General features: G+C 39.1%; 46 protein-coding genes (2 of these 46 running past the window's edge). 25 read left to right on the top strand and 21 right to left on the bottom strand.

All coding sequences use genetic code 11. From position 1 onward, the window contains the following. Together ABVM49_RS05165 and ABVM49_RS05160 are read right to left on the bottom strand one after the other, a co-directional pair. Positions 1-2343 carry the 5' portion of a carboxypeptidase-like regulatory domain-containing protein gene (locus tag ABVM49_RS05165; protein WP_405203319.1) on the bottom strand. Its footprint begins 711 nt before the window's first position, so 2343 of the gene's 3054 nt are visible here — the first part of the coding sequence; the start codon lies at positions 2341-2343; its stop codon lies beyond the left edge, outside the window. 141 nt (positions 2344-2484) lie between these two features. After that, positions 2485-4938 carry a TonB-dependent receptor plug domain-containing protein gene (locus tag ABVM49_RS05160; protein ID WP_405203318.1) on the bottom strand — a complete coding sequence of 818 codons (2454 nt, stop codon included), beginning with the start codon at positions 4936-4938 and terminating at the stop codon, positions 2485-2487. Positions 4939-5148: 210 nt separating this feature from the next. Here ABVM49_RS05160 and ABVM49_RS05155 point away from each other — a divergent pair, with 210 nt between their 5' ends. Continuing rightward, positions 5149-6564 carry a Gfo/Idh/MocA family protein gene (locus ABVM49_RS05155; protein ID WP_405203317.1) on the top strand — a complete coding sequence of 472 codons (1416 nt, stop codon included), beginning with the start codon at positions 5149-5151 and terminating at the stop codon, positions 6562-6564. A gap of 63 nt (positions 6565-6627) precedes the next feature. Here ABVM49_RS05155 and ABVM49_RS05150 read toward each other — a convergent pair whose 3' ends face one another. The 6 genes from ABVM49_RS05150 to ABVM49_RS05125 form a co-directional block, all read right to left on the bottom strand. Then, positions 6628-7398, bottom strand: a complete 771-nt coding sequence (locus ABVM49_RS05150) for an enoyl-CoA hydratase/isomerase family protein (RefSeq protein ID WP_405203316.1) — start codon at positions 7396-7398, stop codon at positions 6628-6630. Between the two features lie 61 nt (positions 7399-7459). Next, entirely contained in the window at positions 7460-8860 is a 1401-nt protein-coding gene (locus ABVM49_RS05145; protein ID WP_405203314.1) for a sensor histidine kinase, read from the bottom strand. 47 nt (positions 8861-8907) lie between these two features. Continuing rightward, positions 8908-9459 (bottom strand): CopD family protein, encoded by a 552-nt coding sequence (locus ABVM49_RS05140; RefSeq protein WP_405203313.1) that lies wholly within the window; start codon positions 9457-9459, stop codon positions 8908-8910. Positions 9460-9540: 81 nt separating this feature from the next. Then, complete coding sequence (locus ABVM49_RS05135; protein WP_405203311.1) at positions 9541-10209, bottom strand: outer membrane beta-barrel protein; 669 nt, start codon at positions 10207-10209, stop codon at positions 9541-9543. A 126-nt stretch (positions 10210-10335) separates the two neighbouring features. Then, on the bottom strand, positions 10336-13437 hold the full coding sequence (locus tag ABVM49_RS05130; protein ID WP_405203310.1) for a WD40/YVTN/BNR-like repeat-containing protein: 3102 nt from the start codon (positions 13435-13437) through the stop codon (positions 10336-10338). Positions 13438-13749: 312 nt separating this feature from the next. Next, positions 13750-15132 (bottom strand): MATE family efflux transporter, encoded by a 1383-nt coding sequence (locus ABVM49_RS05125; protein ID WP_405203308.1) that lies wholly within the window; start codon positions 15130-15132, stop codon positions 13750-13752. 145 nt (positions 15133-15277) lie between these two features. Between ABVM49_RS05125 and ABVM49_RS05120 the strand changes: the two genes are divergently transcribed. Beyond that, on the top strand, positions 15278-15706 hold the full coding sequence (locus ABVM49_RS05120; RefSeq protein WP_405203307.1) for a hypothetical protein: 429 nt from the start codon (positions 15278-15280) through the stop codon (positions 15704-15706). 26 nt (positions 15707-15732) lie between these two features. Here ABVM49_RS05120 and hemH read toward each other — a convergent pair whose 3' ends face one another. After that, on the bottom strand, positions 15733-16773 hold the full coding sequence (gene hemH, locus ABVM49_RS05115; RefSeq protein ID WP_405203306.1) for a ferrochelatase: 1041 nt from the start codon (positions 16771-16773) through the stop codon (positions 15733-15735). A 113-nt stretch (positions 16774-16886) separates the two neighbouring features. Further along, on the bottom strand, positions 16887-17777 hold the full coding sequence (locus tag ABVM49_RS05110; RefSeq protein ID WP_038597990.1) for an AraC family transcriptional regulator: 891 nt from the start codon (positions 17775-17777) through the stop codon (positions 16887-16889). A 217-nt stretch (positions 17778-17994) separates the two neighbouring features. Between ABVM49_RS05110 and hemA the strand changes: the two genes are divergently transcribed. The 7 genes from hemA to hemF all read left to right on the top strand — a co-directional run bounded on the left by hemA (position 17995) and on the right by hemF (position 24198). Continuing rightward, positions 17995-19236: a glutamyl-tRNA reductase gene (gene hemA, locus ABVM49_RS05105; protein WP_405203305.1), complete on the top strand. Its 1242-nt coding sequence runs from the start codon at positions 17995-17997 to the stop codon at positions 19234-19236. Next, positions 19229-20143 carry a hydroxymethylbilane synthase gene (gene hemC, locus ABVM49_RS05100; protein WP_405203303.1) on the top strand — a complete coding sequence of 305 codons (915 nt, stop codon included), beginning with the start codon at positions 19229-19231 and terminating at the stop codon, positions 20141-20143. The genes hemA and hemC overlap by 8 nt, the downstream gene beginning before the upstream one ends. After that, positions 20140-20820, top strand: a complete 681-nt coding sequence (locus tag ABVM49_RS05095) for a uroporphyrinogen-III synthase (RefSeq protein ID WP_405203302.1) — start codon at positions 20140-20142, stop codon at positions 20818-20820. Before hemC ends, ABVM49_RS05095 begins: the two co-directional genes overlap by 4 nt. A 100-nt stretch (positions 20821-20920) precedes the next feature. Next, positions 20921-21949, top strand: a complete 1029-nt coding sequence (gene hemE / locus ABVM49_RS05090) for a uroporphyrinogen decarboxylase (RefSeq protein WP_035334967.1) — start codon at positions 20921-20923, stop codon at positions 21947-21949. Positions 21950-21975: 26 nt separating this feature from the next. Further along, positions 21976-22443, top strand: coding sequence for a DUF6973 domain-containing protein (locus tag ABVM49_RS05085; RefSeq protein ID WP_405203301.1), 468 nt, complete (start codon positions 21976-21978; stop codon positions 22441-22443). Positions 22444-22511: 68 nt separating this feature from the next. Then, on the top strand, positions 22512-23270 hold the full coding sequence (locus tag ABVM49_RS05080) for an EI24 domain-containing protein (protein ID WP_405203300.1): 759 nt from the start codon (positions 22512-22514) through the stop codon (positions 23268-23270). Between the two features lie 22 nt (positions 23271-23292). Beyond that, positions 23293-24198, top strand: a complete 906-nt coding sequence (gene hemF, locus ABVM49_RS05075) for an oxygen-dependent coproporphyrinogen oxidase (RefSeq protein ID WP_405203299.1) — start codon at positions 23293-23295, stop codon at positions 24196-24198. A 4-nt stretch (positions 24199-24202) separates the two neighbouring features. Here hemF and ABVM49_RS05070 read toward each other — a convergent pair whose 3' ends face one another. After that, on the bottom strand, positions 24203-26863 hold the full coding sequence (locus ABVM49_RS05070) for a DEAD/DEAH box helicase family protein (protein ID WP_405203298.1): 2661 nt from the start codon (positions 26861-26863) through the stop codon (positions 24203-24205). A 120-nt stretch (positions 26864-26983) separates the two neighbouring features. Between ABVM49_RS05070 and hemB the strand changes: the two genes are divergently transcribed. From hemB to ABVM49_RS05050, 4 genes are all read left to right on the top strand, one after another. Further along, the gene (hemB, locus tag ABVM49_RS05065) at positions 26984-27967 is read left to right on the top strand and encodes a porphobilinogen synthase (RefSeq protein WP_405203297.1); all 984 of its coding nucleotides are present in this window, start codon (positions 26984-26986) and stop codon (positions 27965-27967) included. After that, positions 27967-28416 carry a DUF3291 domain-containing protein gene (locus ABVM49_RS05060; RefSeq protein ID WP_405203296.1) on the top strand — a complete coding sequence of 150 codons (450 nt, stop codon included), beginning with the start codon at positions 27967-27969 and terminating at the stop codon, positions 28414-28416. The genes hemB and ABVM49_RS05060 overlap by 1 nt, the downstream gene beginning before the upstream one ends. 3 nt (positions 28417-28419) lie before the next feature. Then, complete coding sequence (locus ABVM49_RS05055; protein ID WP_405203294.1) at positions 28420-28845, top strand: c-type cytochrome; 426 nt, start codon at positions 28420-28422, stop codon at positions 28843-28845. 83 nt (positions 28846-28928) lie between these two features. After that, positions 28929-30032, top strand: a complete 1104-nt coding sequence (locus tag ABVM49_RS05050; protein WP_038598006.1) for a CNNM domain-containing protein — start codon at positions 28929-28931, stop codon at positions 30030-30032. Positions 30033-30042: 10 nt separating this feature from the next. Here the strand turns inward: ABVM49_RS05050 and ABVM49_RS05045 are convergent, their stop codons facing one another. Beyond that, positions 30043-32274 carry a response regulator gene (locus ABVM49_RS05045; RefSeq protein WP_405203293.1) on the bottom strand — a complete coding sequence of 744 codons (2232 nt, stop codon included), beginning with the start codon at positions 32272-32274 and terminating at the stop codon, positions 30043-30045. A gap of 76 nt (positions 32275-32350) precedes the next feature. Between ABVM49_RS05045 and ABVM49_RS05040 the strand changes: the two genes are divergently transcribed. From ABVM49_RS05040 to ABVM49_RS05020, 5 genes are all read left to right on the top strand, one after another. Continuing rightward, positions 32351-32824 carry a methylated-DNA--[protein]-cysteine S-methyltransferase gene (locus ABVM49_RS05040; RefSeq protein WP_405203292.1) on the top strand — a complete coding sequence of 158 codons (474 nt, stop codon included), beginning with the start codon at positions 32351-32353 and terminating at the stop codon, positions 32822-32824. Positions 32825-32903: 79 nt separating this feature from the next. After that, positions 32904-34052, top strand: a complete 1149-nt coding sequence (locus ABVM49_RS05035) for a serine hydrolase domain-containing protein (protein ID WP_405203291.1) — start codon at positions 32904-32906, stop codon at positions 34050-34052. Positions 34053-34104: 52 nt separating this feature from the next. Continuing rightward, positions 34105-35859 (top strand): DUF4153 domain-containing protein, encoded by a 1755-nt coding sequence (locus tag ABVM49_RS05030; protein WP_405203290.1) that lies wholly within the window; start codon positions 34105-34107, stop codon positions 35857-35859. After that, positions 35856-36572 (top strand): 3'-5' exonuclease, encoded by a 717-nt coding sequence (locus tag ABVM49_RS05025; RefSeq protein WP_298349549.1) that lies wholly within the window; start codon positions 35856-35858, stop codon positions 36570-36572. The genes ABVM49_RS05030 and ABVM49_RS05025 overlap by 4 nt, the downstream gene beginning before the upstream one ends. 13 nt (positions 36573-36585) lie before the next feature. Continuing rightward, the gene (locus ABVM49_RS05020) at positions 36586-36783 is read left to right on the top strand and encodes a GldL-related protein (protein ID WP_405203289.1); all 198 of its coding nucleotides are present in this window, start codon (positions 36586-36588) and stop codon (positions 36781-36783) included. A 99-nt stretch (positions 36784-36882) separates the two neighbouring features. Here the strand turns inward: ABVM49_RS05020 and ABVM49_RS05015 are convergent, their stop codons facing one another. Continuing rightward, a complete protein-coding gene (locus ABVM49_RS05015; protein WP_405203287.1) occupies positions 36883-40833 on the bottom strand; it encodes a M36 family metallopeptidase in 3951 nt (1316 codons plus the stop codon). A gap of 296 nt (positions 40834-41129) precedes the next feature. Between ABVM49_RS05015 and ABVM49_RS05010 the strand changes: the two genes are divergently transcribed. Further along, the gene (locus ABVM49_RS05010) at positions 41130-42818 is read left to right on the top strand and encodes an ABC transporter ATP-binding protein (protein ID WP_405203286.1); all 1689 of its coding nucleotides are present in this window, start codon (positions 41130-41132) and stop codon (positions 42816-42818) included. Between the two features lie 451 nt (positions 42819-43269). Here ABVM49_RS05010 and ABVM49_RS05005 read toward each other — a convergent pair whose 3' ends face one another. The 7 genes from ABVM49_RS05005 to ABVM49_RS04975 all read right to left on the bottom strand — a co-directional run bounded on the left by ABVM49_RS05005 (position 43270) and on the right by ABVM49_RS04975 (position 50753). Next, positions 43270-43932, bottom strand: coding sequence for a hypothetical protein (locus ABVM49_RS05005; protein WP_405203285.1), 663 nt, complete (start codon positions 43930-43932; stop codon positions 43270-43272). Continuing rightward, positions 43932-44591, bottom strand: a complete 660-nt coding sequence (locus ABVM49_RS05000; protein WP_405203284.1) for a CoA transferase subunit B — start codon at positions 44589-44591, stop codon at positions 43932-43934. Before ABVM49_RS05000 ends, ABVM49_RS05005 begins: the two co-directional genes overlap by 1 nt. Positions 44592-44593: 2 nt before the next feature. Beyond that, positions 44594-45295, bottom strand: a complete 702-nt coding sequence (locus tag ABVM49_RS04995) for a CoA transferase subunit A (protein ID WP_405203283.1) — start codon at positions 45293-45295, stop codon at positions 44594-44596. A 141-nt stretch (positions 45296-45436) separates the two neighbouring features. After that, positions 45437-47767, bottom strand: a complete 2331-nt coding sequence (locus ABVM49_RS04990; protein WP_405203281.1) for a penicillin-binding protein 1A — start codon at positions 47765-47767, stop codon at positions 45437-45439. Positions 47768-47773: 6 nt separating this feature from the next. After that, a complete protein-coding gene (locus ABVM49_RS04985; RefSeq protein ID WP_405203280.1) occupies positions 47774-48250 on the bottom strand; it encodes a gliding motility lipoprotein GldH in 477 nt (158 codons plus the stop codon). Then, positions 48243-49559: a stage 0 sporulation family protein gene (locus tag ABVM49_RS04980; RefSeq protein ID WP_405203279.1), complete on the bottom strand. Its 1317-nt coding sequence runs from the start codon at positions 49557-49559 to the stop codon at positions 48243-48245. The genes ABVM49_RS04985 and ABVM49_RS04980 overlap by 8 nt, the downstream gene beginning before the upstream one ends. Positions 49560-49721: 162 nt before the next feature. Next, the gene (locus tag ABVM49_RS04975) at positions 49722-50753 is read right to left on the bottom strand and encodes a rhodanese-related sulfurtransferase (protein ID WP_038598034.1); all 1032 of its coding nucleotides are present in this window, start codon (positions 50751-50753) and stop codon (positions 49722-49724) included. A gap of 589 nt (positions 50754-51342) precedes the next feature. Here ABVM49_RS04975 and recA point away from each other — a divergent pair. The 3 genes from recA (at position 51343) to ABVM49_RS04960 (ending at position 54566) form a co-directional block, all read left to right on the top strand. Then, positions 51343-52350, top strand: coding sequence for a recombinase RecA (gene recA, locus ABVM49_RS04970; protein ID WP_035326099.1), 1008 nt, complete (start codon positions 51343-51345; stop codon positions 52348-52350). Between the two features lie 222 nt (positions 52351-52572). After that, the gene (locus ABVM49_RS04965) at positions 52573-53118 is read left to right on the top strand and encodes an RNA polymerase sigma factor (RefSeq protein ID WP_375252220.1); all 546 of its coding nucleotides are present in this window, start codon (positions 52573-52575) and stop codon (positions 53116-53118) included. 2 nt (positions 53119-53120) lie between these two features. Then, positions 53121-54566 (top strand): hypothetical protein, encoded by a 1446-nt coding sequence (locus tag ABVM49_RS04960; protein ID WP_405203278.1) that lies wholly within the window; start codon positions 53121-53123, stop codon positions 54564-54566. A gap of 154 nt (positions 54567-54720) precedes the next feature. Here ABVM49_RS04960 and ABVM49_RS04955 read toward each other — a convergent pair whose 3' ends face one another. Next, positions 54721-55455, bottom strand: a complete 735-nt coding sequence (locus tag ABVM49_RS04955) for a 1-acyl-sn-glycerol-3-phosphate acyltransferase (protein ID WP_035326102.1) — start codon at positions 55453-55455, stop codon at positions 54721-54723. Positions 55456-55526: 71 nt separating this feature from the next. On the opposite strand from ABVM49_RS04955, the gene trpS reads away from it, so the two are divergent. The 3 genes from trpS to ABVM49_RS04940 all read left to right on the top strand — a co-directional run. Further along, the gene (gene trpS / locus ABVM49_RS04950) at positions 55527-56498 is read left to right on the top strand and encodes a tryptophan--tRNA ligase (protein ID WP_298349587.1); all 972 of its coding nucleotides are present in this window, start codon (positions 55527-55529) and stop codon (positions 56496-56498) included. Between the two features lie 169 nt (positions 56499-56667). Further along, positions 56668-57120 carry a 6-carboxytetrahydropterin synthase gene (locus ABVM49_RS04945; protein WP_035326104.1) on the top strand — a complete coding sequence of 151 codons (453 nt, stop codon included), beginning with the start codon at positions 56668-56670 and terminating at the stop codon, positions 57118-57120. A 6-nt stretch (positions 57121-57126) separates the two neighbouring features. Next, positions 57127-57671: the 5' portion of a UDP-2,3-diacylglucosamine diphosphatase gene (locus ABVM49_RS04940; RefSeq protein ID WP_405203656.1), read on the top strand. It continues 217 nt past the right edge of the window; only the first 545 of its 762 coding nucleotides appear in the window; its start codon is at positions 57127-57129; its stop codon lies beyond the right edge, outside the window.

Raw genomic sequence — 57671 nt, 5'->3', positions numbered from 1 at the left:
TGGTGCAACAGCGATAATACTGGTAACAATACGCTCTGCAAACTGTGCGTCTTGATCTTTAAAGTAATTATAAGCATCCATATAAAATGAGATGCCAGGGTTAGTACGTCTTTTAAGGAGATTAAAATATACTTCTTTACTACCCTCTAGACTTGACCCTTGCTGTAATGCTTTATAGGTATTAGAAACTGCACGAGCGTTTTCAAAAACTGGTACCTGCTCTGTATAGGTATTACCCGTTGCTAGTGCAGATGCCTTTTTCTTTGCAGCCTTTGTGGTTGTGTTACCTGTTTTTGTCTTAATCTCTATAACACCTCCAGCAGCGATACTACCATAAAGTGTTGTTGCAATAAGAGATGAATTTGTATTTATAGATTTTACATTTTGCATATCTAATTGTGGGAGCTCTGTAGCATCTGTTTGATTATAGATAACGCCATCTATAACTATAATAGGTGGTTGTGGTGTTTCAATGGAGTTATAAAATGTTCTCGGAAAGATGTAGACTTCCTTGCGGGTAAAAACATCTAGTCTTACCTCTACACCTGCCTCTCTTCGTAATACTTGTCCCAGTGTTGTATATTTTGCTGTGATTTCTTTCTCATCTATGAGGTTGTTTTTGTAGCCTACGGCATCTTCATTGCGTAAACCTTGCGTAGTTTGCACTAGCACCTCTTCTTGTTTCTTTGAAGTCAGAATCACCTCATCTAGCACATCATAGATGGCTGTCATTTTTACATTATTCCTGCCTCTTTCTCCTACTTTTATGGCCTGGTTTTCCATACCAGGGAATGAAATTTCTAATATATCTCCAGGATTTGCAGCTATGCGGTATGACCCATTTACGTCTGTCTCTGCGGTTCTAAAAGAGTTTTGCAATGTCACTTTTGCGCCTTGTAGTTTTATTTCTCCTTGTTTGCCTTGATAACTTACCCCACCCGAAGCAAAAGAAGTGGCTAACTCCTGAACAGGTCTGTCTTCTATAAAGTGCGTATACCTTTTTATTAGATCTTTCTTATCCTCTAGTGAGGCATCAAGAAAATCGCCATCTGTAAATAATGCAAGATCCTCAAGACTCTTTTTATTTGCATCATAGTTACTAGAAACAACAAATACAGGACAGGGAAAGCTAGGTGTTATTTTAGAAATAACTGTTTGCCCTTGAGTAACTAGAATGACAGCGGCATTTTCTTTTAACTCTGGCCTAGTGAGGTTTTCAAAGTTTGCAGATCCCACGTAGGTCGTGTTTTTAAGATATGATATTATAGGTGCAGCCTTCCCTTTATGCATATAAAAGGTTTTTGTCTCTTCATAACCTTGAGCAAATTTTACCACATCTACCTGAGCTTCTTTTGTCTTTTTAAGGAGATCACTCACTAATGCTATCTCACTTTCAAGGTTTCTATTTTTATGCACTGTAGATGCGTCCCAGTAGAGTGTAATCATACTTGGAATATCCCTTTTTTCTGGACCACTCCCTTTACGTGCTGGGTTTGAAACGTCAAGTCTAAACGCCATTGAGGTATTCTCTACCGGCTTAAAGTGATCTTGGCTTTTATAACGTATAAAAGAAGTACCCTTACTCATACTACCCGCTAGTGAGAAGCCTATCTGTCTTCCATATACCTTTAAGAGTTCTATACCCACAATGATATTACTGTGCACATAGATTCCATAATCTTCAAGAGGTATAGAGACTAGTCCTTGTTTTGTAGATATGGTATGTTTTATACTTTGCGATAAGAGATTTTGTCCCACAAGCCCGTAGTGATTTACGTCGTACACATTTACGCGCACAAGTAGACTATCTGCCCCATTTTCTAAAACCTTAAACTGGAGGTTGTGAAGTTTTGTGTTTTTACGGCGTATTTTAATTTTAGTAGTAATCTCTCCTCCTAGACCTTCTATATCTTTCCAGTAACCTATAATTCGGTCGTCATAATCTAGATCACCTACGGTACTTTTAGTTCGTTTTGTTTCTCCTACTATGACCTCATCTAGGCTATATGATTTCGCTTTAAGCGAAATAAAAAAATCTTTTCCTACCTGCTTAAGCACATCATTTTTTGAAAATATTTGTGGCTCATAACCTATTACAGACACCTGAAATTTATCTGTAGCCAAAAGTAAACCTGGAGCAAAGCTGAGGCTAAAATTACCATCAACATCAGATACAGTTCCTATAGCTGCACCCACAAAGCCTATGTTTGCAAACTCTACTGCTTTTTTGGTTTTATTATCTACAATTTTTCCCTTTACGGTAACGTGAGATCCATATTGCGCATAAGAAGTGCTTAAAAATGTAAGAACTAAGAAAATAAAGCAAATGTACTTTTTAATCATCTGTTTGGTTTTTAGATAATTAAAGATACTTAAATGTCGGCGTTATAGGGTATAACCGATAAAGGCTTACTTTTTTTAAAGCAAGCCTTTTTTGAAAGATATATCTTACAATTTTAAGATATCGGTATATGTGATATAACCTTATAAGTTTATTCTACCCAGAGACACCTTGTCTTTTTGCTCAAATAGCTTTACAACCTTTACTTCTTTAGTCTCTTTTGAAGTTCCGTAGTTTCTAAACACGGTGTACTTTAAGTAAGGAGGTATGGCAAAGGTTGCCTCTTCTCCTAGATACTGTACGTTTACAATCCACTCACCAGCTTTTGCGTCATCTATAACAAACTCCTCAAACTGGAATCCCATTTTACGCTCCTTAAGTAATCGCTCTTTATTATCAAATAAGGTGTGATCCCACGTGTAAAATTTCTTCTTTGGGTTTACAAACTGAAAAATAAATGGAGCATCTTGCTCAGACCAGTTTATGACTAACCTGATGTCCATTTCAAGATCATTAGTGAGCCACTCGTTAGGTAGCCTGTTAAATTCAATTTTATCTTTATGTAGTGCGACAAGGTGTCTCAACTCATTACCTAGAGGTCCTTCTATTTCAGAAAAATCTACCCCTAGTATGCGCTCTCCTAGCATATTAATATATAGCTCTAGCGCTTTATTATAATCACCGCTTAGGGTGTATGCTAGTGCCAGATCACGATATGATTGTGCCTCTCTAGGTGCTAGTGCTACGATGCGCTCACTTACTTGTGCATTACGTTTATAAGAGCCAGCGGCTTCATATAAGTAACTAAGTATGCGCAGTGCCTTTACGTTTTCTCCAGCCACCTCAGCAAGTTGTAGGCGTATAAGCTCTGCCTTTGCAGGTGCTATTTTTTGAAAATACTCTGCATTATCTGCATAAAAGGAAACCGAATTCTTAAAGTTTTTTGAAAGCGCTTGATACTTTTTATACTTTGCAGCTACAGTAGATTCTTTATCAAGTGCTGTAATATAAGGTGAAGTTTCTACCACCATATCTGCTAGTGTCTCACTGTAATCATTCCCTTTTATAAGAGCTTGATCTACATTACCCTTACCTTTTACTGCATCAGGATTTGCAGCTTTTGTTTTTACTAAAAAAGCACCTCCACTAGCAATTGTACCGTATCGTACTGTTGCAATTGCAGATTTTAAAATAGTAATACTTTTAATATTTTGAGGGTCGAGATAATACGGTACGCCAGAAAATGGTGCTCCGTCTATTACCCATAGAGGAGGTAGTTCATTATTAATAGACATATTACCACCACGTATTAAAAACTTCTCGCTTCCTGGAGGTCCAAGTACCTGTACCCCTGCAAAATTACCACGTATTGCATCACCCAGAAATGTTGCACTAGGTCTTATATTTTCTGCCGTAATTGTATTTACTGCATAACCTACAGATTCTTTTGTTTTTGCAACACCGTTTCCTGCATCTACTTTCTTTTCTTTAGACTTAGCATTACCAGTAAGTAACACCTCATCAAGCATATCTGCTTGTGGTATCATTTCTACCTGTATGACTGGATCTTTTGTGACCAAGACATCTTTAGGATACATTCCTAAATATCTTATTTGAAGTACATCACCCTCTACAGCAGGTATATTAAAAGTTCCATCTGCTTTAGTAAGATACTCGTTAAGCGTACCTCTTAAAGAAACTGCTGCGCCTTGTATAGGTCCATTTGTACTAGACACAATTCCTTTAACTGTTGCTTGTGCTTTACTAAAATCTGCCTTCTTAAAAACACCACCTGCATTTATACGTGCTATAGCCTTATCTGGATTTGTAGAAAAAAGAGGAATGTAAGACCCATTATAAAATGAGGCATCTGCCATCATATTCTCGTGATTTGCAGTGGCAACCGTATTTACGGTATATAAACGAGTAGTGCGCGGTAACTCAATGTTCCCAAAACTTTGCTCCCCATCAGACACTACAATAGCAACATCAGTATTACTTCCATCTATAAGCGAGTAATCTGTCGCTCCAGTGTAATTAGTACTTTTTATTATTTCGCTTAAAGCGAAAGTACCATCTGCCGCGGCTGTGATTTTTTTATCTAAAACAACCTTATCATTAAAAGCTACAAAACGAACCGCTGGCGACGAAAGTGTTGCTAGGTAAGAATTAACAAAATCTATAGCCTTATTACTATTTTGGCTCTTTGCCGAAGCAGAAATGTCCCAAAAAACGACTACATCCTTTGCTTCGTTAAGCGGTTTTACATCTTTAGAGACACCAGGCTTTAAATAAATGGTACTTGTGATATTATATAAATTACGAAGATCATCACCAGAAATACTTACGGACTCATACCCTTTTGCAGAGATAACAAGTTCACTTTCTGGAGAAACGACTTGGTCATATTTTCTGTATAGAAATCTACCATTTGTACCTGAGGTGACACCAGCACCTTGACCAGATACACCCACCTTTGCCACAATAGGTTTTTTTGATCCTTCTTCAAGAACCACCCCTCTAAAAACTGTTTGAGAATAAGAATAAAAACTTAGTAGTGATACTAAAAGCGTAAAAATTAAGCGAAAATGATTCATTTTATTGATTAATTGATGAAGTGCAAATATGACTGTTAATAGTCTTTTATGTAACAATCACGTGCGTTAAAAAATAGTTAACAATTAATTCAAAAACACTATTAATCAATGTCATATGCTAATACATCATTTATAAATGAATCAATCAAGTGATTTTCACCTATTAAAATGATTTTAATATCTTTAGTGAGCTTATAAAACATAAACCCTATGAAACGTCGTTCTTTTCTTCAAAAATCTGCTGCAGCAAGTGCGGCTTTTACAATTGTCCCGAGCTTTGTCTTGGGTGGTAATAATCACGTTGCTCCATCAGACACGTTATACATAGGCGCCATAGGTGTAGGCGGTCGTGGTGGCGGTGTTGTAAACGAGCTTACCCAGTATGGTAAGGTAAAATTTGTTGCCCTATGTGATGTAGATGATAATCGCGGTGCAGCAAGCTTTAAGATGCACCCTAAAGCAAAGACGTATAGAGATTTTAGAAAACTCTATGATAACCATATTAACGATATAGATGCTATAATGGTAGGTACTCCAGATCATACCCACGCCACCATATCCATACCCTTTATGCGTGAAAATAAACACGCCTATGTAGAAAAGCCTCTTACGCATAATATTTATGAAGCTAGGCTTATGGCGCAAGTGGCAAAAGAGCAAGGTATTGTGACTCAAATGGGTAATCAAGGCGCCTCAAGTGATGGTATAAGAACCACACAAGAGTGGATAAATGCAGGGGTTATAGGCACCGTCTCTCGTGTAGATTGCTGGACAAACAGACCCGTGTGGCCACAAGGGTTTAAGCATATTACAGAAGGGCAACCTATCCCAAAAAATCTAGATTGGGACTTATGGCTAGGCCCAGCTAGTTACAGACCTTATAATGAAAACTACCTGCCTTTTAAGTGGCGTGGCTTTTGGGATTTTGGTACAGGAGCAATGGGTGATATGGGTTGCCATATTATGGAAACTCCATTTAAAGCCCTAGAACTTGGTTTTCCTTATGAAGCAGAGGCTAGTTGTACCACCATTTGGTCTGGAGATTTTGTAGAGGCAGATTATCCAGAAGCCTGCCCTCCTAGTTCTATTGTAAGACTTAAATTTAAGTCACCTACGCAAGGTGATGTGGGTCTTAACTGGTACGATGGTGGTATTATGCCTGACCTACCAAGCGAACTAGGCGAAGGTGAAACACCAGGTAAAGACGGCGGCGGAAGCATCTTTTATGGTAGTGATGGTATTATGATAACAGACACCTATAGCGGCAACCCTCGCTTATTACCTAGCGAGCGTATGAAAGATATGGCGGCAGTGCCGCAAACTATAAAAAGAGTGACCACCGGTCACGCAGGTGAGTGGGTAGAAGCTTGTATAAATGGAGGCAGCACCTCATCACCATTTTCTTATGGCGGGCCACTTACCGAGGCTGTTTTAATGGGGAATCTTGCTATAAAAGCATACCAAAAGAAAGAATTTAAACCTGGCAAAAAGTCTGGCGATTGGGACCCTTATAACTACCCCGGGCGTCGCACCATTAAGTGGGATGGAGATAATATGCGCGTGACTAACTATGAAGAGGCAAATGCCTGGGTAAAACGTGAGTATAGAAAGGGATGGGAGATCTAAAAAATAAAAAAGGCTGTAACCATTAGGTTACAGCCTTTTTTAAATCATATAGTTTTACCTGACTTAAAACTCAGCCTTTCTTTTTTCTAGAAATGCCGTGGTTCCTTCGGTGAAGTCTTCTGTACCAAAACACCCGCCAAATTCTTCTATCTCTGTATCAAATCCATCTACACCATTTTCATAACCTGCATTTACAGCATTAATCGCTGCGGCAATTGCCATAGGTGAGTTACGCATAATCTTTGCTCCTAGTTTATTTGCTAGAGGCACTAATTCTTCTTGTGCTGTGATGTGATTTATAAGTCCGTACTCAAGTGCCGTATTTGCATCTATCATTCCGGCGGTCATTATCATCTCCATCGCACGCCCTTTACCTACTAGTTGTGGTAAGCGTTGTGTACCTCCATAACCTGGTATCACACCTAGGCTTACCTCTGGAAGCCCCATACGAGCATTATCACTAGCGATTCTAAAATGTGCTGCCATTGCCAGCTCTAGACCGCCTCCCAGTGCAAAACCGTTTACGGCTGCTATGACTGGGGTACCCATTTCGGCAACGTAGTCAAAGAGTAATTCTTGTCCCTTTCTTGCAAGCTCTGCACCTTGCTCTTCAGAGAAGTTTGCAAATTCAGAAATGTCTGCTCCTGCTACAAATGCCTTCTCTCCAGATCCGGTAATGATTACAACGCGTACGCCTGTATCTTCTTCCGCTTTCGCGAAAGCGGTATGAAGCTCCTCTATAGTCTCTTTGTTAAGAGCGTTAAGTTTTGAAGGTCTGTTTATCGTGATAGTCGTGATGCTATCTGAAGTTTCTGAAAGTATGTTATTGTACATAGCTATATGTTAGTTTATAAAAGTCTTTTTTATACGCCAAAAATGTGACGCTTATACTTATTTATTTTGGGAAGATGACTCTAAAAACTGTGCCTTCTCCCTCTTGTGTTGTAAAGGTAATTGTTCCTTTATAGGTCTCCACAATATTTTTTACCATTGCGAGGCCCAGTCCCATACCACTGGTTTTGGTTGTAAATTTTGGCTCAAAGATCATAGGTAAATTATCTTCAGAAATACCCGTCCCATTATCTGTCACAGTTATTTCTACTTGTGTATCTAGGTCGTTTACCTCCACTAAGATTTTTGGGTCTTCTGTAGTTTTTGTGGCTTGCACCGCATTTTTTACCAAGTTTGTTACTACTCTAATAAGTTGTGTGCGGTCAAAGTTTGCAAAAATCTCCTCTTTCGCAGAAGCGAAATCTATATAGCGCTCATTAAATATATCTACAGAGAGCTTTACGATATTAGGCACATTAAGAATCTCGCTTTGCTGTGCTGGCATATCTGCAAAGTTTGAGAAGGCACTGGCTATGCTGCTCATAGTATCTATTTGCTGTATGAGGGTACTGCTATATTCCTTTATCTTCTGGTTAACTTCGGGGTCTTCTGGGTCAAACCTACGCTCAAAGCTCTGTACCGTGAGTCGCATAGGCGTGAGTGGATTTTTGATCTCGTGAGCTACTTGCTTTGCCATCTCTCTCCAGGCGGCCTCACGCTCGTTTTGCGCGAGTTTTGCAGCACTTCCCTCTAGCTGGTCTATCATCCCGTTATAAGCGTTTACAAGGGTTGTGAGCTCAGAGGGAAGCTCTGTAGTATCAATTTTCTCGTTGCGCTTATCTAGTTGGGTTTCTTTTATATTATCCTCTACCGTTTTGAGCGTTTTTGTAATATATCTCGCCAGAAAATAAGCGAGTAAAATTGCCGTTAATACCATAAGGATATTTACCACCACCAGACGCCACAATATCTCTCTGAGTTCCTTATTAATAAAAGCCTCACTATCCTCATACTGTATCTCAAGTATGGCGAGTGGTCTATATTTAGGGTCATTTATATAGCTGTAAGAGAGTTGTTGAGACACCTCACCATCCAGCTGATTCACATATCGCTTTTCTTCAGATTTTTCTAAGTTTTCTAAAGTCTCTAGACATAATTTCTTTTGCGCGGGACTATCAAATAATTGATCTGTAGACGAGATAAGAGGCTCCCCATCTAGATCATACATTGTGAGATTCTCACCCTGTATACTTGCAATCTCATATATCTTTTCTTTAAAGATATATGGGATTTTTTCGGTCTTAAGTTCATAGCTTGTATTATCTAATACAAAGTCTATGGTTTTCTTTATAGAAGACTCTTTACGTTCTAATCGTTCCTCATTATAGTCTCTTATTTGCTCTTTGTATTGAAAGTAGGTAACAGCAGCAATCATCAAGAAGGCAATCAATACCAATGCAAGCATTGAGGTAAAGATTTTTGTGCCGAGGGATGTACGATTAAAAGTGAGCATTAGGCATCTGGATTTTTATCTTGTATTTTCTTATACAGTTTTATGCCTAGCATCAATAATACTGCCAGACCTACAAGACCTAACATTCCAAAAATCCAATTGGTTGTGCTTTTTGTGACCGCTAGAAAAACAACCGCAAAAAGTATAAGCGTTGCACCTTCATTCCAAAGGCGCATTTGTCTAGAAGTGTATTTAAAAGTACCTGCTTGAAACGCCTTGTGTATACGCCAGGTTTTCCAATGATATAAAAACAACAACACAATAAAAGCAAGTTTAATATGCATCCACGGGGCACTAAAAAGCCCTGGATTTATATAAAACATCAAACTCCCAAAAATCACCGTGAGCACCATAGAAGGGCCTGTAATAATCTTCCATAGGCGGTGTGCCATTAACCCCAATTGCTTACCAAGTATCTCTTTATCTGGTGATGGTTTTTCACTAGCTTCTACTTGATATACAAAAAAACGTGGCATATAAAATAAGCCAGCAAACCAAGTGACCACAAAAATGATATGTAGGGATTTGAAATAAAGGTAGTATTCTGCCATAATGGTAAAGATACGAAGCAAGACAAAACAATAAAGGCGCAGAATTTCTTCTGCGCCTTTTAAAAAATTTACTTCTCTATATTAAAAAAAGATACTTAGTCCTCCAGTTATACCCAAATTAGATGTGGTAAACTTAGCGTCAAAGTCATCATCTGGATCTTTATTTGTTCTATTAGTATAAGCCGTTTCTACGTTAATAGCGATTGTTTTATTTAAGAAAAACGCCACTCCAGCACCCGCAGACCACATAAAGGTTCGATCTTTCTGTTCAAAACTCTGAAATACAATATCTGAACCACCATTACTAATAACTGCACTTGTGCCTTCCAATTTTGAATATCCAAAACCGGTACTTGCAGACACATAAGGTCTTATTTTTGAGTTACCCACGTCAAAGTAATAACTTGCAAAAGGCCCTGCATTAAAACTTGATGATGTGTTTTCATTATTACCATCCTCATCTTCATTTTTAAATCTCGATATACCTGTTTGCACACCAAGCGCTAAGTTGTCAATTATGAAATAACCTACTTTCCCCTCCAGCACAAATGTATTAGTCTTGTCTTCACTTACAGTATCCCCATCAAACTCATAAGAAGTTTTTGAGAAATTAAGTCCTCCGTTTGTAGATCCACCTAATAATAGTCTGCCCTTTCTTGTAAAATTTTCTCCACTATCAGTCTCTTGAGCAGTAAGGCTCATTGCAAAAAGGAATAAACAGAGTCCCGTAATTGTTTTAAGTTTTGTCATTTTTTGATTTATTAATGAATGAATATTTTGATATAGATGACAATTTACAGAATAGGTTGGTTAAGAAAATCATAAAAAAAAGGCGCAGAATTTCTTCTGCGCCTTTCCAATAAAATATTACTTTATTTACTCCTTTACATCTTCTACAAAAAGGTAATCTAACTTCAAGCTATTAAACTCTTCATTAAATTTTGACACCTCTGCATCTAGCATTGTATCAAAGGCATTGAGTTGTGTATTGATTGCTGCCGTAAGTTCATTTTTTACAGCTACGTCTTGGTCTGTAGGTCCAAAATCTCCCATACCTACAAGACTATTTAAATGCCCTAATTTATTAGTTAACTTAATCGGGAAGTTAAGCGGATCTTGACCAGAACGGTTCTTAGTCTGATAGAGTTCTTTCTCAATCTTACCAAACTCTTCCTGCATTGTTTTTGCCTTCTCACGCAGTGCTTCTGTGCGTGGGTCGTCTTTATATTGCGCAGTAAATGACTTGAGTTGCTTATTGATTTTTCTAATCTTTTTGATACTCTGGTGCGCTCTGTCTACAGATTTATTTACATCAGAAATAAAGTCGTGTTGCTTCTGCATATCTGCCACTGTAGCCTCTGCATTAGGATTTGCAACAATCTCAAAGGTCTCTGTTTGCACATCACCATTTACATTAAGTGACACTTTGTAATTACCAGGTACGGCTTGTGGCCCGTCAAGACTTGCCCACCATAATATCATACCATCTAGACGCTCTGCGCCATCTATTCTAGTATTCCAAGCAAACATATTTCCGCCTTTTTTGACTTTTAGCTTTTTCTTGTTACTACCTGTACTATATGATTGTAAGGTATCACCCGCCATACTCATATAAGTAAGGGTAACGGTATCCTTTTTCTTATCAAAATCCTTCAGGTTAAAATAAGTCATCACACCACTAGGATGATTAGTTCCAGCTGTAAGGCTCGATCTACCACCACGGCCGCCCATTCGGTACGTTTTCTTGGGTTTAAACAATTTATTTGTTCCCGCTTTCGCGAAAGCGGACTGATGCAACATTCCCAGATCATCTATAATCCAAAGGCTACGTCCCTGTGTTGCTACAATAAGGTTATCATCCTTAATCGTAAGGTCTGTAATAGGAACGATAGGCAAGTTGAGTTGGAATGATTTCCAGTTTTTACCATCGTCAAAACTGATGTACATACCCGTTTCTGTACCGGCGTATAACAAACCTTTTTGTTTTGGATCCTCACGTACTACGCGTGTAAAATGCTCTGCAGGTATACCACTTGTAATCTTTTTCCACGACTTACCGTAGTCTGTAGTTTTGTACAAATAAGGAGCAAAATCACCTAATTTATAACGTGTACCAGCCACGTAGGCCGTCCCTTCTTCAAAGGCAGATGGCTCCACACTATTAATCATCATATTTTCTGGCATTCCTTTAGGGGTTACGTTTTCCCAAGATTGCCCTCCATTACGAGTAACGTGTATAAGGCCATCATCGCTACCTACCCAGAGAAGTCCTTCCTTAAGAGGAGACTCTGCCGCTGCAAAAATGGTACAGTAGTACTCTACAGAGGTATTATCTTGTGTAATAGGTCCTCCAGAAGACTTCATTTTTTCTGGATCGTTAGTCGTAAGATCACCACTTATAACTTCCCAACTTTGACCTTCATTTTCACTCACGTGCACGCTTTGTGAGAATGTGTACAACCTGTTAGGGTTATGCTTTGAAAAGATGATGGGGAAATTCCACTGGAAGCGGTATTTCATATCCTCCACACCGTGACCCATTGGGTTATCTGGCCATACAGATACGCTACGTACCGTATTTTTCTCGTGGTTTACACGTGTGAGGAATCCGTCGTAACTTCCTCCGTACACAATCTCATTATTTTCTGGATCTACAGCAATGTGCGCAGACTCACCACCGGCGGTACTCTCCCAGTCATTTTCTGTAATGCTACCACCTTCTGTGCGGTGCGGAATGCGTATTGTGCTGTTATCTTGCTGTGCTACATAAATTCTGTATGGAAACGCATTATCTGTAGTCACACGATAAAACTGAGCCGTAGGCTGGTTCATATACGTACTCCAAGAGCGACCACCATCATAAGAAACTTGCGCGCCACCATCATCACCTATAATCATACGGTTAGGGTCTTCTGGAGCTATCCATAAGTCGTGGTGATCTCCGTGCGGTGCGTTATGTGTACTGAAGGTTTTACCTCCATCTGTAGATTTGTGGTAACGCACGTTCAATACATATACCGTATTTTCATCCTTAGTATCTGCATATAGACGTGTGTAATACCAAGCACGCTGACGTAATTTACGCTCACTGTTTATTTTTTTCCAAGTAGTACCTGCATCTGTAGAGGTGTATAAACCTCCTTGCTCTTGGTTTTCTACCATTGCATACAGACGGTTACTGTTTGCTGGAGAAACAGTGATTCCCATAATCCCTAGTATACCTTCGGCAAAACCATCGTTTGTAGAAATCTCCTTCCACGTCTCACCGCTGTCTGTACTTTTCCACACGGCCGATCCTTCTCCCCCAGAACTTAAACTGTAAGGTGTCCTACGAGCATTCCACGTAGTAGCGTACAGTACTCGTGGGTTGTTTGGATCTATAATTAAATCTACAACACCACTATCTGCATTTGAGAAAAGTGTTTTTCTCCACGTCTTACCACCATCTGTACTTTTATAAACACCACGCTCTTGTGTAGGTTTGTAAATGTTACCTAAAACTCCTGCATATACAATATCAGAATTAGTAGGATGTACACGTATTCTAGGTACGTGACGGCTATTTTTAAGACCCGACTGTATCCAGGTTTTCCCTGCATCTTCAGACTTCCAAATACCATACCCAGAAGATACGTTACCTCTTAATGTTTTCTCACCACCACCTACGTAAATCACATTTGGGTCGCTTTTTGAAACCTCAACGGCTCCTATACTTCCTCCAAAATAGCCATCTGAGATATTTTCCCATTCTTTACCACCATCTGTAGTGCGCCACACGCCACCACCAGTACTTCCCATATAAAATAGGTCTGGCTGTCCCGGCACTCCAGTGACGGCAGCACTTCGACCACCTCGGAAAGGGCCAATGAGTCTATATTCTAAAGCTTCGTAAGTAGAGGGGTCTGGTGTTTGTGCAAACGTATCAAAAGATAATACTGAGCACATCGCCAGTAATAGGTAGCATAATTTTGTCTTCATTTGGATTGTGTTTGTTATAGCTAAGAAAATTACACAATTCTCTATGAAGTAAGAAGCAAGGATGAATTTTTAACGCTTTCGCGAAAGCGTATACCTTATAATCTCTATAAAATTAACGTCATTATTATCATCTCAACAACGAAGAAAAAAGAAAAGCAATCGTCATCTCGACAAAGGAGAGATCACACATCAAGCTCAAGGAAACTATCAATACTCAAAACAACGGTTCACAATTATGAGATTTCTCAGCAAGCTTGAAATGACAGAGATACGTTTTGGAGTGCTTCACTTTTTCGCGAAAGCGCAGAAATACTACTCCTCTATTACTACAAGATTATTTTTTACATCACGCCTTAAAAAATAGCCTGTTACTACGGTAGACAATACATCTGCAATAGGAAATGCAATCCACACTCCCCAAACACCAAAAAAGCTAGGTAATATGAGTATAAGAGGGATTAAGAAGAAGCCTTGCTTAGTAAGGCTGAGCAGTAAAGCTGGTATCGCTTTACCTATGGCTTGAAAATACACAGCTCCTATTAACTGTATTACGATCACTGGTGTCGCAGCGAAGACAGTGCGTAGTGCATTAGGGGTGCGTTCCATCAATACTTTATTATCTGCTACCGCCTGGGCTTGTGCATTACTATCGCTTATAAACCAAGACACAAAAAAATCTGGTACAATCATTATGATTATAAAAATAGCTAGTGCAAGACCGCCTGCATAAAGAATGGAAGTCTTGATGGTTTCTCGCACGCGCGCATATTGGTTTGCTCCATAATTATAACTAGCGATAGGCATAAATCCTTGTGTGACCCCTATCACGGGAAACAGTGCAAACATTAACATCCTGCTTATAATCCCATAACTAGCAACGTCTAGAGCGTCGCCATAATTGATAAGTACATTGTTAAGTAATATAGTAAGCACAGAAATTACTCCTTGTCGCGCAAGTGTCACAGAACTCAAACCAGAAATTTCTGAGACGATTTTTCTTGTAAGCACAAGGCATTTAGGTACAATTCTAAGTTCGCTCTTGAAAATGAAAAACCATACGATAAAAGCAAAACACACCGCATAACTCGCAAACGTTGCCCAGGCAGCACCTTCCATCCCATAGCCTAGTACATTAATAAGAAGGTAATCCATCCCTATATTACCTATAGCCGGGAGAATCATCGCATACATCGCAAATTTAGGTTTACCCTCTGCTCGAATCACGTTGTTACCCATCATACACATTGCGAGCATTACAATACCGTAAAGTACAATGCGGTAATAGGTGAGCGCCATATCTTTAAAAGAGTCATCTGCGCCAAAAAACTCTATGAGCGTATTTTGAAAAACGAGTCCTAGAATTGCTAGTAATCCAGATACTAGAAATGTGAGTGTTATTTGATTACCGAAAACCCGCAGGGCTTTATCGTCATCACCAGAACCTAAGGCTCTAGACAGTACAGAACTGCCACCTATACCTACGGCAAGGCCTATAGCTGCTATAAAAAAGGTGACTGGTATAACTACTGTAATGGCACTAATAGCAAGAGGACCTATCCATCTTCCTACAAAGATGGTGTCTACAATCATATTAAGTGACATCACAAGTATCCCTATAGACGCAGGTACTGCTTGCTGCACAAGCAATTTTGATATGGGTTGTGTGCCTAAGGCTGTAGATTTTTTAGTACTCAATTTTTAGTTATTACTCTTAGTATGCCTAATTGAAAAATCTTATAATAATATTAACTTACTTTAAAGAAGACATTTTTTACATTTAAGTATTATCAATTTAAAACACTGAATTATAATATATTAACGTTCCCCAAACTTTCAACATATGAATAATCTAATTCAAGTTAAAGACCTTTGTTTTGCATCGATTGAGTTTTATAAAACCTTTATAGTATGTAAAATCAAGGAAGGAATTGTTTTGGATCTTCCTAAAACAATTTCCCTTCACGAAGAATCACGATCTTTTTACAACGGACTAAAATATGGGTTCATATTTGACCGAACCATCGATTTTACTATTGATCCACTTGTATACTTACAGTGTCCTTATTATCCGGACATAAACGCTCTTTTTGTTGTCGCCAATACATTTCAAACACGTGAAATTGTGCGATTTGAACAGAAATTCTCAGATTACAAAATCAAAACATTTTTCTGTCTAGATAGTGCAATGAAAGCTATGAAGACTATCCAATTTGGAGATAAATCATCATTCTCATATTGCACCTCTCAAGTCAGGTTAAAAGTTGGATAGCTGTATATAATTTCGTACTTGTAAGGTTAAGCAATAGCCTTACCAGTCTCTACAAGCGCCCATTCATTTATCCACCCTGCAACTACACCTGCCCAGTCATCACGATCATTGATGCAAGGAATGGTATGGAAGTCCTTTCCTCCAGCCTCGTGAAAGATTTCTTCACCCTCCATCGCAATTTCTTCTAGCGTCTCAAGACAGTCTGATACAAACGCTGGTGTTGCAATTGCCATTTTCTTAAATCCTTCTTTACCCATACGTTCTATTGTACGGTCTGTATACGGCTGTAACCACGGGTCAAAACCTAAACGTGATTGAAAGGAGGTAGAGTATGTAAGTGGCTCCATCCCTAAATATTCGCCTACTAGCCTGGTAGTCTCATAACACTGGTGACGATAGCAAAACTCGTGTGCCTTAGATTGTGACATACAGCAAGAACCATCTATTTTACAGTGCATACTCGTCACATCACTCTTACGTATGTGCCTTTCTGGTACACCGTGATAAGAAAATAACAGATGCTCATAATCCACACCTTTAAGGCTATCTGCAATAGAGTCTCCTAGCACCTTGATATACTCTGGCTTGTTGTAAAATGGTTTTACATCTGTAATCTTCATCTTAGGAAAAAACTCAGCACGTATCTCTTCGGCTAGTACTAAGATGGTTTCTGTAGTTGCCATTGCATACTGAGGATATAATGGTAATAGCATTACCTCATCAATCCCTTGATCGTGTAATTTTTGAAGTCCTTCTTTTATAGAAGGTGTACCATATCGCATTGCGATTTCTACAGGGAGTTTTGTGTGGCTTTGCACTTTTTTCTGCAAGCGTTCTGTAAGAACAATTAATGGTGATCCTTCATCCCACCATATCTTACTATAGGCCTCTGCACTCTTTTTAGGGCGTGTGTTTAAAATGATACCTTTTACTAGCAATGCTCTTGCAGCATAAGGAACATCTATTACGCGCTCGTCCATTAAGAACTCGCCTAGGTATTTTTTTACGTCTTTTGGATCTGTACTATCTGGTGACCCCAGATTGACCATTAAAACTCCTTTGTTCATTTGTTGGCAATTTTTCTTTAACAAAAATAAGGCTTAACCTTCTTTTAAATGTTATGATTGTTATAAGACTTTGTGATAATGGTATTAGTTTTTACGCTTTCGCGAAAGCGTACCTACCCCAAGCTCATTAAATACTTTTTTGGGGTGGTACCAAATTTCTTTTTAAAAGCAGCTATAAAGTGACTCGCCGTGCTATAACCTACTTTAAGACCTACCTCATTTACATTATGGGATCCCGTCTCTAGCAACTGGCGTGCGACTTCCATTTTATAGTCAAATAAGAAACTAAATACAGAGTCACCATAAATCTGTTTAAAGCCTTCTTTTAATTTACTGAGTGAGAGACCTATCTCATCTGACAATTCGCTTAGTGTTGGTGGTGCATCCATTCTTGCAATGATTATTTGCTTAGCACGCTTTATTTTTTGCACATTATCCTCATCTACTAGAAAAGGGCATTGTTCTATATCTACATCTGCAGGTCTATTAAAGTAGAGGCTCAATAGCTCATAACTTTTTCCTTTAAAATACAATTGCATTATAGAAGGGTGCAAGCTGTAATTCATTAACTGGTTAAGTACAATCGCCATACTAGGTGAGATGCTGCCGTCCTTGTAGTACTTTCTATCTTTATTTTCATCACTTAAAAAGTGCATAAAATTTGCCTCGCTAGAAAATAGGCTATGAAATTTCTTGATAGAGATAATGACACTCACTAGCCAGGTCTCTGGCGCGAGTTCCAAATTCATAGGTAAATCACGCTGCGGATTATATAGCAACAGCGAATTCTCATCTGTAATAGAAAGTTGATAGGCTCCATTATTAAAATTAAACACCGCAGAGCCCTTGATACAAAAATGAAACTGTATAAAGCTACTATCTACCTCTCGCTCCACTTGGCTCACATTAGAATCATTGTTATCAAAACGTAAGACATAAAAACCGTCTTCTATTTTAATCTCTTGAAGCAAACCTTGAGCGTTACTTTTTTTATTTAATTCCATTTTATTGATCTCTTTTTTATTTAGAATCACTCTAAATTAAGATAGACACATTCCTTTGTCACTAGCAGTCATAACGATAGCTTACACAAATTTACGGTTTATTACAGACGTGATAAACCGCTCTCGACACAAATGATTCTTCTAGCGTTATTTTTTAAGGAGAGTGACCTTTATTTTTGCACTCCCTCATATTTGGGATACAAATAGAATTATACTTTTGAATAGAGAGCAACAGTTTTATGCCATAGGTCTGAGTTACAAAAAAGCAGACGCGACCACGCGTGGGCATTTTGCAATATCAGAAACAGCACAAGCCGCCATACTTAATGGCGCTCGCGATGAAGGCGTTACGGCTCTTACCGTAATATCTACTTGTAACCGTACAGAGTTATACGGCTTTGCACCAGACGCGATTACACTAGTAAAAATTTTATGCGAGCATACACACGGAACTATAGAAGAGTTTCTAGACGTGGCATACTTGCACAAGGGAGATGACGCGATTGCTCACCTCTTTAAAGTAGGTACCGGTCTTGATAGCCAGATACTAGGCGATTTTGAGATTATAGGTCAGCTTAAGATAGGTTTTAAGCGTTCTAAAAAACTGCAACTTATTAATCCTTTTATGGAGCGATTAGTAAACGCCGTTATACAAGCCAGTAAACGCATTAAAAATGAAACCGAGATTTCAAGTGGTGCAACTTCGGTGAGTTTTGCAGCGGTACAATATATAATGGCACGCGTGCCGTATATCTCAGAAAAGAATATTCTTCTTTTTGGTACTGGTAAAATAGGTCGCAACACTTGTGAAAACTTAGTGAAGCACACTAAAAATGAGCACATCACACTCATTAATAGAACTAAAGAAAAGGCAGATAAAATTGCTGGTAAATTTAACTTACTAGTAAAAGAGTATGCCCAGATAGAAAGTGAAATTGCACAAACAGATGTACTCGTTGTAGCCACAGGAGCTCAAAAACCTACGGTAAGCAAAGAGATCATTCATTCTAAAAAGCCACTTCTTATACTAGATTTATCGATACCTAAAAACGTATCTAATGATGTAGAAGAGATAGAGAATGTCACACTCATACATCTAGATCAATTATCAAAAATGACAGACGCCACTCTTAAGCGTCGTCAAGGATATATCCCACAGGCAGAAGCCATCATAAAGGAAATTACAGATGAGTTTAACGCCTGGTTACAAACCAGAAAGTTTGCTCCTACCGTAAAGGCTCTCAAGGCTAGACTTAAAGAAGTACAAGCTGCAGAGCTAGAAAATGTACGCAAGAAAACTCCAGATTTTAGCGAGGCAACGGCAACAGCTATGAGTGATAAAATCATTCAGAAAATCACAAACCAGGTAGCACATCACCTGCGTCACGCAAATGGAGAAACCGAAGAAAGCATTGCCTTAATTTCCACTATTTTCCAACTAGATCAACATAATGTCTAAAACGATACGAATAGGCACTCGAGACAGTGAGCTCGCTCTCTGGCAGGCAAAAACAGTTCAAAAACAACTAGAAGATCACGGCTATACCACAGAGCTCGTACCTGTAAAATCTACGGGAGACCTCATACTTGATAAGCCGTTATATGAACTAGGTATCACCGGCATTTTTACAAAAACACTAGACGTTGCAATGCTCAATGGCACGGTAGATATTGCCGTGCATAGTATGAAAGACGTCCCTACGGCATTACCTATAGGGATTGTGCAAGCTGCAGTATTACCTAGAGCAGAGACCGAAGATATTTTAGTACACAAAGGCGCGCCAGATTATAAGCAAGCCTGCACCATCGCCACAGGTAGTTTAAGGAGGCAAGCCCAGTGGCTCAATCGTTACCCTAACCACAAAACCACAGATATACGTGGTAATGTAAACACACGCTTACAAAAGCTAGAAGAAAGTGACTGGACGGGCGCGATTTTTGCAAAGGCAGGCCTTAAACGCATCAATGTACTTCCAGAAAATTATGAAGTACTTGACTGGATGATTCCTGCGCCGGCACAAGGAGCTATGCTCGTGGTAGCGATGGAAGAAGATACATTTTCTAAAGAAGCTTGCGCAAAACTTAACGATCGCACGACAGCATTGTGCACCCATATAGAACGCGAGTTCTTACGCACGCTAGAAGGCGGTTGTACCGCACCCATAGGAGCACTAGCACAAGAAATAGATGGAGTCATACGTTTTAAGGGAGTCCTTTTTTCACTAGACGGCGTGACAAAAATTGAAGTTGAGCAAGTAGTCTCAACAGAAAATGCACTAGGTTTTGGTACAGACTGTGCCCTAGAGGTTCTTGATAATGGCGGTAGAGCATTAATGAAGGAAATCAAGAGTAGCTTGAAAAAATGACCGTGCTATCCACAAAAAAACTAAAGCCTAACCAGCGAGAGCTACTTCTCAATGCAGGCTTACAATTTGTGGAATATGATGCGATACGCACACAAGAGGTTGCTTTTACGCTTTCGCGAAAGCTAAAAAATATCATTATCACCTCTCAAAATGGAGTACGCGCTTTATGTAACAACCTTTCTAATGAAGAATTAGAAGGTATAAAAAGTTGTTTTGCTGTTGGCATAAAAACAACAGCACTTCTAGCCGAAAATGGCATAAAAGTGACAAAAACAGCTGATAATGGAGAAGAGTTGGCTCGTTTTATAGCCAAAAACTATAAAGACGAATCATTCACTTACTTCTGCGGGAGACAGCGCAGAGATGAGTTACCTACATTACTCAAAGAAAATAATGTAGCGTGTGAAGAGGTGGTGGTTTATGAAACTCATCAAATAACACAGTCCTTTGACCGTACATTTGATGGTATATTATTTTTTAGTCCGAGTGGTGTGAACGCTTTCGCGAAAGCGAATAAAAACACACGAGCAATAGACAGCATAGCGTTTTGCATAGGTGAGACCACTGCCACAACGGCAAGATTACACTTTAAAAAAGTAATCGTATCTAATGCAACAACTATAGAAAGCACCATTGCTAAGGCGGTGAAAATATTGAAAGAAGAATCTAGAATATAAGCGTCTAGAAAAACATAAAATTGTCCCCTCGAGCGCAGTCGAGAGGTTCATTATAAGAGTACAATTAAGTTCTCGACTGCGCTCGAACAGACCTAGAGATATGAGCATAAAAAACGACCTATTTTTAAGAGCACTTAAAGGAGAAACTGTAGACCGTCCACCAGTATGGATGATGCGTCAGGCTGGAAGATACCTTCCAGAATTTATGGAAATTAAAGCAAAGTATGACTTCTTTACACGCTGCCAGACTCCTGAGCTTGCAAGTGAGATTACCGTACAACCTATACGTCGTTATGGGATGGATGCTGCTATTTTATTTTCTGACATCTTAGTGATCCCTCAGGCGATGAATATTGATGTAGAAATGAAGCCTAATGTAGGGCCGTGGTTGCCTAACCCTATACGATCTGCAAAAGATGTGGAGCAAGTAATTGTTCCAGATATCGATGAGACGCTAGGCTATGTGATGGATGCCATTAAGATGACTAAGGAAAAACTCAATGACGAGATTCCGCTTATAGGTTTTGCAGGGTCACCGTGGACGATACTTTGTTACTGTGTGCAAGGTCAAGGGTCAAAAAACTTTGACAAGGCAAAGGAGTTTTGTTTTACACAACCACTAGCCGCGCACGCTTTACTTCAAAAAATCACAGATACTACCATTGCTTATCTTAAGAAAAAGGTAGAGGCTGGTGTAAATGCAGTACAAGTTTTTGATAGCTGGGGAGGGATGCTCTCACCGGTAGATTATCAAGAATTCTCGTGGCAATACATACAGCAAATTATAGATGCACTTAAGGATGAGGCTCCCGTAATTGCCTTTGGAAAAGGCTGCTGGTTTGCACTTGATAAAATGGCAAAGTCTGGAGCATCTGCACTAGGTGTAGACTGGACTTGCTCTGCACGCAACGCTCGCTACCTTACTGGTGGTAATATCACGCTGCAAGGTAACTTTGACCCTACTCGATTATTCTCACCTCCTAGCGAGATCAAGAGAATGGTGCACGAGATGATTAATGAGTTTGGCAAAGACAAGTACATTGTAAATCTTGGTCACGGTATTTTACCTAACATTCCTATAGAAAATGCAGGTGCATTTATAGAAGCTGTAAAAGAGTACAAAGCATAATGAACGTCTGGGCTGTTGTCAAATCTATGGATTTTAAACAGCTGTGGAGCCTTTTTTGGCTCAGTGCACGCCATCCTAGATTTGTGATTCCTACCATAACCGGAACTCGCAAAACGGTTGCTATATGCAATAAACATTATGGCAAAAAACAGCACCTCAACGGCCCAGAAAATGCTTTTAGACACGCCCTGTGGAATATGCTTATCGTACACCTTAGTGTGCAACGAGGCTTGCCACTGCAGCGCTCGCTTGCGTGGGCAAAACGGTTTACAGACTGGCACGAAGATTTTTCTCCTAACGCACCTTTAGAACGTGCGATGGACTTGCATAATAACCGCGTGGGGCGCGACCTCATCACTAGTTTTTGCGGGCAAACCGAAGAGCAACTGGTGACACAACTACTGGAGATGGTCCCGCTTTCGCGAAAGCGTACTGCAAAACAAGAATTTGCAGATAGTTGTGGTTACCTCATTTACATAGAGGAAACGGTTTAAATATCTACAAAACTGTGAGTATCTTTAAGCTTTGTTAGATAGAATAACCAGCATCATAAATCAAACATATGATAAAAGGCATCTTAAACGGATTACAGACGTATAAATCATCATTTGGGTTAATCTCAAAGCTTGGGCTTTGGAAATATTTTGCCATCCCAATGGCTATAAGTCTTATTACTGCCTCAATGATTGCGGCATCTGCCTGGGGTTTTTCTGATAACATAGGTCACTGGGTAGAGCAAATCTGGCCTTGGGAAACGGGAAGACACGCCTTTTTTATATTTGCAGAGATAGTAAGCGCACTACTCATTATCGCTATAGGCCTTATCTTATATAAACACATTATAATGGCACTGAGCGCTCCATTTATGAGCCCTGTGTCAGAAAAAATAGAAGCTCACCTCAAAGGAGAAAATCACACTCATAGAGACACCTCAAACACCGAACAACTTATACGAGGCATACGCATAAACGTGCGTAACTTGGGTCTAGAACTGCTTATCACACTACCTATCTTACTGCTCAATTTTATCCCAATTATAGGGAGTATTGCTGCCACTATTTTACTATTTCTTACACAAGCTTACTACGCAGGTTTTGGTAATATGGACTACACACTAGAACGTCATTTTAAGTATAGAGAAAGCGTAGATTTTGTAAAAAGAAACAAGGGCCAAGCCATAGGTAACGGTATTGTATTTATGCTGTTTCTTATCATCCCACTTCTGGGAATTATACTCGTTTTACCCATATCTGTAACTGCCGCAACGGTACAAACCATAAAATTGCTTGACAAGGATCATCACACTAGCTTGACTGCATAGGTCACCACCTAAAAAACACATAATGAAAGAACAATTTGTAAACTACATACTCAATTTTCAAGATCAAATTACTAGCACACTAGAGCAACTAGATGGTAAGGCCAGCTTTCAAGAAGATAACTGGAAACGCCCAGAAGGTGGTGGTGGTCGTACACGCGTGATTGAAAACGGAAATATCTTTGAAAAAGGAGGTGTAAACACATCACAAGTGCACGGCGAGTTGCCAGAGGCAATGCAAAAATACTTTGGCGTAGAAGATGCAAATTTCTTTGCCTGCGGTCTATCACTGGTTCTTCATCCTAAGAGCCCTATGGTTCCTACGGTGCACGCAAACTGGCGTTACTTTGAGATGTATGACAAAGAAGGAAACATTGTAGACCAATGGTTTGGTGGAGGGCAAGACCTCACTCCTTATTACCTCTTTGATGAAGATGCAACGCACTTTCACCAGACGTGTAAAACCGCTTGTGATGCACACGATGCCGACTTTTACCCAAAATACAAAGCACGTTGTGACGAGTATTTTTACAACGCACACCGCAATGAAGGTCGCGGTATAGGAGGTTTGTTTTTTGATTACTGCAAAGCTACCGAAGAGCGCTCTATGCAAGACTGGTACAACTTTGTGACCACTGTGGGCGACAGTTTCTTAGAGGCATACGTCCCTATTGTGGAGCGTAGAAAGGATACCGCTTTCGCGAAAGAACAAAAAGACTGGCAAGAGGTACGCCGTGGTCGTTACGTAGAATTTAACCTCGTACACGATAAAGGAACCCTTTTTGGTCTAAAAACCAATGGCCGCATTGAAAGTATCTTAATGAGCCTACCACCCGTAGTACAGTGGAAATATAATCACCACCCAGCACCTGGAAGCGAAGAAGAACGATTAATAAAAGTACTGCAGCAACCGAAGGAGTGGGTTTCTTAGTAATCTATCTCCATATAGCACTCGTCTTGGTTTTAAATCCGCCTTTGGTATTTAAGTAATGAAAACGTGCTTTTAAGAGTCGTTTTCTACCTTCCTTAGTACGCGTGAAAGTGAGCCTTGCATTTTCTGAAATATAAATTCCCCAGAAGTTAAAAAAGAGCGAAGCATCTTTTTTATTTCCTGCAAAGAGTTCTGGTATGGGATAATAATTTGCAAAGCCAAACTTGCGCTGCCACCATCCAGACTGCTCAATCATATAGCGTGCATTATCTATAGGCGTGAGAAGTTCTTCCATACACTTTACAAAAAGGATTTCTTCTTTGGCAGTAGCTCCTGTAAGAAAGCAAGAGACGGCACCATTAGGTAGATACTCTACACCTAGTTTTAGAGCTTCTAGTTGCGTGGTGATGTAGTACTGCTCTCGTAGGCTTTTAAGCACTACTTGCCCAATTTTATATACTAGTTTATCGACACGTCCATATTTTAAGTACAACACGAGAGTTTTATAAGTCTTGGGCGCAAGTACCATTGCCGCTGTGCCTAGCACTGCATATATAAAAAAGCCCATTCCTCTAGAGAAGTAAGCTCCTGCATTATTAATAATAATCTCCGGTACGGTAATCGTGAGTAAAGCCCCCAGCTGTAGCACTCCATATTTTACAGCATCTTTATAATAAACGCTGTTTTTTTGTAACGGCTTCCCCTTAGGTTTAAAGTCTAATTTCAGTTCGCGCACTAGCAGTTTTCCCGTACCTATAGCTTGCTCCCATCGCTGTTGTATCGCACCCCTATTTCCCGCAAGGGTACACATTTTACTATTTAATACTTCTTTTTCTAAAATAGTGGTAGGTAGAGCAAACCGCTCTGCGCCATTTTCTATAAAGGGAGTTCCCTCTAATGATACACCACAAAAGGCATCAAAGCGTCGGGTTAATTTTATCACATCCTCACCACCACCATCTATAGTGGGATCTATACAAGCAAGATGCCATATAGAAGCCACCTTATCTGGATTACTAGGCTGTACTCGTATGGCTCTACCGCGCATCTGGTTAGACATTACAAAAGAACTCACGTAAGAGGCAAGTACTAATGTATTTATAGCTGGCGCATCCCAACCTTCTCCTAGTAATGCTGCTGTGCCTACTAGCACTTCTATATGGCCGTCTGTAAAAAGAGCCGTCATAAGGCTCACCATCTGGCTTTTTATCTTTTCCCTAGGTAGCACTATCACAAAGGCTGTATCACCTAATGCGTCGTGCGTAAAATCATCACTATCTAGGGTCTCTGTAATTTGTGCTACCAGTGTTTTATGTACTATGATAATGGTACCTGTGAGTACGGCAAGTTTTTCTAGTTTATCCTTACCCTGCCACCTACCTGGATGCTGTTCAAGTGAGTATCGCAGATGGTGAAAGATAGGTATTACTCCCAGCTTATTTATTGTGTCAAGCGCCTCTGTAGAGGTGTCTATAAATTCCTTACGCACGTAATCTGTAAGTATAACAGCGCGTAAGTTTTCACCCATTTGAGCACTTTCAAAATCTATAACCTCTCGTATGCTCTTGAGCTTATTAGGGCTTTGGGCTAGTGATTTATATAATTGCTGCTCGCCTTTAAAGTTTACACGTTTTTTATCAAAAGCACCTACCTTACGAAGTGTCTTCTCAACAGTAGCGAGTACCTCTTCGTCTTCATAATGATCTTCTCGGCCGTCTACTAGTAGCGGTTGCAATAACTTTTCTGCCCACTCTTGGTTAAAGGTAGGAAGCTTTTCTTGGGTAAGGTCTACACCTAGCAAATCTATTTTTACCTTAGGGATTTTATACCCACGTGCATTAAGATAGACAAGAGAAGCTATATAAAAGTTAGGGTCTTTATAAATGATCTCAAGATGTTTTCCTGGTGTTTTATATACTGGGAGATTTATAATAAAACTGCCAAACTCACTATTTTCAACAAGCTCATCTATAACTGCTTTTGCTTTAACACGATAGTCTAAAATGTATTCTATTTGTGCAGCATCTGGCTCAGAAAAATAAATATAATCTTGGTGTGCACAGAGGTTTCCCTCTTTAACCAGCTCTGGCACGCTTATCTCAATATCTATAGGTCCACAAAGCTGAAAATACTTTGCTATCTCTGCTTGATCACTATCATATGGCGGTGTTGCCGTAAGTGCGGTAATGGTGCACTCTGGCAGTTCTTTAAGTGCAAAAAGTGGTTTCCACCACTCGTTTTTGAGGTGATGAGCTTCGTCTAGTACGATGTTTTTTATTCCCGCTTGCGCGAAAAAATTAAGCACACGTTCCATATCGCCTTCCATTTCATTTTTGGCAAATGCGTGTAATGATTGATAGGTTGCAAAGGTGATGTGTGCAGGTTTTTTTATATTTCGCGAAAGCGGAATAGTACATTTTTCTTGCTCGATAAAGCACTCAAACATACGTTCCTCCCACTGGTTGCGTATCGTGATAGTAGGTGCGAGCACAAGCGTACACTTATCCACACGGCGCATCATCTCAAGACCAAGCACAGTTTTTCCCGAGCCTGGTGGGGCAACTACGTGCAAGTGATCATCTGCAATATGGTCTTGAAAATCTTTTAAAAATCGCTCCTGATAGGTGCGCCAAGGATAAATAAATTGAAAGGCTTCTTTGAGCAAAGGAAGGCGATGTTTAAATTGGTAAATTTGTAATGCAAAATACGAGGTTTAGATAGATATTGAAACTAGATTTATTTAAAATCACACACCTATTTACCTCAACACATAGAAGATAGAACGATGCTTATAAGAAACCGAAGACTACGTAGCAGTGAGGCTATGCGCTCACTAGTAAGAGAGACCTATATCACTCCAAATGACTTTCTTGTACCGCTTTTTGTGGTAGAAGGAAAAGGAGTAAAGCAAGAGATAGACTCTATGCCAGATTATTATCGCTACAGTCTTGACTTACTTACTAAAGAGGTAAAAGAGCTCTGGGCAATGGGACTTAAAGCCGTACTTCTGTTTGTAAAAGTACCAGATAACTTAAAAGACAACTCTGGTACCGAAGCGCTTAATGCAGACGGCCTAATGCAACGTGCTATAAAAACTGTAAAAGACGCCTGTCCAGATATGCTGGTTATGACAGATGTTGCACTAGATCCTTACTCAAAATTTGGTCACGATGGTGTGGTAGGTAATGGTGAGATTGTAAATGATGACACCACAGCTATACTTGCCGAGATGGGATTGAGTCACGCTCGTGCAGGAGCAGATGTACTTGCACCAAGCGATATGATGGATGGCCGCATTTTTGAAATGCGCACCCTGCTAGAAGACGAAGGTTTTTATAACACTGGCATTATGAGTTATAGTGCAAAGTATGCAAGCTGTTTTTATGGCCCTTTTCGTGATGCATTAGACAGTGCACCCGTAGACTTAAAAGATATTCCAAAAGATAAAAAAACATACCAGATGGACTTTGCAAATCGTGACGAAGCGATTAAAGAAACCCTGATGGATATAGAAGAAGGTGCAGATATCGTGATGGTAAAACCAGGACTATGTTACCTAGATATTGTACGTGATTTACGAGAAGTTGTAAATGTACCGATAGCCGTCTATCAAGTAAGTGGTGAGTATGCAATGCTTAAAGCCGCTGCCGAAAAAGGATGGCTAGATCACGATAGCGTGATGATGGAACAAATCACAGCTATAAAAAGAGCAGGAGCACAAGTAATAGCTAGCTACTTTGCAAAAGATGTGGTAAAGTTACTCGGGTAATGGTATATCACCTTGCACAGCTCAATGTAGCCCGTATGAAGGGTGTCTCTATAGAAGATCCAGAGATGAAGGACTTTAGAGATAATACAGACCGTGTAAATGAGCTAGCCGAAAGTTCGCCAGGGTTTATATGGCGTGACATTATAGATACCGAAGCCGCACCCGCTCCTAATGCGCTTAACGATGAACAGGTGCTTATTAATTTTTCTGTGTGGAAAGATGTGGCGTCACTAAGAGAATTCACCTATAAAACCTTCCACAGTGCGATTATGAAACGCCAGAAAGAGTGGTTCCAAAAATATGGAACGGCACACTACGTACTCTGGTGGATTAAGGCAGGCACAACACCTACAGCGCAAGAAGGACTAGAGAAGCTCGAGTTCTTACAAAAGCAAGGCGCAAGCAAAGAAGCATTTACTTTTAAAGAGGTTTATGGGAAGCCAGAATAGATAATGAAAAGTAATACATCTGTCATATATACTGTAGCGCTATTAGGAATTGTTTTCCTAGGTTATATCCTCTGGAGTATTGATTATGAAGATGAATCATCTTACTCAGGTCCAGAGTGCGCAGGGCCTGGAATCCCTATTGACTATATAGTATCCTCACATCGGCAAGAGTTGTCTCCTGTTGAAGAAGAAGGTAAGTTTTTGTTTAAAGCAAACTGTGCGGCTTGCCATAAACTATATAGACCAATGACTGGACCGGCACTCTATCAAATTAGTAATGTTGTCGAGAATGATACCGTATTCAACGAATATATTACAGGAAAAACGAGACCTTATTTTGAGAAAAAAACAGATAAATTTTGTCTGACATTCCCTGATTTATCAATTGCTCAAACAACTGCAATCTTAAAATATACAGATGTTGATTAATAAAATTACGCTTTCGCGAAAGCGTAAAAGCACTTCTACTATACTCTCTTTTTCCATACATTTACATAAATAGCAAACTAACTATGGGTCAACTTTTACTTTGGGCAACGATTTCGATATTTTTTTCATTCTTGTGTTCTATACTTGAAGCTGTACTTCTAAGCGTGACACCTACGTTTATAAACATCAAGAAAAACGAAGGAAAAGCCTACGCCGAAACTCTTGAAGAACTTAAAAAAGATGTAGATAAACCCCTTATTGCAATCCTTACCTTAAACACACTTGCACACACCGTAGGTGCAATGATGGTAGGTACTGTAGCTGCAGATTTATATCCAGAGTTTGTTATAAACTTAGGCTTTACAGAGATTAATTTTCTTGGTTTTGTCTCTGCTATAATGACCTTACTTATCTTAATTGCTAGCGAGATAATACCTAAAACAATAGGTGCAAAATTTTGGAAATCTCTAGCAAACTTCTCTGCAAAGACACTTAAGATAATGGTGCTACTTTTAAAGTACACAGGAGTATTATGGTTGCTACAACTTTTTACTCGTATGGTAGGTGGCGGTGGTCATCACGAGAGTGTGCTAAGCCGTGAGGACTTTACCGCAATGGCACAAATGGCTGGTGAAGATGGCGTTTTTGAAGAAAGTGAATCTAAAATTCTTAATAACCTTCTTACCTTTAAAGAGGTACTTACTAAGGATATTATGACGCCACGTACAGTCATAAAAATGGCAGATGCAAATACAACCGTTGCAGACTTTTTTGAAGAAAATCAATCACTGCGTTTTTCTAGAATTCCAATTTTTGAAGGAACACGTGATCACATCACTGGTATTGTTTTAAAGAGCGAGGTATACCGTGAGATGGCTCTAGATAATCACACAACAACTCTTAAAGAGATAGAACGTCCTATTTTAATAACAAAACGTAATTTGCCTATTCCAGATCTTTTTGAAGAACTTATTTCTACAAAAAATCATATTGCCCTTGTCGTAGATGAGTATGGTACTATGAGTGGCCTGGTGACAATGGAAGATGTGATAGAAACTCTTCTTGGACTAGAAATTATGGATGAAAGTGATAGTGTAGCAGACTTGCAAACGCTAGCCCGTCGCAACTGGCAAAAAAGAGCCAAAGCTCTAGGCCTTTATGACGAAAATAGCCCTAAGAGTGAGTAAACCCGCCATTTTATGCGTTTACGATATGTTTGTTTTTAATATTACGTACTAGCACGCTTAAAAACAGCGATACATCATAAGGTTTTACTAGAATGTCATCCATTCCTGCTTTATAAATTTTATGTCTTATCTCTTGTATCTCTACCGCTGTTAAAGCAACTATAGGTGTAGACTTATCAAACGTTCTAATTTCTTTTGTGGCCTGTATACCATCTTTTTTAGGCATATGGATATCCATAAGTATAAGGCTATATTCTTGATTTTTTGCCATCTCTACGGCCTCTTCACCATCACTAGCTAGACTACACAATAAACCTTTACTCTCAAGAAGTTTTTGAGTAATTTTTTGATTAATACGGTTATCATCTACCACAAGAATATGAGCATCTTGTAGTGTGTGTACACTCTCTGTCTCTAACAACTCATTTGATGTAATAACTTGACGAGGTAACGCTGTGCTCTTAGGTTTTTTAAATTTTATGACAAATGAGAAGGTTGCTCCTTGACCCTCATCACTTTCTAGTATAACCTCACTGTTATATAATGCGAGTAGCTTTTTTACAATAGGCAAACCTAAGCCTGTACCTTGGTAGTTATAATTTTTATTCTCAATCTGAGTAAACTCTTCAAAAATAGTTGCCTGACTGCTTTTGGGGATTCCTATACCATCATCTTTTACTACAAACAAGATGCTATGACTCCCATCATTTGTGCGAGCTTGCTGATGTATATTTACCCAGATATTGCCATTTTCATTAAACTTTATGGCATTACCTATAAGGTTCATTAGTATTTGAGAAAGCCTTACAGAATCACCTTGAAGCTCGTTAGGCACCTCTGGGTCAATATGTAAATGAAGTTTATTGTTGTTTTGCTCAAGGCTAAACTCAAATGAGCGTGTAATGCTATGTAATAAAGTAGTGAGTTTAAAAGGTGCGTGCTCAAGTTTTATATCTTTTGCCTCCATCTTACTCATAAGGAGCACATCATTTATGAGAGCAAGTAAATAATCTGCCGAAAACTTAAGCGACTTTAAGTCATCACGATGGGTCTTAATTTTTTTATCCTCTAGTAAGATGGTTGCTATACCTATTACTCCATAAAGCGGTGTGCGTAACTCGTGGCTTATGGTAGAAAAAAATTGTGTTTTGAGCTTAGAGAGCTGTTCGGCTTCGTTTTTTGCTTTTGTGAGTTCTATGTTTTTTTCGCGTAAGCGATCACTATAGTTTTTACGAGATTTATACATCGTGAAAATGATAAAAAGCCCTAAAAACAGCAAGGAGGAAGCCACAATGAGGACTGTATTTGCCTTGCGAGAACTTGCGGCGAGTATATCGGTAAGGCTTTTTTCTTTTTTGGTAATTTCTAGTTCGCGCTTATTTGCTCTATAATCAAACTGAGCACTTGCTTGTCTTATTTCTTGCTGCGTTTGTATTTTATACAGTTGGTTTGCCAGTAATAATTGCCTTTGTGAGTGGTAATAGGCAGCCTCAAATTTTTTATCTTTTTCATAGAGTCTTGCTATTTGATGCTGTGCCTCCTCCTCTTCGGCAATGAGCTCTTGCTCAAAAGAGATATCTATGGCTTCTAGCAAAGCTTCTTCGGCTAGGGTGCTTTTGTCTTTGGCTATGTAGTACTTCCCGAGTAATGTTAGTATTTGTGCTCTAGGTTTATAATTTTGAGTATCCCTAAGGCTCATCATTTTTGCTTCCATAAGCGCAGGATACGCCTTTGCAATATTATCTTGAGCGAGATGCATACGGCTTAAGTCTATATACGACTGTAGTGCCATATCTCTCAAGTTGAGCTTTGTGTAAGCGTCTATACTTTTTTTAAATAGAGCTGTTGCCCTTTCTTCAAATTCGGGGTAAATACTATAGGTCTTACCTAGATTGCTGTGAGAAATAGCAAGTAACGTGTCGTTTTTTGACTTTTGTGCCATTGTTAAAGCTCGTTCAAAAGCTTCGTGAGCACTAGGTGTATCTTTGAGTGTGAGATAAATGTCGCCTAGTAAAGTGTACCCTTGAAATTGCACTTTTACATCTTCTTCTACCAGCGGAGAGTTAAGTAATGTATCTAGCGTTTTAATGGCGCTGGTATATTCCTTTCTTTTATGCTGCTCTTGAGCCACATCAATTGTATACACACTACCTTCGTCTAGAACAAGTGCATTATCTTGCCCATAGACTAGATGGCTAGATAATAGTATAATAGGGATTATAAACAATATCAATAGACGCATACACCTGCCTTAAAACCGTCAAATGTACTGACTTACAGCACAATATACAACATACTTAATCCCTATATTTGAAACTATGGAAGCAGCTATTATATCAACACCCCTAGGTTTATTATCGTTAAAAGGAACTCAAGAAGGACTTTGTGCTGCAACGTTTATAGAAGACGGTCGAGTGATTACAAAAGTAATCCCAGACGCTCTTCAAGAGGCTGTAAAACAACTTAAAGAATACTTTGCAGGAGAGAGGAGTCATTTTGATCTCTCTCTTACCCCTAAGGGAACTACTTTTCAGCAAAAGGTCTGGATGGAACTTTGCACCATCCCTCACGGCAAGACTACGACCTATCTCGCTATGGCAAAACAACTGGGTGACCCTAAGGTAATACGCGCAGCAGCCAGCGCAAATGGTAAAAATCCTATTTCTATTATCATTCCTTGTCACAGGGTAATAGGTAGTGATGGGTCTCTTACTGGTTATGCAGGAGGACTGCACCGCAAGAAGTGGCTATTAGAACACGAAAGCCCAGTGACGCAAGGTTCTTTATTTTAGATCAGGCTTTTATTAATAGATGAGTAACGCTTTCGCGAAAGCAAAAAAATAATACTTTTAAAATATCAATCTTTACAAAATGAGGTATCTGAAAAATTTTTTTAAAGGCTTACTTTTTTTTATTGCTATCATTATAGCGGCTCTTTACATCACAGACTATGACTACATTTTAAAAGGTGTGCGCGTGGTATATATGACTGGCCATACTACGGCTTTTATAGACGACTATGATTATTTTGATAACGCAACTATTGAACCTAGCACCCCACAGACCTGGCCAAGGCATAAGCAATATAACAACGTCGTACCTACAGAGCGTCTATCTTCTATTAATAGTGAGCTTGAGACTATTGCCTTTTTAATTATTAAAAATGACAGTATTTTATATGAAGACTATGCAACGGGCTATAGCGAGAACAGCAAGACTAACTCGTTCTCGATGGCAAAGAGTATAACCAGCGCGTTGCTAGGTAAGGCCATACAAGACGGCTATATAAAATCACTAGATCAACCGGTGAGTGATTTTTTTATAGAATTTGCTGGTTCTGGTATGACTGTGGGAGATCTCTCCTCTATGGCTTCTGGTCTCAACTGGGATGAGAGTTACTCTAGCCCCTTTAGCCTCACAGCGCGTTCTTATTATGATGATGACCTTGCCGAAACTATTTTAAATCTCAAGGTTACAGAGCAACCCGGTCAATCTTTTAAATATCTCTCTGGCAACACACAATTACTAGGTATGGTGATACAGAAAGCTAGTGGCATACCGCTACCGCAATACCTATCAGACAGCTTCTGGAAACCTATGGGTATGGAGCAAGAAGCACTATGGCAGCTAGATGATGATGATAACAAGCTGGCAAAAACCTATTGCTGTGTAGCAAGTAATGCTAGAGATTTTGCCCGTTTTGGAAAACTCTATAAAGATGGTGGCTCTTGGAATGACAAAAGATTACTTCCCGAAGATTTTGTAACAACCAGCATACAACCACGTTTTGCTGAAGATACGGAGTATGGATACGGCTTCTGGCTAAGTAACTATCGCGATAAAAAAATATTTGCAATGCGAGGTATACTAGGGCAATATGTAATTACCATACCAGAAGACAATCTTATTATTGTAAGACTAGGGCACCATCGTGGTGACTGGGTAGAAGGAAAACCCTTTACTCAGGACTTTTATGATTACATAGACGCAGGGTACGAAATGACTCAAAACGTTGATTAGTATGGAGTTCTATTAATTTATTGTATTTTTCGATACATTCAATCATCAATCAATGCGATTATTTTCCCCTTCAGAATTTATGATTAAAGCACTCGCTGCTTTTAAGAGATTTCCGGTGACACTCATCTGGGTTATATTATTTACACTACTGCTAGTTGTACTTGCCGAAAGAGATATAGATGACATTTTTGAAACCTATAACAACATCTCACTAACAGCGGTATTAGGTGTGAGCTGGCTTATAGGAACTCAGTTTTACATTGAGCAGTTTAAAAGGATAGGACTCTGGTGGATCAAGGTTGTAATCTTACTGCTTCTGTTTGCCTTTTATTTTACATTACCTGACTATGACTTTCAAAATAATAATGAAACCCCATATATAAGATGGTTTGTACTATTTATAGTAGGTCATCTAGCGCTACTCTTTGCTCCTTTTATTACTGTATGGCACCCTAAAGCCTACTGGAATTATCTGGCAGATATGCTTATGGCAATCGCTAGGAGTGCCTTGTTTTCTGGGGTGTTTTATCTAGGTGTTGTGCTTGCGTTGCTAGCCATAGAGTATCTTTTTGATGTGAAAATAAATGGTAGGCGTTACTTCCAGTTATTCCTGCTGTGTTTAGGAATCATAAATACGTGGGTATACCTATCAGATTTTCCTAAAGAGATACAACATAACATCCACCTGCACTTTCATAAAGCTATTGAAGTCTTTGTAAAGTTTATACTCATACCGCTTGCCGCACTCTACATCACAATACTATATGCCTATGCTCTTAAAATCTGTATACAGTGGGAATTACCTAAGGGCTGGGTGAGCTACCTTATTATCGCACTTGCTGGACTTCTATTTATCATTCAGTTTATTATTCACCCATTAAAAACAACTCATATCTCTAGGGTTTTTAAAAACTTTCAGCCGCTAGCATATTGGTTATTGCTACCCTTGCTCATCTTATTTTATGCTGCGATTTATAAAAGGGTATCAGATTACGGCATCACAGAGCCGCGATATTTTCTTATTATAATTGCAATTTTTATAACAGGCGCTACGCTTTATTTACTCTTCAGTCGCAAGCAGCAGCTTCGGTTTTTACCTATGGCTCTTGCGGTTATGGGTTTATTGAGCACTTTTGGGTTTTGGGGAGCCTTCTCTGTGAGTAAACGCAGCCAGATGGACGAATTTGAAAAGATGTATACCGCTTTCGCGAAAGCGGAAAATAAAGAAAACTCAGACCCCGTAGCTTATAGAAGATTTTCGTCTATCACGAGGTACCTCGTAGAACACGATGCCGCAGAAGATCTAAAACCCATCATAGGTTACAACCCGGTAGAAAAACATACCGATGTAACTACCTGGAAGTTGTCTAACTATATTTTAAAAGACTTAGGGTATAAAATGACGGCTAGTGATATAGAGAAGAAAAGCATACACTTTAACAACGCCTCTAGTGCAGCATATGATATACGTGGCTATGACTGGAAGCAGGACTTTCACTTTAACCTCAACGGTCAGTCAGAATATATAGAAGAAGGCTTTTCTGTAATGCTCAATGGGAAAGAAATTCTTATCACAACACAAGACAGCACAGCACTCACGATACCCACACAGGCATTTTTAAAGCAACTAGAAGGTGAGGATATAAATAAACCTATTAACGACCGAGATAAACTTACACTCCGTAAAACAAATGGTCTTGTGGATGTAAAAATAATATTCAACTCCATAAATTTAAAGGTTGATGGTGGTGGTCAACGTATTATAAATTATGCGAGTGGCAGCGTACTTTTAAAAGTAAAAAAATGATACAAAGGCTTCAACTAGAACATATCCTTTTTTTGGATATTGAGACGGTACCTCAACATCCAGATTTTTCTGATCTAGACGATGTAGAAAAGGCACTTTATGCAGATAAAACAAGATACCTCCGCAAGGATGAGTATACACCAGAAGACTATTACGAGCGTGCCGGCATCTGGGCAGAATTTGGAAAAATAGTGTGTATCTCTGTAGGCTATTTTAATACCAGTACAGATGGTAAACGCTTTAGAACCACCTCCTTTTTTGGTGATGATGAGACCAAGCTACTTAATGAGTTTAAAAACTTACTTGAAGATCATTTTAACCGCCGCGAGCACTTACTCTGTGCACATAATGGTAAAGAGTTTGACTTTCCGTATATCGCGCGACGTATGATTATAAATGGAGTTACGCTACCACAAAAGCTCAATCTTTTTGGCAAAAAACCTTGGGAGATACCTCATATAGACACCCTAGATTTATGGAAGTTTGGAGACTATAAACACTACACCTCTCTCAAGCTTATGACCAAAATTTTGGGAATACCTTCTCCAAAAGATGATATAGACGGCAGCCAGGTGCGCCAGGTGTATTATGAAGAAAATGACATAGACCGCATAGTCGTATATTGTGAGAAAGACACCGTTGCCGTGGCTCAAATTTTACTCAAACTACGCAACGAGCGCTTGCTTGATGAAGATGAAATAATATCGGTTTAAAAAATCCATAGTTATGAAAGTAAAACATATACTCGCTCTTTTTATTTTAGGGTTAATCTGTACTGTTCTGGGTGCATTATTTAAAATTATGCACTGGCCAGGAGCTCCAGAATTATTAACCGCTGGGACCTTCTTACAAGTTATCGCTGGCTTTTTGGGCATCTGGAAACTCTTTACTAACAAAGAGTTTAAGAGCTTCTTAAATAAATAGTATTGCTTTATTTACGCTTTCGCGAAAGCGTAATAAAAACAAAAAAAAATCCCGACCTCATCTGAAGTCGGGATTTCTTATGTTTATAAATGACGGGCCTTACTTTTTGATAAAGCGTTTAATCATTTTTGAACCTTCAGTCTCTACTTGAATGACATAAACGCCAGCTTCAAGTCTCGACACATCAATTGTGTTTTCAAAATTACCTTTATGAACCGCTTGACCTAGAAGGTTAAATATAGTTACAGAGGTTGCTTCTGCTCCTTGTAAGCTTATATTTAATTCTCCACGAGTAACCGGGTTAGGGAAAATTGAGAAGTCTCCTTTTCCAAAGTCTGTAAATGCTGTGTCACCTTCTGTATCTCCACCAAAGGCTGCACTACTTGATACATTTACAATGTAGTCTTCTACCTCTCCATAGTTAAAGCTTCCACAAGCAGCTGGCACAGCGTTATATCTCATAACTACTCTCATACGAGTCGCTCCTTGAGCCGCTCCAGATGGTACTGTGATAGTACCACTTACTGGTGTAGCCTGCGTTGCAGAGATGGTAAGAGCCGTTTCTCCAGCATCTGCAAAGTCACCATCACGATTCCAGTCTACAAAAACAGCATAACCTTCACTGTATGTGCTTCCTGGCCACTCTGGTGTTATAGTGATTGTTGCACTACCACTTAAGGCTGTTGAGATATTTGTAAAGTCTTGGTATCCGGCAGCATTTCTACCAGAGGCGTTATCTATACTTCCTATCTGCACACGTGCGATGTACTCTTCTGTACTGTTATTACCATTTGCTGCACAGTAGCCTGTAGGTGGAGTAGTATCACCACCTCCGCCACCGGCAGTAAGAGCAACGTTATCTATTGCAACATCAGACTGCCACGTGCTACCCGTAATACGGTTAAAACGTAACTGAACTGTACCTCCCGTATAAGCATCTAAGCTCACGGTAACTGCATTCCACTGGTTGCCTTGGTTTCCTGTCTGGTTCCATAGGCTTGTCCAGGTAGTACCACCGTCTGCACTCGCTTCTAGATCTACCTGACCTCCATTTGTAGAACCATACATATGATAATCAAATGTAAAGTTTGCTTCTGTCTCTGTAGATAGATCAAAACAAGGAGAGTTTAATATCGCTCTCTTGTTTGGGTATCCTGTCCCGTTACCAGATGCTTCTACAAACATATAGAAAGATCCTTGTGATCCAGAAGATGGTCCTGTACCACTAGAAGGTGTTCCAGATGCATCACGTGTCCAGTTTATATCATCACTGCTATCTTGAGTCCATTGACCAAGTCCAGCTTCAAAACTTTCACTATATCCTGCTCCAGCGGTTGCTGTACAACCCGATGGAACTGTAGTAGTCTCTGTAGTGGCTGTTGCCGTATTACTCGCTCCAGAAACATTACCTGCCTCGTCTTTTGCTCTTACAGTAAACTGGTATGTAGTTCCCTCTGCAAGGCCAGTAACATTTGCAGTAGTCACTGTAACTTCTCCTAGGTTATTAGACCCTTGGTATACATCATAAGCAACAACACCTATATTATCTGTAGAAGCGTTCCAAGATAATGCAACACTAGAGGTTGTCACATCTGTAACAACAAGACTTGTAGGAGCTGTAGGAGCTTGCGTATCTGCTGGAGCAGTACCTTCTATAGCAAATCCATCTATAGCAATATCACCTTGCCAAGAGGCAGATGTTGTTGCTCTAAATCTTAATTGTGTCGAGGCATCATATGCCGCAAGGCTTACTGTTGCATCTTGCCAAGCTGCTCCTTGATCTCCACTTAGTGACCACAACTCTGTCCACGTTTGTGAGCTATCATCTCTAGCTTCTAGTCTCACTGTACCTACTGAGTTACCTGTCATCTGGTAACTAAAAGTAGCCTCTGCAGCATTTACTCCTGCAAGGTTAAAACAAGGTGAGTTTATTGTAGTAGTCTTACTCCCAAAGTTAGGACTAGATGCTTCTACATAAATATAATATGATCCTTCATTAGCTCCCGAAGGTCCTGTACTGTTAGAAGGTGTTCCTCCTGTACGAACTGTCCAGTCAAAATCATCTGATGTGTCTTGTGACCAAGCTCCTAAGGTATTTTCAAAACCTTCAGAATATGGGAAAGAGCTTACAGTAGAGTTACAAGATGCTGGTGGTGGTGGTCCAGAACAACCACTTGTAAATGAAGCAATTTGATCTGTATTGGTATTTGTACCACCATTGCTATTTTCTACAGCATCTACACCTACACCTCTTCTTGCAAAAGCGTCCCATATTAAACAGTTGTACTGTCCTCCATAAAGATCTTGATCTGCTTGTAATATTCCGTCACGTCCAGAAACATACCCAGGATTATTTGCCGTATTCTTAAGACCTTCTATAACAAGAGCCATTGCGATGTTGTTACCACCTGTACCATTATACTGGTCATTGTCATATCCTTCTAGATCTATAAGGTCCCAAGTCATATCCCATAGTATCGTTGCAAAACCATACCCAACACCGTGAGGTACTACAAGGCTACTAACATCATTATAAGTTGTACCATTTACAGCAAGATCTGTAGCATATCTTGTAGGTCTAATTCCTGCACCTGTAGTAGGCTGCCCTATAGCATATGTACCTACCCCTCTGGCAGTATCTCTAGTATCTCCTGGGCGTATAGTCATCACTAGACCTAACCAGTCTGACCATCCTTCACCCATTTGCTCACTACCTCCTAAAGCATTTGTGCTAGGACCTCCTACAAGACGTGTAGAAATACCGTGACCATACTCGTGAGCAATAATAACATTATCTAGGTCTCCATCTCGAGTAGGGTTAGTAAATAAGAACATTTGCATTCTCGGATTACTACCATCTGGTGGTGTTGCAAAGTTTGCATTATTTGTACCACTACCATCTTGGGCATCTGCATTTACAGAATCACTCCCTATACCACCTTTACCATAGTTATTTTCTTGAAAGTTACCTGCTGCCTCTGTAAACCCATACTGGTACCACACATCGTGCATAATATTATTCCAGTAAAAAAGGTTTGTAGTTGCTGCTGGTAAAAACGTTGAAGGATTATTATTAAGGTTAAGTGCAAAGTCAAAGTTAAGAGCACTACCACCATTAGGACTTGTTCCAGAACCATTGTTACCATTTGTATCATCTTGAGCTAGAACGTTATTTCCTCTTGTAGTAGTAAACTCTGCTCCTGCAGAACCGTTTGTATCGTGCCACCCGTATGGTGAAGCATTTGCCACAGCAGGATCTGTTACAATCGCGCGATTACCGTGACTAGGGCTTTCTATACCTAGTGGATATACATTATAAGAGCCTCCACCCACTACTGCAGCTGCAGTAGTAGCTTTTACTGGACCATAAACTACATCTTCTTTTACATTAGAACTAGTATGATTGTGCTCGCTGTGATTTGGGTCTTCCCAAGAGCAAGACACTACCCAGTCTTCGGTTTTTAATATCTCACCAGAAGCAGCATCTACATTTACATTCCACCAGTGTTGAGCATCTAGTTGATAGATTGATACATTCCAAGTAAGGTGTAATTTGTTTCCTACAGATAGGTAGCGCTTTTCTACTTTAATAGGCTCTATACTTATACCTGAGTTTGCATACTCAAAAGTGTTACCACTAGATCTTGTTACAGAAAGATTGCGAGGTGCTTGTATCTTATGATGCTGCACCACTTTTTGTATCGCATTTTCTGGAGATAAGCTAGCTGTGCTGCCTGCGCTTTTTTCTGCTATGTCTTTAACAAACTGATTAATCTCATAAGTTACCTGTCCATTTTTTACAGTAAGCTTATATGTTCCGTTTTGGATTGGAACTCCTTGATACTTTTGCTGTACGTAAACGTGCTGTATCTCGGGGTTAAGTGATGGAACAATATCTGTTATTTCCCATTGTGCAACGTCTGTAGATTTTAGACCTACTTCTTCTGCATTTCCGCTCAAATATTTCTGGACAATGCCATCTACATTTTGAGCAATTGCTGTCGATCCTGCTAGGAGTACCAGTAGGACAAAAGAGTACAATTTTTTCATAAGTTGATTATTTAATTAATGTTGGAGAAGATTGATTAAAAACGGATTATTTATAATTTTTTAATCAAAACTTTGTGTTTGGATAGTAAATAACGTGAAATCTTTAAAGAAATCGTAATTTTTTCGATGAACTACACAATTTTTTTTAACAAAAAATTAATATTTAAACTATGTTCTACCTTAATTAACTTATTGCTCAACAAAAATTAAAGACTTCTCATTTGTATAATAATGTTCAAACGCACTCACTATAATCTCATATGCAATCTGGTATTTAAAAAACGTATTTTTGAGTTATGCAATCTCAAGAACTTCTTTCTGTAAAACAGCTTCATCTATCTTTTCGACAGCAAGGAGAGGTCAATGAAGTGATACACGGTATCTCTTTTGATTTATACCGTAATGAGATACTTGCCATTGTAGGAGAATCTGGTTCTGGAAAAAGTGTTTCTTCACTAGCCATTTTAGGTTTACTTCCTAAAAAACATACTCACATAGAGGGGCTTATCTCATTTAATGGGCAATCACTAACCACACTTTCTGAAAAAGATTTTCAAACCATACGAGGGAATGAAATCTCTATGATTTTTCAAGAGCCTATGAGCAGCCTTAATCCTTCTATGCGCTGCGGAGATCAAGTAGCGGAGATTTTAAGAAGGCATACTACGCTTTCGCGAAAGCGTATAAAAGACGAAGTACTAGCTTTATTTGAAAAAGTAAAACTCCCTACAGTATCAAAAATTTATGAGGCTTATCCTCACGAAATTTCTGGAGGCCAAAAACAACGAGTAATGATTGCAATGGCCATTGCTTGTAAGCCTAAAATTCTCATTGCAGATGAGCCTACGACGGCACTAGATGTCACCGTACAAAAGGAAATTATTTTACTTCTTAAACAGCTACAACAAGAAACCGAAATGAGTGTGATCTTTATATCTCACGATTTATCGCTGGTAAGTGATATTGCAGATCGCGTACTTGTAATGTACAAAGGTGATATAGTAGAAACAGCAGAAGCACAACAACTCTTTAAGTCACCTCAACATCAATACACAAAAGCATTACTAAGCGCAAGACCTTCACTTGACGAGCGACTTAAAAAGCTTCCCACAATACAAGATTACCTCGATAATAAAACACTATCTCAAGTTGAAACAGCAGATGAACGATTTGCACATCTTAAAGAGCTTTATGAGCAACCCCCACTTCTAGAAGTTCACAATGTAGAAAAAACTTATTTTTCTAATAGTGGCATCTTTACCAAAGCTGAGGGCTTTAAAGCGGTAGATGATGTTACTTTTAAAATCTATAAAGGAGAAACGCTAGGTCTAGTGGGTGAGTCTGGATGTGGAAAGTCTACGCTAGGGAATGCGATCTTGCAACTAGACCGAGCAACCGCAGGTCATATTTTATATAAAGGAACAGACATTACACGTTTACGTGGCAAAGCGCTACGTAGTTTACGTAAAGAAGTGCAAATCATTTTTCAAGATCCATTTGCTTCTCTAAACCCTAGGCTTACCGTGGGTCAAGCTATTATAGAACCTATGGAAGTGCACAAACTATATGCCTCTACAAAGGAGCGTAAAGAGCGAGTGATGCAATTATTAGAACGTGTAGGCCTTGAGAAAGAACACTATAATAGATACCCACACGAGTTTTCTGGAGGGCAGCGCCAGCGCATAGGGATTGCACGTACCATAGCTGTAAACCCAAAACTTATTGTGTGTGATGAGTCTGTAAGCGCGCTAGATATCTCTGTACAAGCACAAGTACTCAATTTACTTAATGAGCTCAAAAAGGACTTTGGGTTTACTTATATTTTTATTTCTCACGATCTCGCAGTAGTAAAATATATGTCTGACCAACTTGTGGTTATGAATAATGGTAAAATAGAAGAAATAGGAGATGCAGATGCAATTTATAAAAACCCCATAAAGGCCTATACTAAGCGATTAATAGGCGCTATACCTAAAGGCATCTAGTCACTATGATTATATCATAAAGACCTTTCTTGCTAGTTTTATACAGTTTGATGTAAAATAGAAAGTATTTTGAACTCCAGTTGCGAGTTGTCTGGCTGAGTTTGTAATTTTTTTCATTCTTGCGTCAAATAGGGATTAAAACAAAATCCGCAGGGCTCCCCCCGCGGATTTCTAACAAATCATAACTCAAAACACTCTTATACGTTTAAGCTATACTATATAATGAAGTGAAATGTAGATTATCGAATATACTTTACACTTCATCGGAATCAATTACTTGATTTGGGAATGTAAATGTAAGATAATATTATAAATAGACAACAACCAAAACAGTAGAAATAATCATCAAATGTTAATATTTTGTGTATTTCGTCGAATAATTAAGTTTTTAGTCGGCTTTTTGTCGAAATCTTTAAAATTAATGCGGGTGTGTTTTCATAAAAAAACCACTCTAAGAGTGGTTAAATATTTGTGAGATTCTTCTGTTTTTCCGTTTTCCTTTCTTTCGAGTATCTGTAACCTCTTCTACTTCATAATAACTTCTTCCATAATTAGACCTTTTATCTTCACCTAATCTTTTTACAACTTGGTTTGTCATTCTTATGACAAACTCCTCCTCTTTATTAGGATATGAGATGTCGTTGCCCGCACTGTCTATTTTTTTCTTTCGAGACGTAATATTAAGTTTTCTAGCTTTATAATCGTCTGTTTCAAACAGTTCATTATAGCAGTGTATAAGCTCGTGCGCAAGTACAGCCATAGGAGAATTGTACCCCTTATTTTTTGAAAACCATCGCTTACGATGATTTTTTCTAAAAACGATACCGTGTGTATCGTAAAATCCCACCGTATTTGTAGGCGGCCTATAATAATTCTTGCGCTGTGAGTACACGATATTAATACCATTTACAACATCTGCAACGAGCACATCTATAATATCAAGTGTTTTCACAACACCATCATCTTTATATGTAATGGTAAGCGCATTTGTTTTATAAAGAAAATCAAGTGCTTTACACGTATTTTTTAAAAACCTATCACTTAAACCCTCGTAGTGTCTATCTACCACATACGTATAATTATGAGGCTTATTATTTAAGTCATAGATAATCATTAATACAGTTGCATCTCTGGCACATCACCATCTATAATAAGTGTTCCCTCTGTGGCTGCTTGTATTTCTTCTACAGAAACTCCAGGTGCGCGTTCTAATAATTTAAACCCATCTGGTGTCACCTCTAGTACCGCAAGGTTACTTACTATCTTCTTTACACAACCTACGCCTGTGAGTGGAAGACTGCAACGTTTAAGAAGTTTAGACGCGCCTGCTCTATTAGTATGCATCATTGCAACGATTATATTTTCTGCGCTTGCTACAAGATCCATAGCGCCCCCCATACCCTTTACCATTTTGCCAGGTATTTTCCAGTTTGCTATATCTCCATTTTCGGCGACTTCCATTGCTCCTAGTATGGTTAAGTCTACGTGCTTACCACGTATCATACTAAAACTGGTTGCACTGTCAAAAAAACTAGCGCCAGGCAGTGTTGTAATGGTTTGTTTTCCAGCATTTATAATATCTGCATCCTCTTCTCCATCATAGGGAAAAGGTCCCATACCTAATACTCCGTTCTCACTTTGAAACTCTACTTCTATATCATCGCGTACATAGTTTGCAACTAGTGTAGGTATACCTATACCCAGGTTTACGTAGTATCCATTTTGCACCTCTTTTGCGATGCGCTGTGCGATTTGATTTTTATCTAATGCCATAATTAATCTCTTGTTCTTACCGTGCGTTGCTCAATTCTCTTCTCGTACGTCTCTCCTTTAAAGATGCGTTGTACAAAAATACCTGGTATATGTATCTGGTTAGGATCTAGCTCACCTATGGGTACAAGTTCTTCAACTTCGACCACAGTGATGGTTGCTGCTCCACACATATTAGGGTTAAAATTACGTGCCGTTCCTTTAAAAATAAGATTACCCGCTGCATCACCTTTCCAAGCTTTGACAAAAGCAAAGTCTGCCTTAAATGCGTGCTCTAGCACGTACATCTTTCCATCAAACTCTCTTGTCTCTTTACCCTCTGCTACTTCTGTACCATAACCAGCTGGTGTGTATATTGCTGGGAAGCCTGCTTGAGCAGCTCTACAGCGCTCTGCAAGTGTACCTTGAGGTATTAACTCTACATCAAGTTCTCCACTAAGCATCTGGCGTTCAAACTCGGCGTTTTCCCCCACATAGCTAGAGATCATTTTTTTAACCTGCTTCTTTTGTAATAACAACCCTAGGCCAAAATCATCTACTCCCGCATTATTTGATATACAGGTGAGATTATCTACATTAAGTTCTACTAGCTTTGCAATAGCGTTTTCTGGAATACCACTCAGGCCAAACCCTCCTAGCATCATCGTCATACCGCTAGTTACACCTTCAAGAGCCGCATCTACTCCGGCAACTTCTTTTGTTATCATATTCTTGGTTTTGAATGATTAAAAATACGGATTTTGTAATTGATTACGCTTTCGCGAAAGCGTACTTATTAAATTTGCATCTACAAAAAAAGAGCCCGATGATATATCGCGCTCTTTTATTCTATTATTAGTATGGAGTTGTTAAAAATCTAGCTCATCTGGAAGCTCATCATTTACGCTTTCACTTTTATAGTTTTCACAATCTATGGTAATCGAAAGATCTTTAGGTTTATCAAACTCACCTTTTGAGACTTTTAAATCTTCATTCTCATAAACCCCCTTCATATACATACCCCATATAGGTAAGGCCATTGTTGCTCCCTGACCGTAACTAATGCCTGGGAAGTGTACGGCACGATCATCTCCTCCTACCCATACTCCGGTAACGAGGTTTGGAACAATACCCATAAACCATCCATCACTTTGGTTTTGAGTTGTACCTGTTTTACCAGCAATTGCGTTTGTAAATCCATAAGGATACCCTGTTACCGCTTTTCTATACACAGCCTCTTTACCTCTCGTGGTGTGACGTAATCTTGATCCAGAACCAGATCGGGTTACTCCCTCCATCATCTGTAAAGTTACATAAGCAGACTCTGCACTTAGTACATCACGTGTTTCTGGCACGTGCTGGTAAAGAATAGTCCCGTTTTTATCTTGTATGGTACTTACTATTTGTGGTTTTACGTAGACTCCCTGATTTGCAAAAGCCCCGTATGCAGAGACCATTTCATAAAGACTTAAATCTGCAGTTCCTAAGGCAATAGATGGTACCGCAGGAATGTTACTAGTGTCTACCCCTAGCTTGCTTACTAGGTCTATTACTGGTTGTGGTCCTACTTTATCCATCAATCTAGCAGATACTGTATTTACAGATTGTGCAAGAGCATCTTTCATAGTAATCATTCCACCCATCTCGCCTCCAGAGTTTTCAGGAGACCAGCTTTTTGTGTTACCGTGAGCACCCGCTGTTATAGTATAAATTGTGTTAGGCAAGGTATCACAAGGAGAGATTTTGAGTTGGTCTACCGCAGTGGCATATAAAAATGGCTTAAAGGTAGATCCTACTTGTCTCTTTCCTAACTGTACGTGATCGTACTGAAAGTGTGTCATATTATTACCTCCCACCCAGGCACGTACTTCACCAGTTTGTGGGACCATAGACATCATACCGGTACGTAAAAACTTTTTGTAATAACGTATAGAGTCACGAGGAGTCATTACTGTATCAATCTCACCTCCCCAAGAGAAGATGGTCATATCTGTCTTTATATCAAAAGACTTTCTTATTACATCTTCAGACTTTCCTTGCGCTTTCATTTTACGCCATCTAGAAGAACTTTTTATAGCATTGTTAAAAATTCTGTCTACATCCTCTTCTTCTATATCTCTAAAAGGTGCCGTTTTATTTTTTTCGTTTTGTCTATCAAACTCTTTTTGCAATCTAGGCATATGCGCTGCAACAGCATCCTCTGCAATTTTTTGCATACGAGAGTCTATGGTAGTGGTAATGGTAAGACCATCTCTATATATATTGTAATAAGTAAGATTACCTTCTAGGTCCTCCCCTTTTGGGTTTTCTTTTATCCAAGAAGCCATAAACTTCTTTAAATTTTCTCTAAAGTAGGTAGCAATACCGTCTGCGTGACCTTCTGGTGTAAATTTTACTTCCATAGGTAGCGCTTGCAGGGAGTCCTTTTCGGCAGTGGTGATCATACCGTTTTTTTCCATCTGCTTGAATACCTGATTACGTCTTCCTAGAGATTTTTCTCTAGATATTTTACGATACGGATTATATTGACGAGGGTTTTTAAGCATCGCAACAATTACCGCACTCTCGTGTAGCTCTAGATCTTCTACATCCTTATTAAAATAAATACGTGCGGCAGAGCTTACTCCTATGGCATTAAACAAGAAGTCTTGTTTATTAAGATACATTGCAATGATTTCTTGCTTTGTATACTGTCTCTCAAGACGAGTTGCGATAACGTACTCCTTGATTTTTTGAGCATAACGCTTCCATCCTCTCGCTGCTTGACCTGTAAATAAAAGCTTTGCAAGTTGTTGTGTTACTGTACTTGCCCCACCCTTTTGACCTAAATAGGCAAAGGCTCTCGTAGTCCCTCTAAAGTCTATACCAGAGTGATCATAATAACGCTCATCTTCTGTAGCAACGAGAGCATCTACTAGATTTTGTGGTAATTGCTCGTACTTTACAGGAGTTCTATTTTCGTTATAATAAGTCCCTAACTGTTTTCCATCTACAGAGATGATTTTTGTGGCAAGATTGCTCTCAGGGTTTTCTAACTCTTCAAAGGTAGGAAGCTCTCCAAAGGCGTTCCAGCTAGCAAGTAAAAATACGAGTACTACCAGCGCTATACCGCCCACAAAAAGTCTCCAAAACCAAGAAATATATTTACTGTAATCCTCACTACTCTCGGCAGTTTTTCTAGGAGCTTTTTTTGTTGCCATAGTTATTTATTCTTGTTTTTCTATACGTAAGCCTACTTCGGTAAGTCCTTCAAGATTTGCATCTCCATCTATATTACCGTTTTTTCTTACTGCGTGTTTTATGGTAAAGGTGTAGGTTCCGCTTTCGCGAAAGCGCACTCCTTCTCTATATACTAATTTACTTTCTTTAATATCTCCAAAACCATCCCCCATCCAGGTGCCATCTGGGTTTGCCATCTCGTACTCTAGTGTATCTGTAATGGTTCTCCCGCGCGGAAACTGCATTTCTGTTATTAAAAATAGGTTGCTGTACGGGTATTCATTATTGTTGCGCACAGTGATAAATGTATCGTATATCTGCATACTATCTAGCTCTGTAACTTCTAGCACAACGGGCTCGTCTATCTTCCAAGAGTCACCTAGCGAAATATAACTATGGTACACTTGCTTTGAATCGCAAGACGCACAAAATATGATGAGTATACCTAGTAATACGTTACGCATTAGGTTTTGGTTTATGAGGACGCTTTTTATTTCTGTTATTTGGTTTTGTACCACCTTGTTTTTGTCCTTCTTTTTGAGGTTTATGAGTAGTTTTACCCTTCTGGCCGCCTTGCTTTGATTTTTTAGGACCTTTAGGTTGTGAGCGCTTTGCTTGTGGTTTATTATCACTATTGCTACGCTTTTTCTTGCGATTGTTGCGGCGCTTGTTTGTTGTTTTTGGCTTATCAAAACGGGTGAGACTGTCTTGCCCTACCACGTTGCCAAAATCTACAGTAGTCTCTACAATAAGCTCTGATGCAAATTCTTCTAGACTTGCAACAGGTTCTTTTTTTCTATTTGCAGTGATAATCTCATTTGCGTGCTCTGTAGTGAGCTCGTGCCAGTTCATCCACTCGCCTTCATAAGCATACCATAGTCTACCCTGAAAGATGTCTATCTTCTGGCATACTGCTGTACCCTTCTTAGTATAAAGTTTTGTTTCTGTTTTTGGAAAACTTTTTAAGGCATCCATATAAGCGTCAAGCTCATAATTGAGACAGCACTTTAATTTACCACATTGCCCTGCAAGTTTTTGAGGGTTAAGTGATAGTTGCTGGTATCTTGCTGCACTGGTTGTTACAGATCTAAAATCTGTTAACCACGTAGAGCAACATAACTCACGCCCACAAGATCCTATACCTCCCAGGCGAGCTGCCTCCTGGCGTAAACCTATCTGGCGCATCTCTATACGAGTACGGAACTCTTGTGCAAATTCTTTTATGAGCTGTCTAAAGTCTACACGATCTTCTGCTGTGTAGTAAAAAGTAGCTTTTGAAGCATCTCCTTGAAACTCTATGTCTGAGATTTTCATCTGCAGTTGTAGGCGTATTGCGATCTGTCTCGCACGTACCTTCATAGGTTCTTCCTTCTCACGAGCAGTAGTCCAGATATCTATATCACGCTGTGATGCTTTACGATAAATTTTAAGAGTATCTGGTGTATCTTGTTTTATTTTCTTGCGTTTCATCTGCACGCGCACAAGTTCTCCCGTAAGAGTTACCATCCCTATATCGTGACCAGACTCTGCCTGTGTCGCAACAATATCGCCTATACTAAGGGTGATTTTTTCATCATTTTTATAGTAGTTCTTACGTCCGTTTTTAAACCGTACTTCTACATAATTAAAAGCTTCTTGTCCCTCTGGTAGAGACATATTAGAAAGCCAGTCAAAAACCGTAAGTTTATTACATCCATCTGTCCCGCAGGTTCCGTTGTTTTTACAACCCTTAGGAGATCCGTCTGCACCTGTGCCACAATTGCCACACGCCATATTATTTTATATTTAGAAGGTTTATCACTCTATATCAATCACTGTGACTGCAACAGTAGTGTAAACACGTTATTTTTTTGTTCAAAACTGAACTATGGATAAAGATAGGTAATCTCAAGCGCCTTTGCCAAACAGAAAATTGTAAGTTCTACTTCTACAGTCTTACTTCTTAAAAGCTAGCTTCTCAGATCTTCCTTTTTTAAATATCTTATTACTATTTCCTTTACCAGAACGTAATTTCTTTTGCTCTTCGTATGGGAGTGCGTTTATCTCTGCACACTCTGTAGAGCAGCAATTTTGGTTTGCTTTTGCACACTCTTCACATTGTATAAATAGAAGGTGGCAAGCCTCATTTGCACAGTTTACGTGCTCATCACAAGGCTTTCCACACTGGTGACAATTAGAAATAACATCGTCAGAAATGCGCTCCCCACGACGATGGTCAAAAACAAAGTTTTTACCCTTAAACTTATTATCAAGCTTCTCTGCCTCTACCTGGCGAGCATATTCTATAATACCTCCCTCAAGCTGAAACACGTTTTTAAACCCTTTATGTTTAAAATAAGCACTAGCCTTCTCACATCGTATCCCACCGGTACAATACATTACTAGTTTTTTATCTTCTTTGTGATTTTTAAGATCTTCTTCTATAATATCAAGACTATCTCTAAAGGTATCTACATCTGGAGTGACTGCATTTTTAAAGTGACCTATCTCACTCTCATAGTGATTGCGCATATCGACAAGCACCGTATTATCATCTTCTATGAGCTCATTAAAGGTAGATGCATTTACGTGCACACCTTTATTAGTCACATCAAAAGTCTCGTCCTCTAGTCCATCTGCCACAATCTTGTGACGCACCTTTACCTTGAGCTTTAAAAAAGATTTATTATCCTGCTCTCTAGCTATATTAAGGCGTACATTTTCTAAGAAGTTTATACCGTCTAGGTGTTCCTTAAATTCAGTAAATCGCTTTGCCGGCACAGACATCTGGGCATTAATCCCTTCGTGAGCGACGTATATTCTACCTAAAGCCTCCATCGCATCCCAAGCAATGAAAAGGTGATTTCTAAAAAGTTCTGGATTACCAATTTTATGGTACTTGTAAAAGGAGAGTGTAAGACGTTCTTCTCCAGCTTGTTCTATAAGCTGAGCTCTCTCTTTTGCGCTTAGTTTATTGTACAGGTGCATACTATACTTTGTTTAAGTTAAAAGAAAAATAATTGCGGCAAAGGTACATTTTCTAATGTCAAGGCACAAAAAATGCCTTTACATCGATATAAAGGCATTTTTTGTGAATCGTGGCTAATTCAGATTTTTACTTATTTCTTTTGTCATAAGCACTCTTTATATATCACTATGTCGCTTTGGGCCTTCCTTTTCATATGTGCGTGCATCATTTTAAAACGAACCTATGTTAAGGGAATTATTGTTTTAAACGGGTTAATAATTCAACTTTCAATACTACTTCATAGTAAAGACGTAAGAATTCCAAATGGTTGCGTGTATAAAGAAAAAATTACATTACACACTAGCTGCTAGACATTTACTTCTCTTTTTTAATTAAAAACCTATTTATTCTACACGAGATTGGATTAATTCCTTTTTAAATTAGTAAAGATTCCAAATTTTAGTATCTTCGCCATACAGACTTCATATATACTTCATTTATATAAGTATATTAATTAAGAGATAATGTTGAGAACTATTACGCTTTCGCGAAAGCGTACCTTGCCAAAACCTCTTTTAAAAGTTATTTTTACAAGACAAAAAAGAAGATATGAGCAGCGAAAAAGATGCAAAACTAAAAGCCCTAAAACTCACCCTTGATAAACTAGATAAAACTTATGGTAAGGGTGCCGTAATGAAAATGGGTGACCAAGCCATAGTAGATGTTGAGTCTATACCTACAGGATCTTTGGGTCTTGATGTAGCGCTGGGCGTAGGAGGATATCCTCGCGGTCGTGTTATTGAGATTTATGGTCCAGAATCTTCTGGTAAAACAACATTAACACTACACGCCATTGCAGAGGCGCAAAAGGCTGGAGGTATTGCAGCATTTATTGATGCAGAGCACGCCTTTGATCGTTTTTATGCAGAAAAACTAGATGTAGATATAGATAACCTTATTATCTCACAACCAGATAATGGAGAGCAAGCTCTAGAGATTGCAGATAATTTGATACGCTCTGGCGCTATTGATATCGTAGTAATTGACTCTGTAGCGGCACTTACTCCAAAAAGCGAGATAGAAGGTGAGATGGGAGACTCAAAAATGGGGCTTCACGCGAGATTAATGTCACAGGCACTACGTAAACTTACGGGATCTATAAGCAAGACTAATTGTACGGTTATCTTTATTAACCAGCTTCGTGAGAAGATAGGAGTTATGTTTGGAAACCCAGAGACTACTACGGGTGGTAACGCGCTTAAATTTTATGCGTCTGTACGTTTAGATATACGTCGTTCTACACAAATAAAAGACAGCAATGCAAACGTAATGGGTAACAAAACCCGCGTTAAGATTGTAAAAAATAAAGTCGCTCCACCTTTCCGTATGGCAGAATTTGATATTATGTATGGAGAAGGAGTTTCTAAAGTAGGAGAGATTATAGATATAGGTGTGAACTATGAGATTATAAAAAAAGCTGGTTCTTGGTTTAGCTATCAAGACACTAAGCTTGGGCAAGGTAGAGATGCTGTAAAAGCACTACTACTAGACAACCCAGATCTTATGGAAGAGCTAGAGACAAAAATACACGCTGCTATAAAAGCTAGCAACGAATAATTTGCCCACTCATATTTTATATAAAAACCTCCTGCTCAGGAGGTTTTTTTTATTACCACGCAACCTTTGCACCTTTTTTGCATCTATAAATTGCAAACTAGAATATAAAACCCCTGTTATACGAATAGACGTGATTTTACGGTATCACAAAGTGGAAGAAAGAACCCTTTAAAAAGATATCTGTTCTTATATTTATGAGAACATAAACAAAACCAACAACAGTTGAGTCAAGACCAACTCATAAAAAACTGTAAAAAGAAGCAACCTAAGGCACAGGCCGATTTATACAAGCGCTATGCGAGTGTACTCTTTTCTGTTTGTCTCAAATATGCTCCTAATTACACCGAAGCAGAAGATATTCTGCAGGATGCGTTTATAACTATTTTTGATAAAATCACTCAGTATAAAAATAAAGGTTCTTTTGAGGGCTGGTTAAAAAGGGTTGTGATAAACACAGCGTTACAGCGGTATCGCAAACCAGGAGTTTATAGTCTTGTAAATGAAGAAAATATTAAAGAGGTAGAAGTTGAGGTAGAAGAAGATGCTATCCCACTAGATTACTTACTTAGTATTATACAAGAGTTACCAGATCGTTATAGAATGGTTTTTAACCTTTATGTAATGGACGGTTATTCACATAGAGAAATATCAGAATTGCTTACTATTTCTCAAGGCACCTCAAAGTCAAACCTTGCGCGTGCTAGAATGATATTAAAAGAAAAAATTGAGACGAGTCTGCATAGCTTGCAGAGTAAATCTCACCTATAGTAATGAAGGAGAAGAAGAACATAGACAGACTTTTTCAAGAAAAGTTCAAAAACTTTGAAGCACACCCTAGCGAGCGTGTATGGGCAGATATTGTCAAAAATCAAAAGAAAGACAACCGCAGAGTTATACCTCTATGGTGGAAAGTGGGTGGTATTGCCGCAGGACTCGTATTACTTTTTGGACTTGGCACATTATTACTCCCTTCAGATTCTACTGAGGCGACTCCTCTTGTAAATCAAGATACAATCACCACACAATCTGAAACAAATCAATCTGTAGTAAAAAATTCAATAGATACTAGAGAACAACAAACATCAGATCAAACAACGATTACTAGCAACGAGCAGGTTATCGCTGCGACCAACTCATCTCAAAGAAATTCTCAATCAAAGAGCAACATAACTACTACTAGTACCGCTAGTGGATTAAAGAGTGGTAAGACATCTAGAAGTAATTCTAAAATTAATACATCGCCCCTTAGTAATGAATCAAATGGACTTATTGCATACAGCGATGTAAATAATACGACTACATCTTCTACAGAAAAGAAGGCAACTACCACAAATCAAGTAACAAAAGATCAAAAAACAACAATAGGAAAAGAAGATAAGCCTACTGCAGTTGCAGCAAATGAAACGGTTGCCACAAAAGAGAAAGATCTCGTAGAAGAAGCAAAACAAATTGAACTTAACAAAGAAGAAAACACAGTTGCGCTAGAAGAAGAAAACACAAATAACTCAAGATGGGATGTAGGCGCTGTAGCAGCGCCTGTATATTATGGAGATTTTGGAGGGTCTGGGCTTGATAAGCAATTTGCAGATAATGATAAATCTGGTGATGTAAATCTGAGTTATGGAGTACAAGTAAGTTATGCCATCAGTCCTAAATTAAAAATACGTACTGGTGTAAACAATGTAGATCTTAGTTATAACACAAATGATATTTCATTTTCTACTAATAGCTTGGGGCGTGCACTTAGAGGAGTAAATTATGCAGATAATGCAAAAACTATTGCCATTGCAGACAATAGTACGACTCAAAATAATTTTAATGCAGAGGGCGCTATTCCAAACATTGGAGTCACTGCAAATGGGTCATTACAACAGCAACTAAGTTACCTCGAAGTACCTCTTGAAGCAGTTTATGTGATCTCAGATAAACGCGTGGGGGTATCACTAGTGGGAGGTGTAAGTACATTATTTCTTAATAATAACGAGGTAATTCTTTCATCAAACGAGTTTAGTACCAACCTAGGTACAGCAAGCGGAGTAAATGACGTAAGCTTTACTACAAACATAGGGGTAGGATTAGATTATAAAATGACAGATAAGGTCATATTTAATATAGAACCGTCACTTAAGTATCAACTCAACAGTTTTGATAATACAGTGGTAGACTTTCAGCCGTATTACTTAGGGGTATACACGGGTGTACGTTATAAGTTCTAGTAAGATGCTATGCCAAGTGTAGTTTACTTGGTATTAGGTTAGTTTTTTAGTTGGTTAGGTAATCATTGCGCTTGCAGTGGTAACAAAAAAGGCTCCGCTGGTTACGGAGCCTTTTATTTTTTATGGTGGTTATTACGCTTTCGCGAAAGCGTACTTAATCCCCTTTCAATTCTTCTAGAATAATGGCTCTAGTTTGTTCTCTAAGCGGCTTTTTATCGTCTTGAGTCATTCCTTCTGTAGGTATAAATGAATGTACTTTTGCACGCATCACACCAGGCTCACCTTCAAAAAATGAATAAGGAAATCTCTTTTTATTGTCATAAAACGTCATAGGAACAATAGGCAGCTTATGATCTATAGCAAGTCTAAAAGCACCGTCCTTAAAAGTATCTAGCACGATAGAAGTATCATCTGGCACGCCACCTTCTGGAAAAATACAGATACTAAACCCCTGACTGAGCCTGCGCTGTGCTTGATCAAAAACCTGCTTGCGGCTACGCGCATTACCTCTATCTACAAGAATACACGTACGTTTATAGAAAAACCCAAAAAGCGGGAGCTTTGCAAGCTCTGCTTTCCCCACAAATACAAAAGGACTTTTTGCAAGGTGCAACATAAGCAAGATATCCATCATAGAGGTGTGGTTACTCACCAGCATATATCCTTTGCCACGTACAAACTTTTCTTCACGAGTCACTTTTGGAAATAATCCCATAAGCAGCATAATTGTGCGTGCCCATATTTGAGCAAGTCTAAAAAACATACCATACCAAGTCTCCTTAAGGATACTTATAATAAGTAATGGAGATAATATGAGAATGACCACGAGCATCAAAAAGTAAAACCATACTTTCCAAAGTGCGACCGCTATTTTTCTTAATATGTGCATTCTTCCAAAAATAGGTAATTCACCCTATGCAATGAACAGAAAAAGTTAACTTTGCTTTTTACTTAAATTTTATGTCAAGAATACTTACCGGAGTGCAAAGTACAGGCACACCACACTTAGGAAATTTACTAGGAGCTATTATACCAGCGATTGAGATGGCAAATAACCCTGCAAATGAGTCTTTTCTCTTTATTGCAGATATGCACTCGCTCACGCAAATAAAAGATGGAGCACAGCTACGTCACAACACCTACAGTACAGCAGCTACGTGGCTGGCCTTTGGTCTTGACATTAATAAAACGGTTTTTTACAGACAGAGTGACGTACCACAAACGGCAGAGCTTACTTGGTATTTGAGCTGTTTCTTCCCGTACCAGCGACTTACACTTGCTCACAGTTTTAAGGATAAAGCAGACCGTCTAGAAGATGTAAACGCAGGTTTATTTACCTACCCTATGCTTATGGCGGCAGATATCTTGCTGTATGATGCAGAGGTTGTACCCGTGGGTAAAGATCAAGCGCAGCATATTGAGATGACGCGCGACGTGGCAAGCCGTTTTCACGCAGCTACAAAAACAGAAGTTTTTGTACTGCCAGAAGCAAGTCACAATGAGGAGACAATGTATATACCAGGCACAGACGGCGCAAAGATGTCTAAGTCTAAAGGAAATATTATAGATATCTTTTTGCCAGACAAGAAGCTACGTAAGCAAATTATGGGGATAAAAACAGACAGCACTCCTATGGAGGAACCTATGGAAACTGAGGGCTGTAATGTGTTTAACCTTTATAAATTACTAGCAACTCCAGAACAAGTAGACCGCTTACGCGAAAATTATAAACGTACAGATTTTGGCTACGGTCACGCAAAGCAAGCTGTATATGAAGTAATCATAGAGAAGTATGCTGCACAACGCGAGAAGTATGCGTACTATATGGATAACCTCAACGAGATAGATGCTGCATTAAAAGTAGGAGCAGAAAAAGCGACCAAGGTTGCAAATGGAGTTATTGATCGTGTGCGTAAAGTGGTTGGTTATTAATAAACTAAAATAGAAATAGTATGGACATTATGAGCTTTTTAAGCGGTAACGGTTTGTTCCTCATCTTGGGACTTGTATTGATTATCGTAGTTTTGTACAACAAATTTAGAAACAGACGTTAAGTCGTATAGGTTTCAATTTTCGCGAAAGCGAAAACCAATAATACAGTATGTCAAAAATTAGAATTACAAAACAGTTTACCTTTGAGACAGGACACGCGCTTTATGGCTATGACGGCAAGTGCAAGAATGTACACGGGCACAGTTACAAACTTAGCGTTACCGTAATAGGAGAGCCTATTACAGATATGGGCAACGCAAAGCTGGGAATGGTTATCGACTTTGGTGATTTAAAGAAAATTGTAAACAGAGAGATTGTAAACGTTTTTGATCACGCTACCGTTTTTAATAAAAACACACCGCACGTAGAGCTTGCAAAAGAACTATCTGATCGTGGTCACGATGTACTACTTGTAGATTACCAGCCTACGAGTGAAATGATGGTGATAGACTTTGCTGCAAAGATTCAATCATTTTTACCAGATACAATAAAATTACACTCACTACGCCTTTCTGAAACAGCAACAAGCTACGCAGAGTGGCACGCGGCAGATCAACTCTAAATGACTATTAACCTCCCAAAAGGAAAGAAAATATACTTCTCAAGTGATAACCACTTGGGCGCTCCCACTATGGAGGAAAGTAGACCGCGAGAGCGCATATTCTTGCAGTGGCTAGAGATGGCTCGTAAGGATGCACAGGCTATTTTCTTAATGGGTGATCTTTTTGACTTTTGGTTTGAGTATAAAACGGTAGTGCCTAAAGGTTTTGTGCGCACACTAGGCAAACTTGCCGAAATGCGTGATGAGGGCATTGAGATTTATTTTTTTGTAGGGAATCACGATCTATGGATGAACGGCTATTTTGAAGAAGAGCTGGGCATTCCCGTATATCACGACCCTAAGGTGTTTACCATAGATGATAAGAAGTTCTTTTTAGGTCACGGAGACGGCTTAGGTCCTGGAGATAAGGGCTATAAGCGTATGAAGAAAGTCTTCCGTGGTAAGTTTTTTCAGTGGTTATTTCGCTGGGGACATCCAGATATTGGGATGAAAATTGCTCAGTATATGTCTGTAAAAAACAAGCTGATCTCTGGTGATGATGATCACGTGTT

Source organism: Dokdonia sp. LLG6352-1 (genome assembly GCF_045055815.1).
Classification (GTDB): domain Bacteria; phylum Bacteroidota; class Bacteroidia; order Flavobacteriales; family Flavobacteriaceae; genus Dokdonia; species Dokdonia donghaensis.
Note: the sequence above shows the minus strand (reverse complement) of the source record. Positions and strands in the feature narration are given on the sequence as shown.

Excerpts from the sequence above, each read along its gene's own strand:
- ABVM49_RS05015 (WP_405203287.1), bottom strand. The coding sequence starts at position 40,833 with ATGAAAAAATTGTACTCTTTTGTCCTACTGGTACTCCTAGCAGGATCG.
- ABVM49_RS04960 (WP_405203278.1), top strand. The coding sequence starts at position 53,121 with ATGAAGGAGAAGAAGAACATAGACAGACTTTTTCAAGAAAAGTTCAAA.
- ABVM49_RS05135 (WP_405203311.1), bottom strand. The coding sequence starts at position 10,209 with ATGACAAAACTTAAAACAATTACGGGACTCTGTTTATTCCTTTTTGCA.
- trpS (WP_298349587.1), top strand. The coding sequence starts at position 55,527 with ATGTCAAGAATACTTACCGGAGTGCAAAGTACAGGCACACCACACTTA.
- hemH (WP_405203306.1), bottom strand. The coding sequence starts at position 16,773 with ATGAACAAAGGAGTTTTAATGGTCAATCTGGGGTCACCAGATAGTACA.
- ABVM49_RS05035 (WP_405203291.1), top strand. The coding sequence starts at position 32,904 with ATGAGGTATCTGAAAAATTTTTTTAAAGGCTTACTTTTTTTTATTGCT.
- ABVM49_RS04990 (WP_405203281.1), bottom strand. The coding sequence starts at position 47,767 with ATGGCAACAAAAAAAGCTCCTAGAAAAACTGCCGAGAGTAGTGAGGAT.
- ABVM49_RS05095 (WP_405203302.1), top strand. The coding sequence starts at position 20,140 with ATGACCGTGCTATCCACAAAAAAACTAAAGCCTAACCAGCGAGAGCTA.
- ABVM49_RS05110 (WP_038597990.1), bottom strand. The coding sequence starts at position 17,777 with ATGGAATTAAATAAAAAAAGTAACGCTCAAGGTTTGCTTCAAGAGATT.
- ABVM49_RS05055 (WP_405203294.1), top strand. The coding sequence starts at position 28,420 with ATGAAAAGTAATACATCTGTCATATATACTGTAGCGCTATTAGGAATT.
- hemF (WP_405203299.1), top strand. The coding sequence starts at position 23,293 with ATGAAAGAACAATTTGTAAACTACATACTCAATTTTCAAGATCAAATT.
- ABVM49_RS05120 (WP_405203307.1), top strand. The coding sequence starts at position 15,278 with ATGAATAATCTAATTCAAGTTAAAGACCTTTGTTTTGCATCGATTGAG.
- ABVM49_RS05000 (WP_405203284.1), bottom strand. The coding sequence starts at position 44,591 with ATGGCATTAGATAAAAATCAAATCGCACAGCGCATCGCAAAAGAGGTG.
- hemC (WP_405203303.1), top strand. The coding sequence starts at position 19,229 with ATGTCTAAAACGATACGAATAGGCACTCGAGACAGTGAGCTCGCTCTC.
- ABVM49_RS05060 (WP_405203296.1), top strand. The coding sequence starts at position 27,967 with ATGGTATATCACCTTGCACAGCTCAATGTAGCCCGTATGAAGGGTGTC.
- ABVM49_RS05010 (WP_405203286.1), top strand. The coding sequence starts at position 41,130 with ATGCAATCTCAAGAACTTCTTTCTGTAAAACAGCTTCATCTATCTTTT.
- ABVM49_RS05050 (WP_038598006.1), top strand. The coding sequence starts at position 28,929 with ATGGGTCAACTTTTACTTTGGGCAACGATTTCGATATTTTTTTCATTC.
- ABVM49_RS05045 (WP_405203293.1), bottom strand. The coding sequence starts at position 32,274 with ATGCGTCTATTGATATTGTTTATAATCCCTATTATACTATTATCTAGC.
- ABVM49_RS04995 (WP_405203283.1), bottom strand. The coding sequence starts at position 45,295 with ATGATAACAAAAGAAGTTGCCGGAGTAGATGCGGCTCTTGAAGGTGTA.
- ABVM49_RS05085 (WP_405203301.1), top strand. The coding sequence starts at position 21,976 with ATGGATTTTAAACAGCTGTGGAGCCTTTTTTGGCTCAGTGCACGCCAT.
- ABVM49_RS04985 (WP_405203280.1), bottom strand. The coding sequence starts at position 48,250 with ATGCGTAACGTATTACTAGGTATACTCATCATATTTTGTGCGTCTTGC.
- ABVM49_RS05160 (WP_405203318.1), bottom strand. The coding sequence starts at position 4,938 with ATGAATCATTTTCGCTTAATTTTTACGCTTTTAGTATCACTACTAAGT.
- ABVM49_RS05145 (WP_405203314.1), bottom strand. The coding sequence starts at position 8,860 with ATGCTTGCATTGGTATTGATTGCCTTCTTGATGATTGCTGCTGTTACC.
- ABVM49_RS04955 (WP_035326102.1), bottom strand. The coding sequence starts at position 55,455 with ATGCACATATTAAGAAAAATAGCGGTCGCACTTTGGAAAGTATGGTTT.
- ABVM49_RS04975 (WP_038598034.1), bottom strand. The coding sequence starts at position 50,753 with ATGCACCTGTACAATAAACTAAGCGCAAAAGAGAGAGCTCAGCTTATA.
- ABVM49_RS05140 (WP_405203313.1), bottom strand. The coding sequence starts at position 9,459 with ATGGCAGAATACTACCTTTATTTCAAATCCCTACATATCATTTTTGTG.
- ABVM49_RS05130 (WP_405203310.1), bottom strand. The coding sequence starts at position 13,437 with ATGAAGACAAAATTATGCTACCTATTACTGGCGATGTGCTCAGTATTA.
- ABVM49_RS05020 (WP_405203289.1), top strand. The coding sequence starts at position 36,586 with ATGAAAGTAAAACATATACTCGCTCTTTTTATTTTAGGGTTAATCTGT.
- ABVM49_RS04980 (WP_405203279.1), bottom strand. The coding sequence starts at position 49,559 with ATGGCGTGTGGCAATTGTGGCACAGGTGCAGACGGATCTCCTAAGGGT.
- ABVM49_RS05150 (WP_405203316.1), bottom strand. The coding sequence starts at position 7,398 with ATGTACAATAACATACTTTCAGAAACTTCAGATAGCATCACGACTATC.
- ABVM49_RS05040 (WP_405203292.1), top strand. The coding sequence starts at position 32,351 with ATGGAAGCAGCTATTATATCAACACCCCTAGGTTTATTATCGTTAAAA.
- ABVM49_RS05030 (WP_405203290.1), top strand. The coding sequence starts at position 34,105 with ATGCGATTATTTTCCCCTTCAGAATTTATGATTAAAGCACTCGCTGCT.
- hemB (WP_405203297.1), top strand. The coding sequence starts at position 26,984 with ATGCTTATAAGAAACCGAAGACTACGTAGCAGTGAGGCTATGCGCTCA.
- recA (WP_035326099.1), top strand. The coding sequence starts at position 51,343 with ATGAGCAGCGAAAAAGATGCAAAACTAAAAGCCCTAAAACTCACCCTT.
- hemE (WP_035334967.1), top strand. The coding sequence starts at position 20,921 with ATGAGCATAAAAAACGACCTATTTTTAAGAGCACTTAAAGGAGAAACT.
- ABVM49_RS04945 (WP_035326104.1), top strand. The coding sequence starts at position 56,668 with ATGTCAAAAATTAGAATTACAAAACAGTTTACCTTTGAGACAGGACAC.
- ABVM49_RS05080 (WP_405203300.1), top strand. The coding sequence starts at position 22,512 with ATGATAAAAGGCATCTTAAACGGATTACAGACGTATAAATCATCATTT.
- ABVM49_RS05025 (WP_298349549.1), top strand. The coding sequence starts at position 35,856 with ATGATACAAAGGCTTCAACTAGAACATATCCTTTTTTTGGATATTGAG.
- ABVM49_RS05155 (WP_405203317.1), top strand. The coding sequence starts at position 5,149 with ATGAAACGTCGTTCTTTTCTTCAAAAATCTGCTGCAGCAAGTGCGGCT.
- ABVM49_RS05005 (WP_405203285.1), bottom strand. The coding sequence starts at position 43,932 with ATGATTATCTATGACTTAAATAATAAGCCTCATAATTATACGTATGTG.